This window comes from Shewanella morhuae, assembly GCF_900156405.1.
Classification (GTDB): Bacteria; Pseudomonadota; Gammaproteobacteria; order Enterobacterales; family Shewanellaceae; genus Shewanella; species Shewanella morhuae.
This window is the reverse complement of record NZ_FTNN01000012.1, coordinates 1-57,671: the sequence shown is the minus strand read 5'-3', so window position 1 is coordinate 57,671 and position 57,671 is coordinate 1. Positions and strand designations below refer to the sequence as shown.

Here is a 57,671-nt window from a genome sequence, read left to right as displayed (position 1 = left end):
CTACTCACTGACCTTGGGCAATGCAACCTCGACTGGCAAGCCCTGCACGATTGGCGGCTACGCCATCAAACAGACCAAACAAAATAAGGAACCCCATGGACGAAACCGATTGGGCTAGCAATATGGAAACCCGCGAGCGAGCTGCCTGCGTTGATGCAGTAAGGGATGCCGCCAAGCACAAACAGCATCGCCAAGGCAATGGCATCTGTATTGATTGCTTAGAGCCAAATGAGCCACAGCGGCTTAACGAGTTGCGCTGTATTAGTTGCCAACAGGATGAAGATAAGCGCCAGAAGCAGCGCTATGGGACGCGTTTATGATCGAATCGCTATTTGAATATTTCGGTAAGTATTGGGGCTTCATTGGCAGCGTCATTAGCGTTTTCTGTGCACTGCTGATGGCGTGGTTTAGCACGCGATTTACCCCACGTATTGAGCACGAAAAGGTGATCCAAAAGGTGGCTGAAATCGATAAGCGCCTTAGCGAAACTGAAATGCAATTGGAGTACATGCCGACCCGTGACGAACTGCATGCGCTCGATAAAACCCTCACAGGTTTAGGTGAGCGCTTTGGCGCAATGGAACAAGGCATTAGGCGCTTAGAAACCAAGACCGACATGCTTCTCGAAAACGAACTTAAAGGAGGCCATTAATGGCGATGCAGCAAATTATCAATGAGCACCAACGCCTTGTGGTGCTTCGATTACTGACCGAGGCGGGAGCCTTCGCACTCAATGAGTCCATCTTACAAGATGGCTTAAATGCCTACGGCCTCGACATTAGCCGTGATGCCTTGCTGGTGCAGCTCGCTTGGCTTAACGAGCAAGGGCTGATTAAAACCGAGCTAGTGGGCAAAGTGACCACGGCAACGCTAACAGGTCGCGGCCAAGATGTGGCGACAGGCCGCGCGGTAGTGCCAGGGGTTAAACGTCCACGGGCGGGAGAGTAGCCATGGCGAGTGAAACCCGAGGCCGACGCTCTAAAGTGGATTTACTGCCCGATCCTATCCGCAAAAAGCTCGATGCGGGGCTGCGTAATGGTTCGATTCAGCAGATTGATTTGCTCGATGAAATCAATGCGCTGATTAAAGCCGCAGGGCTACCAGAAGAACAGCAGCTTTCCCGCGCAGGCATCAACCGTTACGCCACTAAGATGGAGGCCGTAGGTAAATCCCTACGCGAAATGCGTGAGATCACCCAAGTGTGGACGGCAGAACTGGGCGATAAACCGACGGGAGAAGTCACTAAACTCATCCTCGAAATGGCGCGTTCGCAGCTGTTTAAAGCCCTATTAAACCAAGATGAAACGGGCGAAGGTGCCGACGTTGGCATGATTAAAGATGCCATGTTAGCAGTGCAGCGTTTGGAGTCTGCTGCCATGGCCAGCCATAAGCGCGAGAAAGAGATCCGCACCGCATTCGCGGCCGAAGCGGCTAATGCTGCCGAGAAGGTCGCGAAAACCGCAGGCTTAACCAGTGATGCCGTGGCCTTGCTTAAGCGCGAAATACTGGGGATTGCCTGATGACCATTAAGAAAAAGGTGTTAGCAGCCGCGACTGCGGTAGCACTAGCCATCACGCCAACGGCAAGCAGCTTTGATCCCACGTACGAGGCAGGTTTCCTAAGTCGCTTTGATCCTAAAGAAGTGCTGCTAGGCTATCAAAAGCGCTGGATTGCTGACGAGTCGCCACTCAAGATTGCCGAAAAGTCGCGCCGAACTGGACTCACTTGGGCTGAGGCTGCAGATGCTTCTCTTACCGCAGGAGCTGCCCGTGGCCAAGGGGGGACTAACCATTTTTATGTGGGCAGTAACAAGGAGATGGCACGGGAATTTATCGACGCTGCGGCCATGTGGGCCAAAGTATTTGATAAGGCCGCAGGTGAAATCCAAGAAGAAGTGTTTGTTGATGAAGGCCAAGACGGTAAAGAGATCCTGACCTTTGCCATTTACTTTGCCTCAGGTTTTAAGGTGCAGGCGCTATCGAGTAATCCCTCGAACCTACGCGGTATGCAAGGCAATGTGACCATTGATGAGGTCGCGTTTCACGAACGCTTGGCCGAAGTGCTAAAAGCGGCATTGGCGCTGACCATGTGGGGCGCGAAGGTACGCTTGATCTCCACCCATAATGGCATTGATAACCAGTTCAATGAGCTGATTAATGATTCCCGTGCGGGTAAAAAAGATTACTCCATTCACCGTGTCACCTTAGATGATGCCTGTAATGAGGGGCTGTATAAGCGTATTTGCCAAGTGCGCGGCATCGAATGGAGCCAAGCGGCCGAGGATGACTGGAAAGCGAAATTACTCAAAGCCACAGCCACAGAAGAGGATGCGTTAGAAGAATACTTCTGCGTGCCTAAATCGGGCGGTGGTGCCTATCTTAACCGCGCGTTAATCGAAGCACGCATGGCGAGCATCGCTGATAGCGGCCCCGTTGTTCGCCTTAAAAAAGACGATGCTTTTGGACAATGGCCAGAGGGTTTACGGGCAGCGGAGATCCTTAAGTGGTGTGAGGATGAACTAAAGCCGGTTCTCGATAGCTTAGACCCTGCACGCCCCCATTGCTTTGGTGAAGACTTTGCCCGTAGTGGTGACTTAACTGTGATTGACGTGGGTGAAATCGCCCAAGATCTCCACATTAAAACCAAGTTACAGGTCGAGCTAAAAAACATTCCCTTTCGCCAACAAGAGCAGATCCTGTTTTACATTGTGGACCGCTTGCCACGGCTGAGGGGCGGCGCGATGGATGCGCGCGGTAATGGCCAAGCCTTAGCCGAATACGCCCAGGATAAATACGGTAGTGAAGTGATCGCCTGCGTGATGCTGTCTGAGTCCTTTTACCGCGAGCAAATGCCACGTTTTAAAAGTCACTTTGAAGACGGGCTTATCACTATTCCAAGGGATGACGACACCAGTACTGACCTAAGGGCCTTGAGCATTAACCGTCGAGGTACACCATGCCTTGGCGATGTACGTACAGGCCAAGAAAAAGAACGCCATGGTGATGCCGCGATCAGCCTGTTCTTGATGGTATACGCCTCCACCTTAGACGGTGCCCCCATAGAGTTCACCCCCATTCCTAGAAGTGATCACCGTAATCCGAATGCCCATGCAAGTGCCCATGAGGATGATGATCATCAAACGCAGCGAGGTTGCTGGTAATGCAAGAAAAAACAACTGAATCACGTATTTTGGACGCCAGTGGTCGGCCGTTTAATCAGCGTGAAGCCAAAGCACTGCAGACCGACGATGTGCGTTTAATTGGCCTGCAACGTACCTTTAGCCAGCACCCAAGTAGCGGCTTGACGCCCGCCAGTGCGGCCAATATTTTGCAGGCCGCCGAGCAAGGCGATCTCATTGCCCAATGTGAACTCGCCGAAGATATCGAAGAGAAAGACGGCCACCTATATGCCGAGTTAGACAAGCGCAAACGGGCACTGATCGGCGTGGACTATTACTTAGTGCCGCCCCGTAACCCGACGCCACAGGAAAAGGCCGACACTGAATATCTGCAGGAAATGCTCGAAGAAGGAAACTGGATAAAGACGCTCATTAAGTCAATGAGTGATGCCATTCTCAAGGGCTTTAGCATGCACGAGTTAGCCTGGACGCGAGAGCTGGGTGAATGGTTTATTGAAGTGCCAGAGTATCGCGATCCGTCTTGGTTTATGACTCACCCTGAGCGGCGTAACGAACTGCGCTTGCGTGATGCCACGGTCAATGGCGCTGACCTGTGGCCCTTTGGTTGGATCAAACATATTCATCCAGCCAAGTCGGGCTATGTTAGCCGCAGTGGTTTAGTGCGTCAGTTAATCTGGCCCTTTATTTTTAAAAACTACAGTGTGCGCGACTTAGCCGAGTTCCTTGAGATCTACGGTTTGCCGCTGCGTATTGGTCAGTATCCGGCGGGTGCCAGCGATGAGGAAAAGCGCGCCCTGTTAAATGCAGTGATGAGCATTGGCCATAACGCGGGTGGCATTATGCCCAAGGGCATGGTGATGGATTTTGAGAGTGCCGCCACAGGCCAAGCCGATCCCTTTGATTTGATGATTAGCTGGGCTGAAAAGACCATGAGCAAGGTGATTTTAGGCGGCACCTTGACCAGCCAAGCCGACGGTAAAAGCTCAACCAATGCGCTCGGTAACGTGCATAACGAAGTGCGCCAAGAGCTGCGTGATGCTGACCTTACCCTGATTGCCGAAACCTTAACCCGCGACCTAGTGGCCCCTTTATATGCCCTCAACTGCAAGAGTTATCAAAGCCATCGTCGTCATCCACGTTTAGTCTTTGATACCACAGAGGCCGAAGACTTACGGGCCTTAGCGTATCCGCTGCGGGCGTTCGTCAGCATGGGCATGCAGATCCCACAAAACTGGCTGCATGAAAAGACCCGTATCCCTAAGCCCGCTAATGGTGAAGCCGTGCTGGTGATCCAGCAAGAAGACCCCAATGCCAGCGCTGCTAACCAGACGGCATTGGCGGCTTTAGCCGCTCAACCGTCTAGTGCCCCGTTGAGTGAACCGAGCCAAACCGCCTTAGATAAAGCCTTGGATGCACTCACTCAAGGTCAAATGAGCGAAGCCTATATGGCGATGGTAGAGCCATTACTGGCACAACTGCAGAGCGAGCCGGAGCAGCTGCGGGCGCAACTGGAAAAGGACTATCCCGCCATGGATACCGAGCAGCTTACCGAAATGCTCGCGCGGTTAATGTTTGTGGCCGAACTATGGGGCATCGCCAATGCCTAAAACCATTGATTTAAGCATTGCCATTAACCAAGCCCCCGCCGATGCGGTGGCCTATTTTCGTGCCAAAGGCTTTGCCATCAGTGACGATTGGCAAGACGTGTGGACTCGCGCCCACGCCCGAGCCTTTACGGTGGCCAAGGCGGCACAGATGGATGTGCTCACGGCGATCCGTAATGAAGTGGATGCAGCCCTAAGCCAAGGGTTAACCGCTAAGCAGTTTCAGGCAAACCTTAAACCTCAACTCGAAAAGCTCGGATGGTGGGGTAAAAAGGAAGTCGATGGCCGCGAGGTACAGCTGGGGAGTCCCTACCGCTTAAACACTATCTATCGTCAAAACCTGCAAACCGCTTACATGGCTGGGCGCTATCGGCGCATGTTATCGCGCACTAAAACCCACCCCTATTGGCAGTATGTGGCGATAGATGACGGCCAAACTCGGCCAGCCCATGCGCGGCTTAGGGGTAAAGTGTTCCGCTTTGACGATCCAATATGGGACATCATCTATCCTCCCAATGGCTGGGGCTGTCGTTGCCGCGTTCGGGCGCTCACCGAGGCACAAGTGAAGGCGATGGGGATCACTGTGGAAAATGGCGAAGGTTATATCCAGCGCTTTGACACTGAGACAGTCGCGCGCGGAACGGGTGAAGTGTTAACCGTGCCCCATGCGCGTATCGATCTGCCCGATGGCAGCAGTATGAGCCCCGATTTAGGCTGGGCCTATAGTCCAGGCGAAGCCGCCTTTGGTACCGACGTGGCCGTTGCTAAAAAGCTTGGCACTATTCAATCATTAGACACTCGCGCGCAGTTTATTCAAGCACTCAATAATAGCCCACTGCGCCACGCCCAGTTTGCCCAATGGACGGATGAAGTCCTTGCCGCCAATCCAGGGCAGAAACGAAGACCAGGCTTAGGCGTACAGGCTTTAGGTTTTATGACGCCCTCGATTCAAGCTGCAGTGACAGCGCGTTTAGGGCGAGAGCCCAGCGCATTACTTGCGATAAGGGAACGTGAACTGATATCGAAAAGCGCATCGAATAAGTCACTTAGCCGCGAGGCGTTAACCCAATTGCCGCTGATGTTAGCAGAGCCTGAGGCAGTGCTGTGGGACAGCGAAAATCAACACTTGCTGTATGTGTATCCTGCTGCGGGTGAGAGCGATGGCAAAGTGATCATCAATAGCGCATGGCAACTAACGCGCCAACCTAATGAGGGTGAAGTGCAGCTGCTGACGTTATCGCTAGCACAATTACAGCAAGCCCAATACCAAGTGCTTGAAGGTAAGTTAAGAGGGTAGGGACATGAGTAAGATTGATATCACTCTTAGCAATGACACTGTAATGCAGGTGCTGATTAGTTTGATGGATAAGCTCGATGACTTAAGCGAACCCATGAATGATATCGCCGCTGTGCTCGAATCTGCCACCGAATCTGCATTTGAAGCAGAGGCCAATTTCACCACAGGCCAAGCTTGGGCATCCTTAAGTGATACTTACCTTAAGGCTAACCCTAAACGCCAAGGCGGTAAGATACTGCAGGCCAGTGCTGGCGGGCTAGCTGCCAGCGTAGCAGCCGACAGCGGCGACTTTTGGGCGGCCATTGGTAGCAATAAAATCTATGCCGCAATTCACCAATTTGGTGGCACCGACGATATGCCCGCAGGCCCAGCGGGTATACCTGAGCGGCCATACCTAGGTGTAAGCCGTGAGGATGAGCAGTCTATGTTAGGGATCTTGGGGGATTATCTGTTGTAAAAAGGGCTTGAATGGATTTGTCTGCTAACGTCCTCTGACACGATTTAAGCACCTAAGCCTTCAATTTGGTATAACGGTTTATAACAACAGCATTTAAACGCTTCAAAAAGGATTTAAACGGGGTTTAAACTAGGTTATGCTAGTCATAGAACATCATTGATGCCTGAAACGCTTTTTGGGGTAGATTGACTACGCGAACTTACATAACAAAAAGCTTTCAAGTAACTCTAAACATGATTTTAATTTTAGTGAGACAATTTTGAAGAATCTTTTTGAATTAGCATTAATAAAAGAGTTTTCCGTTTTTAACCTTTGGGGAAAAGATGAGATTTCTTTGCAATTTAAAGATAGGGTTACGTTTCTGACTGGTTTGAATGGGTCAGGTAAAAGCTCATTACTGAATGTGATTTTTGACAGTTTAATTTATAGCCCTAAACTTTTTAATAATCCTAGTACCTCTAAGAGTCGATTTTGGTCTTCAGTTGTTAAATTTGATAACTCTGTAGAAATCCAGACAATGATTTTCCCTGAGTTTTCAGGGACAGCTTGGAAGAGTAAAGAGGAGATTAACGAGCTTCTTGTAGGTAAAACTGATTTTGGATTAGATATTGTTAGGCAAATTCAGGAACTATATACGAACAAAATTAGTGATGATGCGGTTACCTACATTAGCCATAAGTCTACTGATTGTGGAGAGGGGTGGGCAAAAAACCTAAAAACAGTTGATGATGCTGATATTCCTGCGATAGATGAAGAGTTTATGGTCCCGCCATTAGGCTTTTTATACCAAGAGGATAGATCTACATTACATAATCTCGACAATTGTAGCTTAGATCGCTCTTCAATTTATTGGGCGGCGTATAACAGTACGATTGATGAACGGTTTGTGTACTGTCGAGATGCGGTAAAAGCTGTTGAGTCGCAAGCTAATAGAGAAATTGTTGAAGCACTCTCAAAAATTAAAGATATGACTTTCACAGAACTTCTTAAATCATCTGCTTACAACATAGCAATGAAGAAGATTGAAGGAATAAATAAAGTAATTGAAAAGTTGAATACTTATTTTTGTGATTCAGGAAAATGTATTACAAGAGATGAGGATGGGAAAGTAACATTAGGAATTATCCCTATTGATGCTAATAAGGTTGATGAATTAAAAGGTGGTTTTTTTGAGGATGTTGATGTTGAGCCAATATCATGGAATCTTCTCTCTCGAGGTGAGAAAACATTAATTTATTTGTTTTTCGCCATTCACAATTATAAAGATAAAGTTAGAGTTTTTTTACTGGATGAGCCTGAAATCTCTTTGCATGTAAAATGGCAAAAATCGCTAATAAGAGACTTGTCAGAAATTGCACCAGATAATCAATTTATCATAGCTACACATTCCCCAAGCCTAGTTATGAATGGCTGGTTACAGAACTGCTTGGAGTTGAATGTAAAATAATGAAAACTGTAAGTAGTGGAATGAGCTTCGGAGTTAGTTCTGAGTATGTCGAAGCAGTAACAAGGCTATTTGATAGTTCACAAGACCCCATCCTTTATGTCGAAGCATGGCAAGATGTTAATTTTTGGCGTGCAAGATTTAGAGCTGAAGATTTAATTGTTGATGCTAAACCTTATGGGCAAGACTCAGACGCAAATGGAAAGCCACATTTAATTAATAATATTGAAAATGGCACTATAAAATTGGGTCCATATTTGATGGTTGCTCTAGATAGTGATTACGATTACCTTTTAGGCTTAAATTTTAATATATATTTATCTGAATTTGTATTTCAAACTTATGCATACTCTATTGAAAATCTTTTATGGCACCCCAATAAGTTAGTCGAACTTTGTGGGAAAAGTTCAAACTGTCAGGATATACCACCAAATATTCCTGATGTAATTAAGAATTGGTCTAAAGCTATATATCCAGAGTTTGTAAGAATACTAAAAAATGAGCCTGAAAGGCAGGAGCTAATTAGAGCCTTAACAGAGCTGTTGAAACCAGACTTGAAATTTGACTATTCTAATTTAAGCATAGGTACACAAACGGTTGTAGGTTCAGACTTGTTCAATTCGAAGGGACTAACTGAAGAAAATGTTTATCTCTTTGTTAGAGGTCATAATTATGAAACCGCAGCGAAAAAATTATGTGATCAAATTCTTGAAGATGTTTTTTTGGAAATAAAGCGTAAATTAACATCTCAATATGGAGCTAATGCAGGCGAAAAAATTAAAGAATATAGAAATTCTAGGAAAAAAATAACAGATTTTATAATTTTTGAAGATATTGAATGTCCTGTTTGTACTCCTCTGATAAAGAGAGATATTCAATTGTTAAAGAACAATTATTATAAAACTAATTAATCCCGAAACCTTTCCAATCCGCTAACCTGCTTCACTCGATCATGATGGGCACTCCAATGTTATTGAGAGTGCCTTTTTTATGTCTGCAACCACCACCGCTTTGGGCTTTGCCGCCTTAAGCAGCCAGTTAAACGTCAATCCAGAAGCCGTCTTTGTGGTGGGTGAAGATGGCTACATTCAGGCGCTGCCTGATGGCCACTTTGCTGCCGTAGATGGTCGCCCTGATGATGTAGCGGGTGGCAAGTGGTTGATGGATAGCGTTGCGTTCGCGGCCCTGCAAGCAAATACCCCCCATAAAGCCGGTGATCTGGTTATTGACTACGAACACCAAACCTTGAACAAAGAAGTCAACGGCCAACCTGCACCCGCTGCGGGTTGGTTCAACATCGATGACGTGCAATATCGACAAGGGCAGGGCTTGTTCATTAAGCCGCGCTTTACCGATAACGCCATCGCTTACCTCACCGCCAAAGAATACAAGTACTTCAGCCTAGTGTTCGGTTACGACACCAGCACTGGCCGCCCGCAATTTATCCACTCAGCCGCGTTAACTAACCGCCCTGGTGTCGATGGCATGTTGCCACTCGCATCGTTGGCTGCACTGGCTGCTCTTAATACAAGCCTCAATCCACACGAACTTATCCAATCTACCGACACGGAGGAACTCCATGTGAACCCATTACTGAGAAAAATCTTAGCCGCCTTGGGCGTTGAAATTCCCGATGACGTGACAGCTTTAACCGCTGAGCAAGAGGTCGCGGCGCTATCTGCACTAAATACGCTAACCACGGCAGCAAATAGCGTGGATGGCTTAAAGCAACAGCTTACCGCGCTGAGTGCTACATCACCCTCGGTTGATCTAAGCCAGTACGTTCCAGCGGCAACTGTCGCTGCCCTGCGCGCGCAACTTGTTGCACTCACTGCTGAAAACGGCGTGCTTACCGTTGAGCAAACCGTGAAGGCGGCGATAGATGAAGGCAAAGCCTTTGAGTGTGAACGTGATTACCTAACCAAGTTAGGCCAGCAATCCATGGCAGCGCTGACTGCCAACTTGGGTGAGCGTGTGGCTATTGCCGCATTAACGGCCAAGCAAACCACCACAGTTCCCGATCCTATCAAGGACAAGGACACCAAACTCGCGGCACTGACTGCCGACCAAATCAAAATGGCCGATTCTTGGGGCATGTCACAAGCTGACTTTGCTAAAGCTATCGCCGCTGATCAGGAGCAAAAATAATGGCTGCTATTAACGCCCCAGTATTACAAGCCCTGCGCACTATGGTGCGTAGCGAGTTTCAAAATGCTTTAGCTAAGACTGAGCCACTGTATTTAAAAATTGCCTCAGTCGTGCCAAGCAACACTAAGTCCAATACCTACGGCTGGTTAGGCTCAATGCCGACCATGCGCGAATGGATTGGTGCGCGGGTGATCAACTCCATCAAAGAGCATGGTTATTCAATCACTAACCGTACCTTTGAAACCACCATAGGTATTAGTCGTGATGATGTGGAAGATGACACTTTAGGGATTTACAAACCTATGGTGCAGGCATTGGCGCAGGAAGGTGAAGAGTTTCCCGACGACTTGGTGTTCGAGCTATTAGCCGAAGGCTTTGGCACTTTGTGTTATGACGGGCAGAACTTTTTTGACACTGACCATCCCGTTAACGAGAAGCACGATGGTACGGGGGCTGACGTATCGGTGGCCAATATGGTGGTTGATGGCGCTTATTCAGGGGAACCTTGGTTTTTGCTCGATACCACGCGCCCATTAAAGCCACTCATCTTTCAAGAGCGTCGCAAGCTGGATTTAAACACCCTGTTTAATCCAACCGATCCTGCAGTTTGGACCAATAACGAGTTCCAGTTCGGCACCGATATGCGCTGTGAGGCGGGCTTTGGCTTCTGGCAAATGGCCTTCGCCAACAAGCGTACTCTCAATGCCACCAACCTATGGAGCGCTTACAAAGCCATGCAAGCTTTTACCAGCGATGGCGGTAAGAAGCTCAAGATACGCCCCAATTTGTTGGTGATCCCATCTTCTCTTGAAGACGTCGCACTCAAGTTAATGACCCGTGAGCGCATTGATGAAGGTGGCGTGACCGTGGATAACGAACTGAAAGGCAAGTTCGAGATCCTTGTGGTGCCACAGCTTTAGGTGTTCACCCCTTAAGTTTGAGTAGCGAATCGCAGGCAAAAGGATGCGCCTGCACCCCAACATCGAGTGAGGTAACAATGAAATGGCGAATCCTTCTAAGAACATTCAAGTCCTGTTGGTTATCTGTCTTGCGCACACTGGCTACCGCCGTGCGGGCATGGCGCTTACCAAAGGCGAAAACCTTATACCGTTGGCCGAGTTGTCGGATGAGCAAGTCGCAGCGTTTGAAGCTGACCAGCGCCTTAAGGTATCCGTGCGTGATATGGCACCAGCGTCGGGGAGTGTGGACATTCCAGACGGTGATCAGACATTAGGTACCGATATCACAGGCAAGCTCACTGGCGTGAAAGAGCCTAGCGGTGAAGAGAAAGTATTGGGTGAACTGTCAGTAAAAGAGCTGAAAGAACTGGCAAAAGACTTGGCGATCACGGGTGTTAACTCGATGAATAAAAATGACTTAATTAGTGCTATTCAGGCAGTAAAAGTCACTGTGCCAGGTGAAAACGAAATGGCTACCCAAAGCACTGAAACGAAAGGCACTGAACCATCGGGCACCGTCACCAACGCAGCAGGTGAATAGTCATGGCTCAAGTGATGTACGCCACCCCTGACAACATGCTGAGTCGCTTTGGTGCGCAGGACTTAATGCTGCTCACCGAGCGCGAAGGCAGTGTGCCCGGGGAAATCAATACCGTCGTGCTTGAGCAAGCATTGCGTGATGCTGCGGCTGAGATTGATGGCTATATCGTGGGCCGTTACACCTTGCCGTTAACCACGGTTCCCGCCGTGCTTGAGCGTAACTGCTGCGATATCGCCCGTTACTTCCTGTATGGCGATAAAGCCCCTGAACAAGTCGAGAAACGCTATACCGCTGTGGTGAAGTTTTTAACCGCAGTGAGCAAAGGCGATATCAGTTTGGGGCTAGCTGATACGGGTGAAGTCGCTAGCCAAAGTGAGTTAGTGGTCAGTATCGAAAGTGCAGGTAGCGTGTTTGGCCGTGCATCGTCTAAGGGGTTTATCTGATGTTTGAAATTAAAGATAACTACCTTGCTGCAGGTGATGCGCTGACTCAAATACTTGAGCCATTAGTGACGAGCCAGAAGCTGAAAAAGGTCTATCAAGCCAATGAGCTAAGCGAAGTGGATGAGCGCAGCCAAATCACCCCCGCCGCCCATGTGCTGTATATGGGCGATATGCTGGCGGATACCGCGCAAGGCGGCAACACCAGCCAAATTAAGCAGACTTGGCTTGTGGTATTGGCTTGCCGTTTATCTATTCACGAAGGCCACGCAGGTGAGCTATTAGTCAGCCTGTTAAACGCGATTGTGGGTAAGTCCATTGCGGTGGATGGTCAGATGCTTGGCCCCTTTGTGCGCGTTAACAGTCCCGTTAAACCCCGTTTCACTAAAAGCCACGGTTATTACCCCGTGGCGTTAAGTGTGATTTTGAGATTCAAACCTTAACAACCTAAGAGGAACTCACCATGAGTGGATTATTAGTCGCAGGCAACTTCTTTGTTGACCGCTTAAATGCCCAAGGGCAATCAACGGGGATCATTGGTCCCATCAACACCACTAAGCTCGCCATTAAAACCGATGCCGATGAAAAGGTACGTCCAAGTAAAAAGAAAGACAGCTACGGCCAAGCCTTAAGCGTGGTGAAAATTGCAAAACCTGTTGAGGTGGAATGGTCGTTTGACGATCAACCTGCCGAACTGATTGCTATGGCACTGTTGGGTGATACCCAAGTGCTGAACACGGGCAGCGGCAACTTAACCGATGAAGCCGTGACCTTACCAACCAATCAACGTTGGATACAGCTACCTGAAAGTAACTTTGCCGCCCTCGGTTTTGTGGTGAAGAAAGACGCTACCACCTTAGTGCTGGGCACTGACTATGAGGTGAACTATGCCCTAGGGCTAGTACGTGCCGTAAAAGGCGGCGCAATTGAAGCGGGCGGCGCGGTGACGGTGACAGGCCAACATAACGCCATTTCCGGCACGCTAGTTCGTGGTGGCATTAGTGCCCAAACCCGCGCGCGGCTCTTCGGTGAAGGTAAAAACCTCGAAACAGGCAAGCCGATTAAGCTCGAAATTTTCGACGCCAGCTTATCGCCAACAGCGGCGCTCGATTTTGCCGCCAGCGAGTTTGTGAGCGCCACCCTTGCGGGTAAAGCCCAGTTAGTGGCGGGTAAGGATCATCCGTTCGAGTACCTAGAGCTGGATGCATAAGCGGTTTTGCTTAACCCAAGGGCATGGCCGTACTCAATTGCCATGCCCTTTAATCCCCATTTAACCGCCGTTTAAACACCGATTATTTAGATACTAACGAGAGCATTAACGAGATAGCCATGGCTGATAAAACCTTAGAACTCGCCCTGCGGATCGTGGCAGAAGCCACGGGCAAGCAACACATTGCGGCTTTAGTCGATGAGCTTAAGCGCATCGGCACTGAGTCGGATGCGGCGAATCCTAAGACGCAGGCGCTCGCTGATGAACTCGATAGCGTGAGTGATGCCAGCCAAGCGGGTGCGAACCAAGTTGATGAACTCAAAAACAGCCTTGACCCGTTAAGCGACCAGTTAGACCAAGTGGCCCAAAGCGGCCGTAATACCAGCAACCAAGCCGAGCAACTGACTAACGAGCTCAAGCCTTTAGCAACAGGGCTTGATGATGTTGGTGATAGCAGCCAATCGACCAGTCAAAAAGCCAATACCTTAGCCAATAAGCTCGATGAGCTGGCTAACCAGCAAGACCTGATCAACACCTTTAAGCGGTCACGCAATGAGCTTGAACAACAAGAGCTTGCTGTCACTGCTGCCGCCTTAGCACTGCAGGACTTAAAGCAACGTGCCAGCCAAACGGATGCGCCTTTTGTGCAACTGGCACGCTCTATTGATGTGGCAGAAAAAGAGCTGGAGCAAATGCAGCGCGAGTTAGCGCAGCAATCATCCAGCCACACTAAGCTGCAAAATGCCCTGTCGAAATCGGGCATTGATTACAACAACCTGACCACAGCGCAGCGCAAGTTAAGCGCCGAATTTGACGGCACTGGCCGCAATGTCGATAAGTTTGCTAATCAGTTAGATAAGGGCAATGCCAGCGCCCGTGATCATGCCAGTTCCTTGCGTGGTGTGATCGGCCAAGTGACCGCCTTAGCAGGGGCTTACTTGGGCTTTGACCGCGTGGCCCAAGCGGTGAAGGATGTCTTTGCCACGGGCGATCAATTTGAACGTCTTGGCGTGCAAATGAATGCCGTGATGGGCGGTTTTGAATCCGGTAAACAAGCGACCGCTTGGGTAAAGCAATTCGCCATCGATGTGCCGCTGCAACTGAACGAAGTTAACCAAGCGTTTGTGAAGGCCAAAGCCTTTGGCCTTGATCCTATGAACGGCACCATGAAGGCAATTGTGGATCAAGCCTTTAAACTCGGTGGCGGTTTTCAAGAGGTCGAGGGGATCACCTTGGCACTCGGCCAAGCCTGGGCAAAACAAAAGCTACAGGGCGAAGAGATCCTGCAGTTGATTGAGCGCGGCGTGCCCGTATGGGACATGCTGGCTAAGGTCACGGGAAAGAACACCACCGAACTGCAAAAACTCAGTGAGCAAGGCAAGCTTGGCCGCGATGTGATCCAAGGTTTGATTGATGAAATGGGCCGAGCCGCCAATGGCAGCGCAGCGGCGCAGATGGCTTTGCTCAGTGGCCAAGTATCAAACCTCAAAGACAACCTTTCATCCTTCTATGATCTCGTGGCTCAGTCCGGTGCACTTGATTGGCTCAAGGGCCAGATCAGTGAGTTGAATCTTGAGTTTGCCGCCATGGCCGCCGATGGCCGTTTAAAGGAATGGGCGCAGCAAGTCAGCGACACGATCGTGAGCATTGGCTCAGCGGTGCAAGATGGCGCGGCTATGCTGTACCACTTCCGTGATGAAATTGGTTTTGTGGCTAAGGCATTTATAGCGTTAAAAGTCGGTAGCTATTTTAGTGATGTGATCACCGGAGCCAATGCCGCCATCGGCGTGATGCGCCTTTACACTGGCTCGATTATGGGTACCACAGTGGCGAGTGAGGGCGCGACTTTAGCCGCAGGCAAGCTCAAAGGTGCCTTGGCTGTTGCAGCTAAAGCGGGTTTGTACTTAGCGTTAATCAGTGAACTCATCGAAGTTGCTCGGGTATACCAAGAGTTATTGATCGCCGAAGAAGCACTGGAAAAATCTAAACGCGCTGCGGCGTCTAGCGCGAAACAGTTGGAGTATTCACTTAAGGATCTCAGTGAGCAAACGGGCGTAGCCTTTACCACTATGGCCGAGTTCAACAAGGCGGTGGATGACGGCAAGCTGATTTATGATGATGCCAGCGGTAAATGGAAGAACGCCGCCAAAGCGATGGATGAAGTCAAACAGGCTGCCGTTGATGTGGTTGAGCCGATTAAACTGACGGTTGAAGAAGCGCTGCGACTAACTTTTACCTTAAGCGAACAAACTAAAACGCTCGATGGTGTTAAAGGTGGGATGGGCGGTTTCATTCGTCAAATTGATGCAGCCTTAGCACCATTAAAAGCTGCAGGGGAACAATACGAAGGTCACGTTAAGTTACTGACAGTATTACGCACTAAATTTGAAGAACAACAAACCTATCTTGATGCCGCGGCTCAAGGCACTGTGGCATTGGAACAAGCCTATAAAGACTTAGGGCTGACCAGTAGCGCAGCCCTAGAACAGGTCAATACTAAGGCCGAAGCAGCCTTTAATCTGATTAAAAATAACCGTGAACCTATTGAGCAACAAAAGGATGCTTTTTTAGCGTGGGCGAAAGCGGCATTAACCGCCGCCGAAGCGACGGGATCTACGGTACCCGAAACGTTAAAAGCTCAAGCAGCAAGCCTTGGGCTGACGAAAGATTTGAGTGAGCTAACTGCGAAACAGTACGGTTATACCGATAGCGTAAAAGAACTCTCACCCGAACAGGCCAAGTTAAGCCGTGCTGTTACAGAAACCGAGACTCGCTTAAAGCAGTGCCGAGATGTGATGAACAGCTCGACGGTATCGAGTAAAGCCAAAGCAAAAGCCCAACAAGACTTGATTAGTTTACAAGGCAAGTTGAGTGACCAAACTAAGCAGCTCAGTGAGGTTCAAGCGCTCGAAGCAGCGAATTATGAACAGATAAAAAGTAAGTATGCCGCTGTATCTGACGAGATGTTAAGGCTCGAACAAGCCTATAAAGACGGCGGCATCACAGCGGAAGAATACTTGCGACAAAAAGAACGCTTAGTCGAAGTGCTCAGAATATTGCAACGCTTAATGGGCGGCTTGGAAGATGGCGAGCAAGAGACTGATGAACAGGTAAAAAAGACCACCAAAACTTTAATCGAACAACGTGAAGAACTTGAGGCTCTGGAGAAAACGACAGGCCGAGCCACTGAGTATGTAAACCTATTTGCGGGTGCTTACGCTCATTTAAATAAGCAATTTAGTTTTAGTGAAGATACCACCGAAAAACTTAATGCCCGTGTCGATCAATTGACCAAAAGCATCATGAACAATATGCGGGTGAATACCGGCTTTTGGGGTGTACTTGCACAGCTCAGCAACCAAGCCTTTATCCGCGAAAAGCAGATCATCAATGAAACTCTACTGACCCGTAAATGGACTGAAGAACTCGAAAGCTCCAGCATTAGCCTCGATCGCGTTAATCAAATTAGCCGCGAGGCAAAGTGGAATATACGCGAGCTAGGCGACGAAGATCTTAAGCCACTGCAAGCGGCCATTGATGCTACCCGCGATCGTATTCTCGGCCTGCGTGACGATATCAACGCGACATTGGGCAGTCTCAAAGATGAGATAGATCAGCTCAACAATAACCAAGCCGCTATCGAGAAGCGCCGCTATGAGCAGCAACAGGCTGAGCTTAAGGCGCTGCTCGATGCTGCCCGCGCGGCCCAGGATAAAGAGTCCATCGCCAGTGCGGCAGAAGCCCTGCAACTGAGTCAGCAAATCTACGCTACCAAACTAAAACAAATCGAGGCCGAGGCGGCAGAACGTAACGCACAGGCGATCGAGCGTGCATCAAGCAGTGCAAGCACCGCGACGAATTCCACTCGCAGTCCCTCAAGCCAAACCACTTCGCCATCGGTGAGCTATCAGAACACAGGCGGCAGTGTACAAATTTATCGGTTAGAGCTGGCAATGCCGTCGGGCAATGTGGTGAAAGCCGATTTGCTTGATGAGTTTAAGCAGCTGTTTTTGCGCGAACTAGAACAGATTAAGGCCACCTCATGATCACCTTAGACACGCTTCAATTACCGTATTTTATTTGGCTTAACCGCTTTGGTTATACGCCCTTTGTGAGCAGCACTGAGTTTGCGCTCGATGGCTCGCAGCATGTTGAAGTGGCCGCCAAACAAGCGGGCCGCCCTGTGGTGTTATTCAGCGATGCAGAAGCCTTATCTGTGTTTAACGCCCTTGAGGCCCACGCCAATTCAAAGGGCGCGAACAGCTTTAACCTGGATATCAATGGCACTGTATTAACTGTGATGTGGGACTACAGAGAACAGCCCATTAGCGGCACGCCAGCGATCAATTACAGCGATACCGACCCCGACGAAATCGAGGCTATAACCTTGAAGTTAATCACTGTTTAAAGGCCGTTTAATATGACAATTTCCCGTGTAGATTTAAAAGTATTTAAGCCTGAGTTACTGGGTTCAAGTAATGAGGCTGGCGGCCAACGGACTAAGAACGCTGTGCAGTCAGGTCAGCTTAATGAGCTATTTTCAGCGATATCCGATATCGACCATGCCCAATCCAGTATCGACATTGTAAAAGCGTTCCCTGCGCTCGATACGCCAGACACCAGTACTTTGATTGATGCCCATGTGTTTATCAGTGAGCCACCCATAGACCCATTAGTTAACGTATTCATGATCGAGTCTGCCGCGCTGGATGATGAGTCTCGCATGACAGATATGAAAGAGATCATTGAGTCGTCAGTCACTGCAGGGGAATTAATCCGTGAAGGTGGTCCCGGTTTCCTTGTGAACCAAAACTCGTTTTCCTCAGATTACCTGCAGTCGTCCTATCGCTTTAATGACCGAGACTATTGGAAAACCACTTATTTGCAGGTTGGCCAAGTGATCTGTATTACCGTGGAATATCCTGGCATTGAAAACGTGGCATGGCCACGCAAAACCCATTTTTGCAAAGTCACTCGTACCAGCATAGTGAACGGTGCAGTGGGTACCGTAGTATTCGACCCGCCGATCCCTTTTGCGACACCAGAACCAGGTTTGCAAATCAATGGCCAGAGTAAGTGCACTCGCTTGCGATTATCTAACACTGCATCCCCATTAAAATTCCACGGGGTAACGAAGCTGACTGCCGCAGCCAGCGGGGTAAGCTTAGCTGTGGCGGCAACTCAATTGTCGTTACTGCCTGCGATCACCACCTTAGCGCCAAAGCCAGGTAACACCATCACGGGTGGCAGTGATAACGGCGATGCCACTGTTAGCCAAGTGATCCGCAAAGTAATTAGTCAGCCAAGTGCCCAAGGGACGTACAGCTATACCTTCACCACAGCGGATTTACTTATAGACACTGATGTTGTCACTGCAGTCTCTACCGATCCTTATGGCGTTTTCGGTGGGAGTAATTCATTAGTTCAGTCGATTACTGTTGGAACGGGTAACGTGACCGTTACGCTGCGGCCTGATGTGCACTTTTTCTATAACCCCACAGTCTCGCTCTATTATGTTTCTGCGTATAAATACAGCATTTACTCAAGCGTTAATGCATTCCCAGCGAATAAGCAGCTAACGGTCGGCAGTATCAAAGGCCGTGCGGTGTTTGCTGATAGTAACTATGTGCCTCAGGACGTATTTGAAAATGTGAATAGCGGTATCGGTAAGTTGTATGACACCACTGAGTTGCTGGCGACCATTGATTATTTTACTGGGGTGGTGACTAAGCAAACGGTAAGCCGTGGTGATTTTACACTGACCTATTCAGGTTTAGTTGAATCAACCACTGCAGCGGCAGCAGGCGATACTACGGCTAAATTTGCCCTGAGTGTGGCTAATCCATTGTTAGAGAGCTTTTACGTGCAGGTTGAACGGATATCCGACCACGCCATTATCAGCGCCTCATCTGACAACCAAGGGGTGATAACTGGCAGTGGTATTAGCGGCACTATCGTAGATGGTTTGGTTGAACTGTTATTTACCAATCCGGTTGATTTAACCACGCTGCGCTATGACATTACCGACCAATTGCGCCAGCTACCCCCCGCCGAGATTTACGGGCTCAATCCACTGCGTATTCCCAATGACGGCATTGTTGATATGTTCAGACGCTGGGGCACTGTCGCGCTTTCTCATACCCAAGTGCAGCAAGTCACAGGCTCTGTCGGCAATGTGTTTACGATTCGTGAAAATGCCCAGTTTGTGGATATTACCGATGCCAATGGCGCAAGCCTATGGACCCCTAATAATGACCATTTTACCGTAAACAAGGTGGCAGGAACGGTCACTATTAACAGTGATTTTACCGGATTTTCCGCCCCGTTTGTGCTGAGCGATACCATTATGGAACTCGGTCTAGTGTCATCGTTTTCAGGCAATAGCGTTGTGCTGGCCAAGCCCTTAGCCCGTGAATATCCAGCAGGTACCACATTAGCCAGTGTGCAAATCCTTGGTGACCTGCAGGCGCGTGTTGGCAGAGTGCGGGATATGACGGCATGGGCCAACAATTGGGACCTTGATGGCGACCCAGCTACGGGCAACGTGAATGCGGTTGACTATCCGTTTGAAGTCAAAAACACCACTGCAGTGAATGAAGATTGGGTATTGATTATGACCTCAGCCACCGCATTTCGCTGTGTTGGCCGCCGTCTTGGTCAAATCGCAGCAGGTGACATACTCAATGATTTTGCGCCCATTAACCCACTGACAAATGCCCCTTACTTCATCATTCGCTCAGGTGCATGGGGTGGCGGTTGGCAGCAAGGCGAAGCGATTCGTTTCGTCACGTTCGCGGCCTCAAATCCGATAATGCTGCTGCGTAATGTGCAGGTCGGTCACAGTCAAATCACTACAGATAAAGCCGTATTGTCATTTTTCGGCAACGAGTCATAGGAGTAATTGCAATGGGATTAGCAGTAAAAGTTTATCGTTGGGATGATGCGTGTGCACCGCAGTTAGGTGCAAACCCAACCCCGAGTGAAATTATCGCAGTATTAAAAGCCTGTTTAGTTACAGGTTACGGTGCAAAGGCTGGTTTAGGCTGGTCTGTTGCATTTGAAGATGCAGGAACGAGCAAGATTGCATTTCGCAATTCTACCACAGAGGGTAGTGGTGGTTTTGTGCAGTTCTGGTCTACAACAGGGGGGAACACCGCCAATACGATGCTGTATGTTCGTGCAGCCTCTGCAATGTCGGCACTGGATAACTTCACACACTCTAGCTACAGGTTTGTGCATTACAACTCATCGGCTCATAGCCAGTGGGTTGTAATTGGTACATCAGCGGGAGTTTATATTTTACCTAGATTTGAAAGTACTAATACAAATTACTTAAACTCATCGCAATACGAAGTGGTTTATTTCGTTGGTGATATTGATAGTAATTATCCAAATGATGTGACTAGATTTACCATTTGTGCACCTAATTTTACAGCTGATATGTCCGCAGTTAACTATTCGCATTCAGTCGCAATTAGCTCAAATACCGGCACAGGTAGAATGTATGGTGTTGATGGTAATTCCCTTGCAATTCCTCATACCATTAATGTTCAAGCCCTATCAATTCAAATCCCTAATTCGAATTACACACTGGAATCTCAAGGTATAAATCCTGTATTACTTCCAGCGATGATTGTCATGTCATCACCCAGTACCGCTGTTGATGTGGATGGTCTACTTGCCCTATATAGCAGTAAAAATCCAGCATATAGGGGTACAGTTCCCGGCCTATACGCAATGCCATTCTGTGGGTATGGTAATGCAACTTGGCCCACAGAAAGGGTATTTAACGGTGTTAAATATCAACTGTTACGTGGGTACAATAATTATATGTGGCTCAATATTGAGGAATGGTACTAATGTTTAAAATATTATTCATTAAACCACCACCAATAGGCGTCAGACCATTGGGACTTGTTGAGGTTAACATGGATATTAATGCTGAACGCCTCATGGTTATAAACCGAACCACAGGTGAAATTATCACTAATACCCTGCGTCCATCGTCAGGTATTGCCAAATTGTTAGTGCCTTTTTTATACACCAATTCTAATAAGCTGTTAGTCGGTATACTTGATGATTCTCAGGTATATGACTGTAAGTTTGTAGATGGTGTAATGGCAGAGTTGATTGATGCTAATACTGTCAATATGAGTCAATAGTATGAAATTTGACAAGCTTTGGCGTGCCAGAGTTTCACCCATTAAGTTGCAATTTGTTGATGACTTAGCTGGCATAGTTATAAGGTTTGATGAAAATTGGAACAACCGTAAGTCACCTATTACCTTACGCTTTGGTGGTGAAACCGAGCCTGAAATACCAGAAATACCAATTAAGGCTGGCAGTATCGGTATGGCTTGCGGAATAGTTTTTCATCAAGGTCAAAGTATTGAACAGCAAATCACTATTAGTAATCGCAGTCAATCACATGCCGCTAATGCCGTTTTTGTATGGGATGGCATTAGCTTAAAGCAGCAAATTACAATGTTATGGAATACGCCGCCATTAGCTAGGGAAGTTTTTGCCTTCGGGTGGCAATGGAATGCGTTGGTACCTTTTCTGCTCAATATGAATTGGTTGGTACCTCAGTCCCATAGCCATCAAGCCACGAGCAATTGGATTGTGCCAGACCTGCAGCAGAAAATGCTTGAAATGCCGTGGTCACAAGCGGCCGCCAAGAGCCAGCAAATTACCGTTAAACTGCATATCGGCGAGCAACTAGCGACTGAGATAGCGCTTAGTTATACCAACATTCAAAGCCAAGGTGATAACAAGACTGTGGCATGGGCTCCCCATGCGGCGCGTTGGGTATGTTCCAGTAAATACGTACCGCCAGTAGGTAAGGTCACGCTGCGTTTCAGTAAGCCTTGGATTAACTCAACCAGCCCAACACAGCTTAGATTTACGGCCTCACCGAACGTGTGCTACTGGGATGATGGCGGCGGCCTGATAGGCACTAATCCACCATTACCTACCATTGATTTTAAGATCCCTATCGAACCGCAAATCAGAAGGAGTTACCTCATGCAGCCTCAAATCAGTTGTGTTCGTGTGAGTGACGGCGTTGCTGTGGTGCTCAAATCAGTATCCATTTCTCAGTCCCGTTCGCAATGGGCTAGTAGCGGAAGCTTAGCGTTTTCATCCCGTATTGATGCCGAGCGTGCCGCTAATAAATTACTGAAAATAAGCATTAACGGCTATGACTTTTACCTGCTTTGTGAGTCTCCCAGCGAATCTAAAGCATTCGGCAAAACCAGTTATAGCGCGACAGGTCGAGGTCGCTTAGCCACACTCGCCAGCCCGAACAGAAAGGCCATCAACTATGTGAACGTGGTAGCCCGCAGCTTTATTGGCTTAATGGCCGATATTGTGGCCAATACTGGGTGGACTGTCGCCAGTAAAATTAGTGACTACCCTGTACCTGCAAACGCCTTTAGTTATGCCGCTAAAACTCCCGCTGAAGCCATTAACATGATGGCCAACAGCATTGGGGCCATGCTCGATGTGAATGATGAAACTCAGACTATAACGGTGATCCCTCAGTGGCCAGTCGTGCCTTGGAATACCACAAGCGCAATTCCCGATGTGATTTTGCACGATGGAGTGATCCTCGAATTTAACGAGCGTATCGACATTCGTCCCGATGCTAATGCGGTGTTTGTGCGTGGTGAGCAACAAGGCGTGGCGGCGAAAGTGAAACGTTTCGGGACCGCTGGTGACAACTTTGCTGGTGATATAGTGGATAAGTTAATCACTGATAATCAAGCCGCAAGAATGCGCGCAACGGCCGAATTAGCCAACGCAGGTAATAAGGTGCAAAACAGCATTCGCGCTAAGGTAATGGCGGATTTACCTCCCATGCGCCCAGGCATGTTAATTGGGGTTCGTAAAGGTGTCGAGGTGTTTAAATCTGTGTGTGAAAGCTTCAGCATAAGTGGCAGCGTTAATGAGTCAACGGGGATGGTTACTGTGAATCAGACCGTGACGCTATTGCGTAATGAGGTGGCAGCATGAGCAACATCTATCAACGCTTAGCGAACTTAAATCCTAAGCCCCAGCGCAGTGTTGCCACTGTGATTAACGTGACGAATGGCACCACGACAGTACAGCACGCCGATGGCAGTTATCAGACCGTTTTGGGTGACTCCGTTGCCAGCGGGAAAGTGTATATCGTCGATGGTCAGATCCAAGGCCAAGCCGCCGACCTGACGTATGTTGAATTAGAGATTTGATAAAAGAGAGCGGTCTAGCAATGCTACCAACACTGCTAGACCGTCAACACACAGGATAACACCCTGTGAGCCAACCAAGGCTCCCTCACCGCGTCGACACGGCGAACCGAGCCTAGCATAAAAAATCCTAAAAAAGGAGGCTCACATGCCAAAACCGATTATCCCTTGGATGGGCGGTAAGCGTAGATTAGTTAAGCAGATTTTACCGATATTCCCTGAACACCATACCTATGTCGAACCCTTCTGCGGCGGTGCTGCAATGTTCTTTAGCAAGGATGAGGCGAGGGTGGAAGTGGTCAATGATATGAATGGTGATCTCGTTAATCTTTATCGAGTGATTAAACATCATTTAGAAGAGTTTATAAGGCACTTTAAATGGGCTTTAATTAGCCGTGAAGAGTTTTTATGGCAGAAGAATACTAACCCTGAAACTCTAACCGATATTCAGCGAGCGAGTCGCTTCTACTATCTTCAAAAGCTGGCGTTTGGCGGGAAAGTATCAGGTCAGAATTTTGGGTGTTCAGCGTCTCGACCAGCTGGTTTGAACTTGTTAAGGATTGAGGAAGATCTCAGCGTTGCTCACCTACGCTTGGCAAGAACCTATATCGAGCGGTTGGACTGGGCAGAGTGCGTAAGACGATACGATAAGCCAGAAACCTTGTTCTATTTAGACCCACCTTACTGGAGTACCGCAGGTTATGGTGTAGATTTTGGACTAGAGCAATATACCTTGATGGCCGAGCTCGCGAAGACAATCAAAGGCAAGATGGTGATCAGTGTGAATGACATACCAGAGATGCGCGAGGCATTCGCTGGACTACAAATGAAGACGCTTGGAATACGTTACACTGTAGGAGGCTCAAAACGCTCTGGAGAGCAGCAAGAACTGCTCATTTGGAACTGGTAGACCAACGTATTAACTAAGTAGAAAAGACTCAATAGCCCTCGATTTAGGGGGCTTATTGAGAAGTTTATCAAATTAAGTGAACCCATATTTATCAGACTAAGTGAACCAACGAGTAATTGATTAATCACTAATTTTCAATTTAGGTGAACTTGTTTATCAAATCTCGTGGCGCGCTACAGTAAGCACGTTTATCAAATGTAATTAAATTACCAAATGTCGAGCGGTAGTTATTGATAAGCATGACAGCCCTCAACCCCGCGTGGTTTATGGGTTATTTCGAGTTATCAACAAAATCTGTGGATAACCCTGTGGGTTGTCTTGATTAACAGGCGGCAAACCCTTGTGGGATGGGCTGTGGGCTTAAAATACACTATTTTTGGGTTTGAAATAAAAAGTGTTTTATTTCAAGTGAATAGTAAAAGCAAGTGCTTTTAATTAAGGGTATAAATTAGGTTGCAGTTTTGTAATCAAACAAAATATGTTTCTTGTGTATTAAATTGGTAGTTTTGCTCAGTTTATGGGTGTTTTATGGGCTAAATCAGTATAAATTTCCTTCGACACAAACTTTCAGTTTTTTGCTGTCATATCATTTTCCAGTATTGTGATGCGTCTTTAATCGTTAAGAATCTATGCTCATCCAGTCATATAATGACTGGAGCTTAGTGAGTGACTTGATTAGAATAGGGCGACTTATTAAAAGGATATGCGCGCGTGTCAGAATCTGTTTTTCAGCTTGAATCGGAATTCGCCCCCGCAGGCGACCAACCTACCGCTATAGCCAAATTAGTCGACGGCCTCGAGGCGGGTTTGGCTTGCCAAACGTTACTCGGCGTAACAGGCTCAGGTAAAACCTTCACGATTGCCAATGTGATCCAACAGTTAGGCCGCCCCACGATTATCATGGCGCCCAATAAAACCTTGGCAGCGCAGCTCTATGGCGAGATGAAAGAGTTTTTCCCCCATAATGCGGTCGAGTATTTTGTCTCTTACTACGATTACTATCAGCCAGAAGCCTATGTACCTGCATCAAATACCTTTATTGAAAAAGATGCTTCGGTGAATGCCCACATAGAACAAATGCGTCTATCGGCGACTAAAGCTCTGTTAGAGCGTAAAGATGTGGTGCTGATTGCCTCTGTGTCGGCTATTTATGGCTTGGGCGATCCCGACTCCTATTTGAAAATGTTGCTGCATCTTCGCCAAGGCGATGTGATGGGCCAACGTGATATTTTAATCCGTCTCAGTGAATTGCAATATAAACGTAATGATATTGAGTTGCAGCGCGGTACTTATCAAGTACGCGGTGAAGTGATTGATATTTTCCCTGCCGATTCTGAGCGTAATGCGATTCGTATTGAGCTATTTGACGATGAGATTGAGCGCTTAAGTGAATTTGATCCGTTAACTGGCCATATTATTAAGCGTATTGCTCGCACTACGGTTTATCCTAAAACTCATTATGTGACACCGCGGGAAAAAATCATCGCTGCCACTGAGTTTATTAAAGAAGAATTACGTGAGCGTAAGCAGTATCTGCTTGATAATAATAAGCTGATTGAAGCGCAGCGCATTCATGAACGAGTGCAATACGATGTCGAAATGATGGTGGAGTTGGGTTACTGCTCCGGCATTGAAAACTACTCACGTTATTTATCTGGCCGTGCTCCGGGCGAAGGGCCACCAACCTTACTCGATTATTTACCCGCTGATGGTTTGCTTATTATCGATGAATCCCATGTGACTGTGCCGCAAATTGGCGCCATGTATAAAGGTGACCGTTCACGTAAAACCACGCTTGTGGAATACGGTTTCAGGTTGCCGTCAGCATTAGACAATCGTCCGCTTAAGTTCGAAGAGTTCGAGCAATTGATGCCGCAAACTATTTATGTGTCGGCGACCCCTAGTGTCTATGAGCTTGAAAAGAGTCAAGGCGAGATAGCGGAGCAAGTGGTACGGCCAACGGGTTTACTCGATCCAGAACTAGAAGTACGCCCGGTTGGAACACAAGTTGATGATTTATTATCTGAAATTGCCAAGCGAGTTGCCGTCAATGAGCGGGTGTTAGTAACAACATTGACCAAGCGTATGTCGGAAGATTTAACCGAATACTTAGATGAGCATGGCGTTAAAGTGCGTTATTTGCATTCAGATATCGACACCGTTGAGCGGGTTGAAATTATCCGTGATTTACGGCTTGGCAAGTTTGATGTACTGGTCGGTATTAACTTATTGCGTGAAGGCTTAGACATGCCTGAAGTCTCTCTGGTGTGTATTTTGGATGCCGATAAAGAGGGATTTTTACGCTCAGAACGCTCGCTTATTCAAACCATTGGCCGCGCGGCACGTAATGTCAACGGTAAAGCAATTCTCTATGCCGATCGCATCACTAATTCAATGGAAAAAGCGATTGGTGAAACGAATCGACGTCGAGAACGTCAGCGCGCGCATAATCTAAAGCTCGGCATCACGCCTAAAGGCGTGGTTAAACGCATCACCGATGTGATGGACGTGGACGATGGCCGCAACAGTAAGGCGGTTTATGGCAAAGTGGCTGAGTCTACATCCCAATACCACAAAGCCGATGCGACAGAATTGAGCCATCAAATCGATGTGCTCGAAAAGAAAATGCACGATCACGCGCGCAATTTAGAGTTTGAACAAGCGGCGGCGATGCGTGATGAAGTAAAACATCTACGGGATCTGTTGATTAGAGCGTAGATTTATTTTTATGTTAATTATTGAACCTGAACTCGGGATAATGAGTGTCGGGAAATCTACATTTAACAAACTAAATCAATGCTATAGATGATTAGTTTGAAACGAAAAATCTATTTTCTGACTGAGTCCGCAGTTTTTTGCGCATATCAAGGCGCTCTGTCGTACACCATAGCGAGCTATGGTTAAGCAGGGCAACGCAGAGAGGCCAGAAAAGAAGCCTATTCAGCGGCTCTGCTTATCCCAAACTCAGGTTATTTAAGACGTTGGTCACTAAAAAAGCCGTCTAGCATCCAATGCTACGACGGCTTTTTAATATCAGTTATCGGTTGAATAGGATTAGGCCGCGACTTTTGAACGATTAAGTTTAACTGTAATAAACGCCGCTAAAGCGCAAATCAGTCCACAGACTAAGCCGACTAAATGTGCTTCGGTTGCCACGCGCGCGCCTATCATGGCGGTGACGTCACTGCTTGCGCCATAAAGCTGTTCGTAGCCGACTTTAATAATAACGCCAATTAATAGCACATAGCCAGAACGCAGCTTGCGCACAATATCTTGCACAGCGCCATAGACGAACAAACCATGCAACATACCGCTTAAGCCAACGTAACCAAGCAATTGCGGATAACCCACATACAAGCCTATGCCTTCAAACAAACAGAGAATAAAAAATAACGTACTAAATCCTTTGAGATGATAATGAAAGTGGTGCAAAAACAGCACTACCCATAATCCTGCTAGATTCATCAACAGATGCCATTGATTCGTGTGCAGCAAATTACCACTGACTAAGCGCCACCATTCACCGTCATTAATCGCGCTGCGACTATAGGCAAGTACATTGTCGATAGTAGGGCTTATTAAACCCGCAAGGTATAAGCCAGCGCAAATCAGACTTATTACCAGTGCGAGCCAATAGGGATTGCGTGTCATGCCTTAGACTCATAAGCGTTAAGCTCAGCCATCACTGCGGTTTTATTTTGCAGATAGTCCTCTAATCCACGTTTACGCAGATGACAAGCAGGGCAATCACCACAACCATCGCCAATGATGCCGTTATAGCAAGTGAGCGTCTGATGACGCACTAAATCAAGTTGCTGATATTTATCTGCCATTGCCCAAGTTTGCGCCTTATTGAGCCACATTAATGGCGTGATGATCTTCAGTTGTTTATCCATACCTTGAACTAAGGCAGATTCCATCGCTTTAACAAAATCGTTGCGACAATCTGGGTAACCAGAAAAATCTGTTTCACACACACCGGTGATTATTGCCTCAGCGCCTAATTGGTAGGCATAAATACCCGCAAGCGTTAAAAACAGAATATTACGCCCGGGTACAAAAGTATTCGGCAGCCCATTGTCCATTAACTCGTGTGAAACGGGTATCGCATCACGGGTGAGGGCCGAAATCGCCAACTCATTCAACACGGTAACATCCATGACTTTGTGACTGGTGATTTTCAAATGTTCCGCTAAGGATTTAGCGACTTCAATTTCTTCGCGGTGACGTTGGCCATAGTCAAAGGTGATGCCGTATACTTCATCGTACTGGGTTAGGGCTTGAATAAGGCAGGTTGTCGAATCTTGCCCGCCACTGAAGACTACCACTGCTTTTGACATTAACTTTTTTGACTCAGAATTTATTGACATAAAGAATTTCACTTGACCGTAGAACACGCATAAATAGACCGTTAGTGTAACTGAGGCCATAGAGCTTGCCCACTCTGTGAGTTAACTCGAAATAGATTTATTAGGCGTAAAAACTTGCAGCACAAGTTAAAATCCACTATAAATGCCGCCCCATAAAAGTGGAACGCCCGCATGAATTATCCTGTCAACGAAGTATTTGAAACCATTCAAGGTGAAGGTGTCTTTACCGGAGTGCCCGCTATATTTGTTCGCTTACAAGGTTGTCCCGTGGGATGTGCTTGGTGCGATACTAAACAGACATGGGATGTACTTGAAGCCAATAAAGTTGAACCAGCGCAAGTCATTACCGTAGATGGCACTATTGGTCGCTGGGCTGAACATACCGCCCAAAGCCTGATTGTCGCTTTTAATGCCAAGGGTTTTACTGCGCGCCATGTCGTGATCACTGGCGGCGAGCCTTGCATGTACGATTTACGTGATTTAACCCAAACCCTCCATAGCCAAGGTTTTGCTACTCAAATTGAAACCAGTGGCACTTTCGAGGTGTTATGCGCCGATGACAGTTGGGTAACTGTGTCACCCAAGGTGAATATGAAGGGCGGTTATCAGGTGTTAGCGCAGGCATTGAACCGTGCCAATGAGATTAAGCATCCTATTGCCACTGAGAATCATATTGCTGAACTGGATAATTTACTGCAAGACATCGATATTTCAGCTAAAACGATTTGTCTGCAACCGATAAGCCAAAAGCCCAGAGCGACCGAACTGGCGATGAAGGTGTGTATTGCCCGTAATTGGCGTTTATCAATTCAAACTCATAAATATTTGAACATTGATTAATGCCAATAGGTTAATGCCAATAGGTTAATGTATCAGTCATAAAAAATGCCTCACTCATCGTGGGGCATTTTTATGGCTGATATTTAGCGATGAACTTTTAGTCCAATTACGCTAAGGCAGGGCGCAAATCGTACACATTTAACCAAGCTCACTTAACTGGCCTAAATGATTAAATGCTGCGAGTTGACGCTCGTAAGGCGCAATATCACCGATATTAGCTGCAATCCAATCGGTATCGTAGTAGGTATCAAGGTAACGCTCACCCGAGTCACAAATCAAGGTCACGATTGAGCCTTGCTCTCCACACGCTTGCATTTGCACGGCAAGTTGTAAGGCACCATAGAGGTTGGTTCCAGTCGATGCACCTGTTTTGCGGCCAATCAGCTGTGCTAACCAGTGGATGGTTGCTACTGACGCTGCGTCGGGAATTTGCAGCATAGTATCGACCACTCCTGGAATAAACGATGGCTCGACCCTTGGCCTGCCAATACCCTCAATTTTACTACCATTACAACACGTCAAACTGGCATCACCGTGATGATAAAAATCAAAGAATACTGAGTTTTGTGGATCGACCACGCACAGCTGCGTCGCCAAGCGTTGATAGCGAATATAACGACCTATGGTCGCCGATGTGCCGCCCGTGCCAGGGCTCATCACAATCCAACGTGGGATAGTGTGAGGCTCACGCTCCATTTGATTAAAAATGGAATTGGCTATGTTGTTATTACCGCGCCAGTCGGTTGCACGCTCGGCGTAGGTGAATTGATCCATATAATGACCGCCTAGCTCTGCGGCAAGCCGCGCTGATTCGGCGTAAATTTCACTTGAACTGTCGACAAAGTGACACTGGCCACCATAAAAAGTTATCTGTTCTATCTTCTTTTTAGCGGTACTTTTTGGCATTACCGCAATAAAGGGCAATCCGAGTAAACGGGCAAAATAGGCTTCAGAGATTGCCGTGCTACCCGATGAGGATTCAATAATCGGTGTGCCTTGCTTAATCCAGCCGTTGCACAGGGCATAAAGAAAGAGAGAGCGGGCGAGACGGTGTTTTAAACTGCCAGTAGGATGCGTACTTTCATCTTTGAGATAAATATCAATACCATCGAGCATCGGTAATTCAAGCTTGATAAGGTGAGTATCGGCGCTGCGCTGAAAATCAGCTTCAATTTTACCTATTGCATGAGCTTCCCATGAGGAGCATAAAACATGCGCCCTGCTTAGATCCATTGGTGGTTGCATCGTGTTGTTCATTATTGTTATATCGAAAGGAATCATATTTAGAGCATATCACAGCCACTGGCAAAGCGGCTTTATTGGATGAGTGAAGGCTTAGGTGAATAAAAAATGAGGTTAATGTTGGGTTTAGACGAATGAAACTTAATTGTGGGCTAAATGTGGTTAACAATAAATAGCATCAAAGCGGTGGGGCAGCAGAAGTGTCACTGATAGATTAAAAATGAAATTATAAGCGAGATGTACAACAAAATAGGCAATTTATCACGAGGATATACAGCATGATACACGGTGCTTAGCAGATGTAGCGAAAGAAATGGTGGAGGGAGAAGGATTCGAACCTTCGAAGGCTGAGCCGTCAGATTTACAGTCTGATCCCTTTGGCCGCTCGGGAACCCCTCCACAAACTTTCTTTTAACCTGCTTACAACTGACTTATCTAAACAGCAAACATTAGATGAAGCTGCTTATATCAGTAAATTTATCAGCGTTATTCTAAACATCGGCCTAGTTTAGAATATTTAACATGATTATCTGCGTTAGAGATAAAATGGTGAAGGGAGAAGGATTCGAACCTTCGAAGGCTGAGCCGTCAGATTTACAGTCTGATCCCTTTGGCCGCTCGGGAACCCCTCCACGAATATCTTTAACGCTTTGTAAAACTCTGCATCATCTTCAAATAACAACATCATACAGCGCAAATGGTGGAGGGAGAAGGATTCGAACCTTCGAAGGCTGAGCCGTCAGATTTACAGTCTGATCCCTTTGGCCGCTCGGGAACCCCTCCTCAATTGCGGCGCCATAGTAGTCAGAAACCTTTTATATGTAAATAGCCAATGTAAAATTTTCCTAAAGTTATGTGCCAAATGGTCGATTAATTAACAACGAATTGTTTTGACGATGTTTTTTTATGCAAATTGATGTTCCTTTAGTCAACGAAGCCCAAATTGGCACCCGCTTAAATGCGGCGATAGAAAACGACCGACGGGGCGAATTCGCCCTGTTATTGTCGTTATTGTCGGTTGATGCGCGGGACATGGCACAATTCCAATGGCAAAACGATCTCAATATGGCGCAAAAATTACAGCGTCAATTTGAATTGCCACCGCAGCAAGCCCTAATGGCGGATTTATCCTCTGTCGAACCTGTGGTTGATAACAGCAGTATTTTTATAGCAGAGGGCCCGCGGGCGTTTCAATTACAGCAAGCATTACGTCCAGAAGCTTTAGTTATCCGTGGCGGAGAGTCTGTGGCAATGGCAGAAGCACTGAGTAATTGCGACCATGTCACCCAGCTAAGGCAACGGGGTCAATTGATTTCGCCTAAAGTCGATATCATGCATTTTGTTGATCAATTGGCGATACAACGTAATTTGGCTCCTCTACTGGCTTCTGCATAATGTTTGAGTTGAACGCGATAACGTTAACTTAGGCGCGAACCTAAGGACTTATTTTTTATTCTGTTTAATTTCAGTAAATAAGCGTGAGCTAAAGCAAACTATCACAGTAGTAAATTGCCTATAATTAGCACCCAACTGAGTTAAAAAATTAACGAACATATTTCAGTTATGTCGTTATTGAGTCGCTATATCGATAAGGAATAAAAATGAAAGGCATAATAGAAGCGCAGAATCCCGCAGTGAATGATACTTGTACCGATTGTGGCAGTTTTGTTGATATCGGTGCTGTGATTGATGAGCATGATACGTTATTAACCTTAAATTTCACGGGTGATAGCGCACTAGCGGATGCTAATGAGATGGCTGCCCGTGCCCAAGCACGTTTTGCAGAAGTACAAACTGAATGTGTGACTAAGACAACTGACGTAGATCTACTACTGACTTTTAGCGTTAGCGCTGAGAAAATGATTTTTCAATTAGAGAATGGTTTGTAATAAAATTATTTAATTTTTAGTATGTTACGCAGTATTTTTTAATACGGCTAAATACAGATATTTATTTAAAAATACTGCAGTTGTAAATTTTTTAGTATTAAATTCTACCGTATATTGCTGAACTTATTATGGATGGTGTAATCTGCCCCAAATTAGAATCATTCTCACAGTCATTTTTAAATTTCAGATCAATTTGCCACGGCAAAGATCTTTAGCCCAACACGAAGTTTTGTAGGGATCCAGCGTGAAGCGACGTCAGCATCAGCACTTATTGGAGTCTTTAATACATTCGACTGCGAAGCAGCAAGGCGATTTTACTAAGACGGCAGAGTTAACCACGGAATTGTTATGTCAAAATGTAACGCTTTCTTTGGCATCAGTGTGGATGTTTTCACCGGATCAACAAACTCAGTCACTTGAAGCGCAATTTGGTTCTATGATGTTGCAAGATATTCATCGACCTAAACGACTACAAAGTTGTCCTCGCTATTTGCATGAGCTGCAAACCCATCGTCATATTGATGCTGGTAATACTGTTACTGACTCGCGTTTAAGCGAATTGGCCAGTGGTTATTTTATTCCTAGGCAAATTCACTCTAGTCTTGAGGTAGGCATTCGAATAAACGGTCATCTTGAGGGTGTGCTCTGTTTAGAGCGATCGCACGTCACGCCCCATTGGCACGACAGCGAAATTCATCTTGCTTGTCAGATGGCCGACCAATTAGCACTGACATTAGCCATAAAGCACTGCTATGAGAAAGAAGAAAGTTTGAGTTTATTCCGCTGTGCAGCGGAGCAATCAAAACAAATCAGTATGTTAATTAATTTACATACTGAAAAAGTTGAATATGTTAATCAAGCTCACGGTGATATTACGGGTATTCCCCGTGAACACATTATTGGTGCTAACCTTCGCGAGTTATCCTTTTTCAAGCAGCATGGAAAATTAGCCGAACAGACGCTAGCACAGATTTTTAAGGGTGAAATAGTCAAAGGTGAAGTGCAATTTCACCGTGACGATGGCAGTCATTATTGGATCCAATATGTGTTAAGCCAGTTTATTACTGAGCGGGGTAATCACTATGCTTTGGTGTCTAGTGTCGAAAATACCAGCGAGCACAACTATCGCTCTGAACTCGAACGACTCGCGTGGCGCTGTGGATTAACCGGTCTGCATAACCGCACACATTTTAATCGAGTGCTTGAGCGAACAACACGAGGAGTGTTGTTATTAGTTGATCTGGTGGGTTTTAAACGTTTTAACGACACCTATGGTCATGGCAATGGCGACAGTTTATTGATTGAAATAGCACGCCGTTTGAGACAGTTTTCCGAGTTTACCAAAACTACCGAAATTGCCCGTGTGGGTAGCGATGAATTTGCCGTGCTGCTCACCGATGCGAATGATGTGTACGATACAGACTATTTTAGTCATCGTCTGTATCAGCATTTATCTATGCCTATTTTGATTGGACGAGAGCAAGTAGAGCCTAAGCCTGCACTCGCTGTCGTTAATATTGCTTCAGTAGTGAATATGTTTTCACCGCTAACCTGTGCAGATATTGCCGTGCAGTATGCTAAAAAGAAAAAAGGCACAGCAATACAAGTGTTTAATAGTACTTTGTTGAGTGCATTTAAAGAAGATGCACAAATAGAACGCGATTTGCACGGTGCACTGCGTGGCCGACAGTTTGAATTGTACTATCAACCTTTAAGGGATTTAGAGCAAAATACTTATATTGGCGCCGAAGCGCTGATCCGTTGGCATCACCCCCAAAAAGGTGTGTTATTTCCCGCATCATTTATCAATATTGCTGAACAATCGGGGATGATTAATGCTATCGGCAGTTGGGTGTTAGAAGCGGCATGTCGGCAATTAAATCTGTGGCAACATCATAATACCGATATGACCATGCATGTTAACGTATCTGCTCGTCAGTTCTTTAGTGGTAATTTATTCGAACAAGTGTGGCAACTATTAATCCGTTATCGATTAAAGCCTAAGACATTGATTTTAGAAATTACTGAAACAGAGTTAATGGGGGATGTTCGTCATGCAACGCTGTTATGCCAAGAACTGGCAGAACTAGGAGTTGGGTTAGCTATCGACGATTTTGGCACTGGCTATAGTTCTATGCGTTATTTAAAACAGTTTCCAATTAGTAAACTTAAAATAGATCGTTCATTTATTTCAGATTTAACCGTTAGCCGTGAAAGCCGCGAAATTGTCTCAGCCATTATTGCGATGGCGAATGCATTAAATATTTCATTGACGGCAGAAGGGGTTGAAACGGTTGAACAAGAAGCGTTTTTAGCAAAAAACTGTTGTCATCAAGCGCAGGGGTATTTGTACAGTCCTGCATTGCGGGAATCTGAATTTGCACAGTTTTTATTGTTGGCGAACAAATCTGTTTTAATAGAAAATTAGGATAGATTTTAACATTATTTAACGCTTACTCATGATAATGCAGATACCACAAAGGCTGCTTATTGCTACTGCTTTCACTTATACGCTAAGTCCACGCCTAAACATTAGCTACGCAGACACTATTTATAATGTGGCTGATGCTAGTCGCTAGTGCAGTCGTTACTTCTCATCTAACAGGTATTATCTGACATCCAATCACAAGAGTGATTTCAAACAGCATTGTTTAAATTTTTTGCCACTATGGCAAACACAGGGATCATTTCTACCCGGTAATTTAGCCGTCATCTGCTGACCTTGGCTGTAATACCAACGGCCAGCTTGGTAGATAAATTCTGAGCGTTCATAAATCGCATCTATTTCACCTTTGAGCTTATACCAAGCCTTAAAAGTCACCGTGTCCTGCGTTTGCTGAGCGATTGACGAACTGTCAGCTTGAGTGCCGTGTGCTGCATTTTGATGATGTTCGAGTACCTCTAGCCTAAGCCAATGTGGGTGCGGGCCGATATTGAGACTCGCGAGCGTCAGGCCATTTAAGTAGTTTGGGTGATGTGTCTTTAAAATGTAATCAAAATTTTTCAAGGCAAATGCGCTATAACGCGAGCGCATCAGTTGCAACGGAGTATTGGCAATGATTTGCCCACTATCTACATGTATATGTAGAGGCTCACAGCAATTTTGATAGTCGATATCGCTACCACAAGGGCAAGTGTTTGATGTTTTTTTCATATTGATATGCTACGGATAATATTTAATTTTATTACATTACAATTCGTTTTAGTGTGTTTTTTCTAAATTCTAGGGTAGTTTTTTACCAGAGGGTAAAGGAGGGAACTGACGACCATAATATAAGTTAGGTACAGGTTTCGCATTCAGATAATAACTAGATTCTGCTCGATTACTGGTATCTAAGGTCACTTTCCATTGTGTTGCCGAGACTTTTTCAGTACCAATAGCAAATTTGCCTGCAAATTCACTCACAGGTTCACCCGTTTCTTGTGCAGGATAGAATCTCACTAAGTAATAGCCAGTATCGATAGCCCCATTACCCCATATTTTACGCTTGGTGACACGAAAATCTATGTCAATGCTCGCTTTCTTTTTAAGGATTTTATCAAAAAACTTTTGATAAATCGCTGCAATGCTATCTCGGCCATAATAAATTTCTTTATTCTGACTTTCGGAAAGATAACTTGCTTCATCAGTGTAAATTTCGCGGGTGACTTCAGATGATAATTGATTAAATGCCCGAATAAACATGGGATAATTAGCATTAATCAAGGTATCTACTGAAGCAGTTGTAGAGACCTTAGCTGGATTAGCGAAGCTTGGCTGCGACAATAGGCACATCAGAGCGAGTAGCAAAAATTTCATCAGTTTATTCTAATTCTGGCAATCATGGCGCCACTATAGTGGAGCTTTTCACTGAACTAAAGCTTTGAATGTTTACAAAGTGTGTTCTATATAAAAAATAAGATAGTGCAGTAGTATTAAGGGGCCTATCTAAATTGGACAGTTATTGAACAAGGATTTATTGAGTTTCTTATAGCACTTGTTCGCACAGGCCGAATACAAATTAGAAAAGGGTGGGTTTACCTAATTTTAGTTTGACATCCGTAGTGGCAATGTTTAATTTAAACGAGTGTTTAAATTATTTCAAGGTCACGGAATGGCAAGTCGATCTGATACAAAAACTAGAATACTTGATGCAGCAGAAAAGTTGTTTGCTGAACGGGGTTTTTCTGAAACGTCCTTGCGACTTATCACCAGCAAGGCGGAAGTGAATTTAGCATCGGTCAACTATCACTTTGGTTCTAAAAAAGAGTTGATCCGTGCTGTATTAGCACGTTATTTAGACGTGTTCATGCCAGCGGCTTCTAACCAAGTAAACCAGCTAAATACTGCCCCAACAAAAGCGACTCTGGAAGAAATCCTCTCTTCATTGGTCGATCCACTATTGGATTTAAACGCATTACGTGCTGGAGGTACCAGTATATTCCTGCAGCTTTTGGGCCGTGGTTATATTGAAAGCCAAGGGCATTTACGTTGGTTTATTACCACCCACTATGGCCAGCATCTCGATGCTTTTATTAAAGCTGTTTCAGCCAGTGCACCACATATTCCCCCCGCAGAAATGTTTTGGCGTTTACACTTTACCCTAGGCACGATTGTATTCACTATGGCATCTGCTGATGCTTTAAATGATATTGCTGCGGCTGAATTTGGTGAACATAATGATATTGAAGCAGTCATTCGTAAAGTCATCCCCTACATGGCGGCTGGTATATCAGTCCCGGTAAATTCTTAACAAAAGGTATTGATTATGTTAACGATTATAATTATTGCCCTGGTTGCCATTATCGTATTGTTGGCGGTAAAAAATATCCGGATGCAGTTGGTTACGCGCCCAGTATTTAGTTTTTTTAAAAAAGTCTTGCCGCCGTTATCTGATACCGAGCGTGAGGCGATGGAAGCTGGTGATGTCTGGTGGGAGGGCGAGTTATTTCGCGGAAATCCAAACTGGAATACCTTACACAGTTACGGTAAACCAACGCTAAGTGCTGAAGAGAAAGATTTTATCGATAATCAAGTCATGACAGCGCTGACGATGATTGATGATTTCGACATAGTGCATAACCGTAAAGATTTACCGCCAGAATTATGGGAGTACTTCAAAAAAGAAGGTTTCTTCGCACTGATTATCCCGAAAAAATTTGGTGGTAAAGCCTTCTCTGCATACGCTAACTCGACAATTGTCAGTAAATTAGCCAGTCGTAGTGTCAGTGCGGCGGTCACTGTTATGGTACCAAACTCATTAGGTCCTGGTGAGTTGCTGACCCACTATGGTACGAATGAGCAAAAAGATCGTTGGTTACCGGCTTTAGCTAAAGGCGATGAAATTCCTTGTTTTGCATTAACTGGCCCAGAAGCGGGCAGTGATGCTGGTGCAATTCCTGATATTGGTATTGTGTGTCGTGAAATGTTTAACGGCGAAGAAATGCTCGGGCTCAAACTCACATGGGATAAGCGCTACATTACGCTGGCTCCTGTGGCAACAGTTTTGGGATTGGCTTTCCAGATGCGCGATCCTGAAGGCTTGCTTGGTGATAAAAAGAACTTAGGCATTACCTGTGCGTTGATCCCAACGGATCATCCTGGCGTTATTATTGGCCGTCGTCATAATCCATTGGGTATGGCATTTATGAACGGTACCACTCAAGGTAAAGATGTGTTTATTCCGCTGGATTGGATTATCGGCGGCCCTGAGTTTGCTGGTAAAGGCTGGCGTATGCTGGTTGAGTGCCTATCCGCCGGTCGCGGTATTTCCCTTCCCGCATTGGCAACGGCCTCTGGCCACATGGCAATGAAAACCACCACAGCTTATAGCTATGTGCGTCATCAGTTTGGTATGGCGATTGGTCAATTTGAAGGGGTGCAAGAAGCGCTGGCGCGCATTATTGCTAACACTTATCAATTAGAAGCCGCGCGTCGGTTAACCACCACAGGCATTGATCTTAAGGTTAAACCTTCAGTTGTCACCGCGATTGCTAAGTATCATATGACCGAATTGGGCCGTTCAGTGATGAACGATGCCATGGATATTCAATCGGGTAAGGGTATTCAATTAGGACCTAAAAACTATTTAGGCCATCCTTATATGTCAAACCCGATTTCGATTACTGTAGAAGGGGCAAATATTTTAACTCGCTCCTTGATGATTTTTGGCCAAGGCGCAACGCGTTGTCATCCTTATGTACTTGCTGAAATGGAAGCAGCAGCAATGGAAAATCAACATGAAGCACTAGAGCGCTTTGATGCGCTATTAATGGGCCATATGGGTTATGCGACTCGCAATGCCTTTAGTGCATTATTTAATGCGCTGACAGGGAGTCGTTTTGGTAGTGCGCCAGTGAGCGGCGAAACGAAGCAGTATTATAAAGATATGACGCGCATCTCATCTGCATTAGCGGTAATGACGGATTTATCCATGTTGATCATGGGCGGCGATTTAAAACGTAAAGAAATGATTTCTGCTCGTATGGGTGATGTACTGAGTCAGTTGTATTTAGGCTCAGCGACCTTAAAGTTATTTGAGGATAATGGTCGTCAACAGGATGACTTACCTGCGGTACGTTATGTCATGGCTAACCGTTTACATTTAGCGGCTAAAGCGCTCGAAGATACAATACGTAATTTCCCAAGCCGTCCGGTCGCTTGGTTATTGCGTGGTTTAATCTTCCCGTTAGGTAATCACTTCAATGCACCGACGGATAAAATGGCAACTGACTTAGTCGGTGGCATGTTAAAACCAGGGCCCGCTCGTGACCGTATTACCTTTCTGTGTCCTGAGTTTGAAGGGGATAAGGGCGGAATTGCTGAAGTAGAGCAAGCGTTTATTGCTCAATATGCCTGTAAAGACATCTACAAAAAACTTAAAAAAGCGCAACGTGCTCGTGAGTTGCCAGTAAAAGTGCCTAATATTATGCTGTTCGCAGCCGCATTAGAAAAAGGCCTGATTACTGCTGATGAAGCGCAAAAACTGCAGCATGCAGATAAATTGCGCTTAGCTGCCATAAATGTGAATGATTTCGAAGCGCTATAGTGATCACATTTACCCTCTAGTCCAAGCGGTTTGATTAAGCCGTTTGGACTTCTCTTTGGAATAAGAGTGCAGAGCGTAAAAGTAGACATAAAAAAACCACCTTTATAAGGTGGTTTTTTATTGGCTTTTGTTTCTAACGAGCTTTCGTCGTTAGAAACAAGGTAAGCGGCTTATGCAATTAAGCAACGATCAACACTTTACTGGTGTTAGTGCCGCCAATTGTTTCCATTGAGTCGCCTTTGGTCATCAGTACCATATCACCACTATTCAAATAACCTGCTGCAGTCAATGCTTCTAACGCTTTTTTCGCTAGCTCATCGGCTGGGTAGATAGTTGAATCGAAATAGATAGGTAATACACCGCGATACAATGCCATTTTGGCCAGAGTCGTCGGATGACGTGATAACCCGAGAATAGGCAGTGAAGAACTAATACGTGACATTAATTGTGCAGTAGCGCCCGATTCCGTCAGTGCAATAATCGCCTTAACGCCTTCAAGGTGGTTCGCCGCATACATAGTCGATAATGCAATGGTTTCTTCAACTGAAGTGAAACGCACATCAAGTCTATGTTTAGATACAATCACACTTGGGTGAGCTTCAGCACCAATACAAACACTTGCCATGGCCTTTACGGTTTCTTCTGGGGAGTCACCGGCTGCTGTTTCGGCAGATAACATCACCGCATCGGTGCCATCAAGTACAGCGTTTGCCACGTCCATTACTTCGGCGCGGGTTGGCATTGGACTTGAAATCATCGATTCCATCATCTGCGTTGCAGTGATGACGACTTTATTCAATTGGCGTGAGCGAGCGATAAGTTTCTTTTGTACCGCTACGAGCGCAGCATCACCAATCTCAACACCTAAGTCACCACGGGCAACCATAACAACATCAGAGGCTAAGATGACATCATCCATAGCGGCATCCGTTGCAACGGCTTCAGCACGTTCAACTTTAGCAACGATCAAGGCGTTACAACCAGCTTGGCGGGCAAGATCACGAGCGTAATCTAAATCAGCACCACTGCGAGGGAAAGACACGGCTAAATAATCCACTTGAATCAATGCAGCAGTCAGAATATCTGCTTTGTCTTTTTCGGTCAGCGCAGCAGCAGAGAGCCCACCGCCTTGCTTGTTAATACCTTTGTTGTTAGATAAAGGACCCGCCACAGTGACAGTGGTATGTACTTTACGGCCTTCAACACGCTCAACGCGTAATTGAACACGGCCGTCATCTAGCATCAAGATATCGCCGATTTTAACATCGTCAGGTAACTGCTTGTAATCGATACCGACTTGCGTCTCGTCGCCTTCACCTTTTGCAAGCTCTGCATCAAGCACGTAGGCTTGTCCTAATACGAGTTGTACTTTTTTATTATCTTTGAAAGTAGAAACGCGGATTTTAGGGCCTTGTAAGTCACCAAGAATAGCCACATGAACGCCTAACTCTTTAGCGATTTCGCGCGCTTGAGTTGCTCGTTTTAAGTGATCTTCTGGGGAACCGTGGGAAAAGTTAAGACGTACAACGTTTGCGCCTGCCGCAATAATGCGACGTAGGTTATCATCACGATCTGTGGCGGGACCTAGAGTGGTGACGATTTTGGTTCTGCGGAACATAAGATACTCCGTTAAAGTTAAAAAAATCTTGGGGCTATATTACCATGCTATTGCAGATTTTGTAGTAAAGTTACAATCAAATTGATCTTAAGTTATGTATGAAATTTGTGAGGTATCGCTGATATTTGTACGATTAATGGCTAGGTTAACGGGTAACACTAGCCATATTTAGAAAGGGAAGCGAATTACAGTATCGGATCTTTATTGATACGCGACTCTTTTAACACTTCCTTCACACGTTTCAAATTATCGCGGAACCGTGGGCCTCGACGTAAGGTAAAGCCCGTAGCCAATACATCTATAGTCACCAATTGGGCTAAACGCGAGGCCATCGGTAAATACATGTCGGTATCTTCTGGTACTTCCATCGTAACAGGCAGGGTACATTCCATCGATAAGGGTGAATTGCGCGCGGTAATACCAATAACAGCCGCACCGTTTTCTCTTGCTAAACGTGCTATTTCAATCAATGACTTAGTACGACCAGTATGTGATATTAGCACGACAACATCGCCTTCATTGCTGTTGATGCAGCTCATACGTTGCATAAGAACATCGTCAAAACAGATAACAGGCACGTTGAAACGGAAGAATTTATTTTGTGCATCATGGGCGACAGAAGCGGAGGCTCCTAAGCCAAAAAAGGAAATTGTTTTAGCTTGAGTGAGAATATCAACCGCTTTATTGATGGCTGAAATATCTAAGCTTTGGCGGGCAGTATCGAGTGAAGCCATTGATGATTCGAATATTTTTGTCGTATAAGACTCTGTCGAATCATCCTCCTCAACGTGACGGCTCACATAAGGTGTACCGTTCGCAAGACTTTGTGCTAGATGTAACTTAAAATCAGGGAAGCCTTTAGTATCTAAGCGACGGCAGAAACGGTTCACTGTAGGTTCACTAACATCTGCCATTTTAGCGAGTGTAGCGATGCTGGAATGTATAGCTGTTTGTGGTGATGCTAAGATCACCTCTGCAACCTTGCGTTCTGACTTACTAAAATGGGTGAGGCTTTTTTGAACCTTTTCTAGGGTATTCATACGCATATGTCCGCTAAATTGAGAATGTAATTTTATTTTAGTTGTTTAGTAGGGCTGATCACAGTTGATCACCCCACTCATTAATTTTATGTAGTAACTTTTAGTAAAAATGTGCAACAAGACTTTACTACCATCAGTAATTTAAGCACAAAAAGCATATCAGATTTATAGGCTAAGTGCCTAGTTAGCTAGAATGTTAATATTGATAAAATTTGATGCATTTAACAAATTCTGTTGTTATATTACAACAAAAGTGTGGATTTCTTCATCGACATGAAGGGACACAGCATACAAAGGAGATCGTAACGCAATGGGCAAAACAACATCAAGCGCCAAAGCTTGTGACTTCGTACTCTTTGGTACTAAAGGCGATTTGGCACGACGCAAGTTGTTACCTTCTTTATACCAGCTAGATAAAGCTGAACTTCTCGATAAAGATACGAAAGTGATCGGTGTCGCGAAAGACGAGTTTACTCAAGATGAGTTTATCGAATTAGTCACGCTTGCATTAAACACTTTCGTGAAAGAGCCTTTGTGTGACGAGACTCTGCAACGTTTCCTGTCCCGCTGCCATTATATAGGCACTAATTTCACTGATTCTACTGGTTACAGTGCGTTTCATGATTTGCTCAAACCAGAAGAGCGCGTCATGGTCAGCTACTTTGCCACGCCGCCATCGATATTTGGTGACATCTGCCGTTGTTTGCATGAACAAGATCTTATTCATCCAGACTCACGAGTCGTGCTCGAAAAGCCCATTGGCTCAGATTTAGAATCTTCTCACGTCATCAATGATCAAGTTTCGGCCTACTTCAAAGAACGTCAGGTTTACCGTATTGACCATTACTTAGGTAAAGAAACCGTACAAAACTTGATTGCGCTGCGTTTTGCCAACTCGCTATTTGCCTCCAAGTGGGATAACCGCACGATTGACCACGTCCAGATCACCGTTGCTGAAGAAGTGGGGATTGAAGGCCGTTGGGGATATTTCGACAAAGCTGGCCAAATGCGCGACATGATCCAAAACCATTTGTTACAAGTGTTGACACTGGTTGCCATGGATCCACCCGTTAACTTAGACGCCGACAGCATTCGTGATGAAAAAGTGAAAGTACTTAAATCACTGCGGCCGATCAATTCTGACAATGTGTATGAAAATACCGTACGCGGTCAGTATAGTGCAGGCTTCTTAAAGGGCAGCCCTGTACCGGGTTATCTTGAAGAAGAAGGCGCTAACACTCAGTCGAACACTGAAACTTTCGTGGCGATTCGTGTGGATATCGATAACTGGCGCTGGGCTGGCGTGCCTTTCTATTTGCGTAGCGGTAAACGTATGCCGTTCAAGAGCTCTGAAATCGTGGTGTATTTCAAAAATCCACCGCATAACCTCTATCGCTCAAGCTACCGTAATCTGCCACCAAACAAGCTAACGATCCGTTTGCAGCCCCATGAAGGGGTTGAAATTCAGATGATGAATAAAGTACCGGGTCTGGAGCAAAAACAACGTCTACAAACCACCAAACTCGATTTGAGCTTCTCTGATACCTTTAAAAATGAGCGTATCGCTGACGCCTATGAGCGATTATTACTTGAAGCTATGCTGGGTAATCAAGCGCTATTTGTACGCCGCGATGAAGTTGAGCAAGCATGGACTTGGGTTGATGGCATTATCCAGTCGTGGGAGCAAAGCAATGAAAAGCCAAAACCTTATCCAGCAGGTACGTGGGGACCGGTTGCATCGGTTGCCTTGATCACGAAAGACGGCCGTTCGTGGGACGAGTAGGAGGCTTTAATGATTAAAGAAACCGTATTTAAATCTTTCGATACGCCAAGTGCGTTAGAACAACAGCTGGCAAATAGAATTGCCAGCCAGTTACAAGAGGCGGTTGATGCCCGCGGGAAAGCCAGTTTGGTGGTTTCCGGCGGTTCAACACCGCTTAACTTATTTCAACTACTGAGCATGAAGTCCATTGATTGGAGTGATGTTTACATTACTCTTGCCGATGAGCGCTGGGTTGAAGCCGACGCCGATGCTTCTAATGAACGTTTGGTGCGAGAGCATTTATTACAAAACCGTGCAGCGAATGCCAAATTTCGTGGTTTGAAAAATATGTTCTCGACCGCAGAGGCCGGCGCCGATATGGCCGCTGAATCTTTGTCTAATTTCCCACGTCCTTTTGATGTGGTGGTATTAGGTATGGGTAACGATGGTCATACTTGTTCGTGGTTCCCCTGTAGCGCTGAGCTTGATAATGCGCTAACAACTCAAGCTCTGTGCGTGGCGACTAACCCTACCACAGCGCCCCATGGCAGGATCACGCTTTCAAAGAGCGCAATCTTGAACAGCAGACAAATTTATCTGCACTTGGTCGGGGAACAGAAACTATCCGTATATCGTCAAGCGTTAGAAAGTGACGATGTTCATGCCATGCCCATTAGAGCCATATTAGCGCAGCGTAAAACGCCCGTTGATGTGTTCTGGAGCGCTTAAGGAGCCAAAATGCACTCAGTAGTTCAAGCTGTTACCGACAGAATTGTTGCCCGTAGCAAAGCATCTCGCGAAGGTTATTTAGCCGCATTAAATGATGCACGCAATAATGGTGTACACCGTAGTTCGTTAAGCTGTGGCAATTTAGCCCATGGTTTTGCTGCCTGTAACCCAGATGATAAAAATGCCTTACGCCAATTGACCAAAGCCAATATTGGCATTGTTACCGCGTTCAACGATATGTTGTCAGCGCATCAACCCTACGAGCACTACCCTGAGTTGCTGAAAAAAGCGTGTCAGGAAGTCGGTAGTGTTGCTCAAGTTGCGGCCGGTGTGCCAGCAATGTGTGATGGTGTGACTCAAGGTCAACTCGGTATGGAGCTGAGCTTACTGAGCCGCGAAGTCATCGCCATGGCAACGGCAGTGGGCTTGTCTCACAATATGTTTGATGGTGCTTTACTGCTCGGGATTTGCGATAAAATTGTACCTGGCTTGCTTATTGGTGCGCTAAGTTTTGGTCACTTACCTATGCTATTCGTACCAGCAGGACCGATGAAATCAGGTATCCCGAATAAAGAAAAAGCGCGCATTCGTCAGCAATTTGCCCAAGGAAAAGTAGATCGCGCGCAGTTACTTGAAGCGGAATCTCAGTCATACCATAGTGCGGGTACATGTACTTTTTACGGTACTGCCAACTCGAATCAACTGATGCTTGAAGTCATGGGTCTACAGTTACCGGGTTCTTCTTTTGTTAATCCAGACGATCCACTGCGTGAAGCCTTAAATAAAATGGCGGCTAAGCAAGTATGCCGTTTAACCGAAATGGGCACGCAATATACTCCAATCGGTGAAGTGGTCAGTGAGAAGTCAGTGGTTAACGGCATTGTGGCGCTGTTAGCGACAGGTGGTTCAACTAACTTGACCATGCACATTGTTGCCGCAGCGCGCGCTGCCGGTATTATTGTGAACTGGGATGATTTTTCTGAATTATCCGATGCAGTGCCATTAGTGGCACGCGTTTATCCAAATGGTCATGCCGATATTAACCATTTCCATGCAGCAGGCGGTATGGCTTATTTGGTCAAAGAATTACTTGATGCGGGTCTCTTACATGAGGATGTAAATACTGTTGCAGGCTTTGGTTTGCACCGTTATACCCAAGAACCAAGATTACTTGATGGTGAACTGCGCTGGGTTGATGGGCCAACGGAAAGTTTAGATAAAGAAGTATTAACCTCTGTGTCTACGCCTTTCCAAGCCAATGGCGGCTTGAAATTATTAAAAGGTAACTTAGGCCGTGCGGTGATTAAAGTGTCTGCGGTACAAGCGCAGCACAGAATCGTCGAGGCGCCCGCTGTGGTGATTGACGATCAAAACAAACTCGATGCTTTGTTCCAATCAGGCAGCTTAGATAGAGATTGTGTGGTGGTGGTTAAGGGCCAAGGTCCAAAAGCCAACGGCATGCCAGAACTGCATAAGTTAACCCCATTATTGGGCACGCTTCAGGACAAAGGCTTTAAAGTGGCGCTACTGACAGATGGTCGTATGTCTGGCGCTTCGGGTAAAGTCCCTGCGGCGATTCACTTGACGCCGGAAGCCCTAGATGGCGGCTTAATTGCCAAAATCCAAGATGGCGACTTGATCCGTGTTGATGCGCTAACCGGCGAGCTAAGCCTGCTCGTACCTGAGGCTGAACTAGCTAGCAGAACTGCGGGTATCGTTGATTTACATCACTCTCGTTATGGTATGGGCCGTGAATTATTTAGTGCACTACGTTCAAATCTAAGCAGTCCTGAAACTGGTGCGCGTTGTACTAATGCCATCGATGAACTTTATTAATACAAAGGAAGAATAACGTAATGCTTGAGAATAACTGGTCACTACAACCACAAGATATTTTTAAACGCAGCCCGATTGTTCCTGTGATGGTGATTAACAAAATTGAACATGCGGTGCCATTAGCACGAGCACTGGTTGCCGGTGGTATTAGTGTGTTAGAAGTGACACTGCGTACGCCTTGTGCACTTGAGGCTATCACTAAAATTGCCAAAGAAGTGCCTGAGGCGTTAGTGGGTGCAGGGACGATTTTAAATAAAGCCCAACTTGATCAAGCTGTTGCTGCTGGCGCACAGTTTATTATCACCCCAGGTGCAACGGTTGAACTGCTTAAAGCGGGTATGGATGGCCCTGTACCATTAATTCCTGGTGTTGCGAGTATTTCTGAAGTGATGACGGGTATGGCGCTCGGTTACACTCATTTTAAATTCTTCCCAGCTGAAGCCTCTGGCGGTGTGGATGCACTAAAAGCTTTTTCTGGTCCGTTAGCAGATATTCGCTTCTGCCCAACAGGCGGCATTACCCCAAGCAGCTATAAAGATTACTTAGCGCTAAAAAATGTTGATTGTATTGGTGGCAGCTGGATTGCGCCAACTGATGCAATGGAGCATGGTGATTGGGATCGGATCACTCAGCTTTGTAAAGAAGCCATCGGCGCTTTATAAGACGAGTTTTAAATTAAGATGAAACAAAAAACCACCGCAAGGTGGTTTTTTTCATCTGTTGCATTTAATTTTACGAGTATGTTTTTTAAGTATTTCTGCAGTAATAGGTAAAGTTCGTTAGTACAAATATTGGCTTACATTTCTTTGCTAAGCTCAACATTCGAGCCTGCTCTTGGGCTAAATAACTGCTGATACAGCCTTCCCGCAAACTCATCCGTCATCCCTGAAATATAGTCCGCGAGTATCCTATGGCTGTTCAAGCCTTTTTGCTCGCTTTCACGCCAGCGCTCTTGCGTGTTCAGCGGCAATAAACGCTCAGGATCAGAAGCAAAGGCCTCAAATAATCCCATCACGATTTGTTGGCCTTTATATTCAAGCATTTGAATTTCAGGTTTACGGATAACGTATTTATAAACCAACTGCTTAAGCACATTAAGCGCCATGGCAAAATCGGGCTCTAGGGTTGCATTAAAGCGTAGTAACGGCGTCTCAAAAGCCTCATCTTCAGTAATCACAATCGCGGTAACAAAGCCATTAACCAGTGTACCAATGGCATCTTTACGCAGATGGTGCTCGTGGGAAAATAGCTTATTACCAATATCGGCCAGCTCTTGTTTTATCCAAGTATCAGCACTGTGAGTGAGTGTTGGCGCCACATCTTGTTGCCATTGCGATGCTGTTACTATGCCCATCACAATCGCATCTTCAAGATCGTGCACCGCATAGGCGATATCATCGGCCAGCTCCATAATAGAGCAATCGAAGGATTTAAACTGGGTCCGTAAATGCGGATAGTGGTGCAGAGCTGGGTGTGAGCTTTGTTGAGCTGAGGTAAATCGGTGGCAATCTTGCTCTGATAGAGGTTCAAGCACCCAAGCAAAGATGTCGCTATCGTCGTCGAAAATGCCCTTAACAGGCGGCCATTGTGACGGCTTGAGCTGTCTATGGTTGGTGATTTCACTATGTTCACCCGCAACAAATAGTTGTGAATGCGGTGCAGGGTATTTCAAAATTCCGAGCATGGTACGCCTGCATAAATTCATGCCGAAATCTAAGGTGTAGGGTTCTAGTTTAGATAAAATGCGAAAGGTTTGGCCATTGCCTTCAAAACCGCCGTGGTCGCGCATCATGTAATTTAAGGCTACTTCGCCGCCATGACCAAAAGGCGGATGACCAATATCGTGCGCCAAGCACAGCGACTCGAGTAAGCTCATAGAGCACAGTAGCTGTTTATGTTGTGGATATTTACGTCTGAGCTGGGCGGCGATACCCGTACCAATTTGCGAGACTTCAAGGGAGTGGGTTAACCGAGTACGATAAAAATCATTCATGCCAACGCCGAGCACTTGGGTCTTAGCCTGCAGGCGCCTAAAAGCAGCAGAGTGTAAAATGCGCGCTCTATCGCGTTGATAGGGCGTGCGATGATCAAAACGCCTCTGTTTATCTTCACCATGGCGGCGTTCTTGCCAAACATTTGGAGTCATATGCATTCCTAGCGAGAGTGAAAAATCAAAGCATCTTGTTAATTTCATCTAAATTAAGCGTGAAACTGGGCACAAAGCAATTCATAAAATAGCTGACTGCTGGATCGGGATTAGTGGCCAGCATATTTTCGAGACGCTTACGGGCAGTATTAAACTCACTGTTACCGGCGCGATTCTCTTCTAAGCACTTAAGATAAGCGCACAGAGTATCGGCGGATTTAACGAGGGTCTTGTATATAGGATCTGCATAATCACTGATAAATAGGCTGCGATAATCCTCTTTAAATTCTTCTGGCACCATGTCTAACATGCGTTGTTCGGCAATCGCCTCAATCTTTTTATACTCGGCTTCGATTTCTTTATTGAAGTATTTGACTGGCGTTGGCAAGTCACCGGTGAGGATTTCACTGGCATCGTGGAAAATGGCTAGACTTGTGGCTTGATGTGGGTCGAGCGCTGTACCAAATTTTTTATTGCTGATGATAACTAACGCATGGGCCACCATAGCAACTTGCAGCGAGTGTTCTTGGACGTTTTCGGTGCGAACGTTGTACATTAAAGGCCAGCGTTGGATAAGCTTCATTCGAGCTAAATGAGCAAATAAGTGACTCATGTTTTTCCTTCTAATGAGTAAAGTGGGGCAGTGACCTTCAATTGAAAACAGTTCACATAAAATGGCAGGTGTACCCAAGTGAATGATTAGATTATCACAGCCTTGGATGACAAGTGAGCAGATAGGCGCAGGATTTAATGAAAAGAGATAAAAATAAAGCGATCCATAGGATCGCTTTATTGGGTTCATAATTGCTCAGCAATAATACCGAACTGAACTACTGTCGGTAGGTCTCAAGAAAAGTACCAAATTCGGTCAATGCCTTGTTGAGATCTTCCTTGTAGGGTAAAAATACCACTCGTAAATGATCCGGCTCAGGCCAATTAAAGGCTGTACCATGCACCAATAGGATTTTTTTCTCTCTGAGTAAATCCAGCACTAAGCGCTCATCATCCCGTAGATTAAATTTTTTCATATCTAATTTTGGAAAAGCATACAACGCGCCTTTAGGCTTTTTCACGCTGACACCGGGGATTTGATTTAATAGCTCATAACAAGCATCACGCTGAATGGTTAAGCGGCCATTAGGTAGAATAAGTTCATTAATACTCTGATAGCCACCGAGCGCCGTTTGAATTGCATGTTGATTGGGTACGTTCGCACATAGACGCATCGAGGAAAGCATCTCTAAGCCTTCAATATAACTTTTAGCTGCCTTAAGGTTACCTGACAACATCATCCAACCGACCCGAAAGCCCGCCGCGCGATAAGCCTTTGATAAACCATTAAAGGTTACGGTTAAAATATCGTCCGACAGGCCAGCAGCAGGAACATGCTGAGCTTCGTCATATAAAATTTTATCGTAGATTTCATCGGCAAATAAAATCAGGCTGTGTTCACGACAAAGCTCGACGACTTGCAGCAGTAGTTCTTTGCTGTAAACCGCACCTGTTGGATTATTGGGGTTAATTAATACAATACCGCGGGTACGTGATGAAATTTTGCTTTTGATGTCATTGAGATCGGGAAACCAGTCTGCTTCTTCATCGCAACGATAATGTACCGCTTTGCCACCGGCAAGATTGGCCGCAGCCGTCCACAATGGATAGTCTGGTGAAGGGATTAAAATCTCATCATCGGTATTAAGCAGCCCTTGCATTGCCATCATAATGAGTTCAGAAACCCCATTACCGATATAGATATCTTCGATATCGACCCCAAAAATTCCTTGTGCTTGATAATGCTGCACAATGGCCTTACGGGCAGAGAATAATCCTTTTGATTCGCAGTAGCCTTGGGCGCTGGGTAAATTGAGTATTACATCACGGACAATCTCTTCTGGCGCTTCAAAACCAAAAGGCGCGGGATTACCAATGTTGAGCTTGAGTATTCTGTGGCCTTCATCTTCTAAACGTCTGGCTTCCTTGTGCACTGGGCCGCGTATGTCGTAGCAAACGCTATCCAGCTTGTTGGATTTAATGATAGGGCGCATTTACACCTCGGAACATGCAAAAAAATTAGCTTAAGTTAGCGCACCATAACGAAATTTCGGTTTAGATGAAAGAGGGAGGATGCACAGAATTAGACTTTATTTATGAAAACAGCTTAGTTAAATATGCTTTAACAGTCGATTAATGAAATAAGAACAAGTTTTATGTTCTGACTTTAGTGTTAATTTGAGTGGTTTTAGCTGTGTTGTATGGCTAAATAAACAGGCTGTATGCATTTCAGGGCTAAAGGTAAGTCAAATAGTGAATGTTCCGATGGAGCTAATGGGATAGTCAGGCTAACTCATCACTCTTTATTTTGTGGCTGAGGTGAAAACGTTAAATCTAAGAACTTACATTTTTATCCATTATTTTTTATCCATCATAGTGTGGCGGTGCTGGATATATATAAGTGTATTTTAGTGAATGCTTAATGGTTGATTTTTAACCTCGAATTTTTGATAAGTTACACTTCTGCAACATTATACGAGCTAAACCACATCTAGTGATAAATAGGCATATTAATTGAATGCTTATTAAATGCGGAGGAACATAATTACTTAAGTTGAAAATGAGTTAAAGTTATTTTAAATCAATACGTTGTAATGGTTTTTCGCGGTGGACAATAAATTTATTTTTGATCAAATTAAATTTAAGGTTGACTCAGTATTCGATGCGCTTTATTTTCTGCGCGATGTTTTTGGCAAGGCACCTTAGATAGCAAGCAATTAGCGGGTTTTATCTGCAGGGTTAGTCATCATGAAGCAGCTATATTAGCGTTTGAATTGTGTTGATTCTAAGCGTTATTCTAAAACCATTTGCCTTTTTGGCGATTAATTTAGAGGACCTAAGTGCATGTCTGAACCGACAGCGTTAAGTCTCATCCCACCTTTGGTGGTATTGGTGTTAGCTATTTGGTTACGCCGTCCCATTTTATCTCTGATCATAGGTGCGGTAACCGGTTTCCTGTTACTCGATCCCAGTCAAGTATTAAACAATTTTGCCAAAGTGTCATTGCAAGTCATGACCGATGAAACCATAGGGTGGTTAATTCTGGTGTGTGGTGGTTTTGGTGCGCTCATTGCACTTTTGGTCCGCACTGGCGGCGCATTAGCGTTTGGCCGTAATGCACTTAAATTTGCCAAGGGACCTAAATCATCTCTATTGATGACGTTTATTCTTGGGATTGTGATTTTTATCGATGATTATCTTAATGCGCTCACCGTGGGTGAAACCATGAAGCGTGTTACCGATAAGTTTAAAGTATCCCGTGAAATGCTTGCCTACGTGGTTGATTCTACTGCCGCACCCGTGTGCGTATTAGTACCGTTATCGACTTGGGCGGTATTTTTCGGTGGATTATTGGTAGACAACGGTGTTGCCGCCGAAGGCCAGGGTATTGCCGTTTATATGCAAGCAATTCCTTATATGCTGTATGCTTGGCTAGCAGTGGCGATGGTATTGCTTGTTGTATTAGGCATAGTACCAGCCATTGGGCCGATGAAAACGGCGCAGCTACGCGCGGTACAAGGCAAGCCAGCGCACGCGCAAGTCGATTTCGACCAAGTACAAACCTCAGATGAGTATGCGGTTAAAGCGATAGAGGAAGAGTTTAAAAATGCCGATAGCCAAGGGCAGCTACATAACTTCTTAGTGCCAATTTGTTTACTGGTCGCCTTTACGGTTTATTTTGATATTGACGTGTGGAAAGGGCTGCTTGCAACACTGGTTATCACCATCCCTTATTATGCGTTGCAGCGCTTGATGCCGTTATCCGAGATGATGGATCAGATGATTGACGGCTTTAAAAGCATGTTACCGGCAATTAGCACGGTCATTGCGGCATTTGTGTTTAAGGATGTGTGCGATCAGCTATTACTGCCGCAATACGTAATTGAATCACTTAGTCCGTTTATGACGCCTAAATTACTGCCAGCGGTAGTATTTTTATCGATGGCTATTCTTGCATTTGCCACTGGTTCTAGCTGGGGTATATTTGCGGTGACCATTCCCATTGTGATGCCATTAGCGCAATCGGTTGGGGCAGATATCCCGTTAGTGATTGGCGCTTTACTCTCTGCGTCATCATTTGGTAGCCAAGCATGTTTCTACTCAGATTCAACCGTATTAGCCGCTCAAGGCTCAGGTTGTAATTTAGTGAGCCATGCAGTGACTCAACTACCGTATGCACTCATCGCTGCTGTACTGGCGTTTATTGGCTTTATCGTTATAGCGTAAACTCGGTCACTGCTAGCATAAAAACCAGCTTCGGCTGGTTTTTTTATTGCTAAATCAACTCCCTAATAACACAGCTTAAGCTGATTAGATTTCGCTTTTAGGTATAAAAAATAGTCTTGTACAAATAATGAGGGATTAGATATTCATAAAATGGTAGATAATTTTTTAGATTTTAGAGGGGTTTTGTAGAATTGATTATATTTAAATAGGATTTTGTAGAAATGGTACACCCGAGTGGGCTCGAACCACCGACCCCTACCATGTCAAGACGTTAGTATTCATTAATTAGATAAAAGCCAATTTAGCATTATTAACATAACTATATGTTTTATAGAGATCAATATAAATCCAAACTCACTTCTCTAGGTGTTTTGGCGTATTTTTAAGCATTTATTTACTTGATTTTGGCACACTTTAGGCACAACCTGTAAATGTCATTTTTGACCACTATTCCATCGCAGGGTAGGTTTGCAGATGAATCATCAAGTTGAAATCATACGACGTGAATTGGAAAAGCTTCTTGAAGGTGTTCAACTAGAGAGGGTCGATTTGAAGTTCATCAGTCTTGATAAAGATGTGGAGGAATTTGCTAAGAGCTTTAATTTAATCAGCGCATTGAAGCCAAGTTCAGATGATTCATTCGAATCACCAGTTACCATTTTACTCGATGCCTATCAGTCCCCATTTTTGGTTTGTAAAACCGAAGCAGGACATTATCGGGTGTTATCAGGTTTATTAACTTTTCAGAAGTTATACAAGGCCAAATATGCCAAAAATGGGGATTCAACCGTCCCTTGTTTAGTCCTGTCTCGAAGACCCAAGGCGCAACTGAGACGATTAATTTTAATGAACGATGTAGTGAGGCCGCTGTTAAAAGAATTTGTGGATATTAGCGCCGATACCATTAACTATACATTGCCCCATTTGTTTACGAGTGTAGATCAGCCATCAGTATTTTTTTCCCCCGAATGGCAGTCATTATTCCCGTCGATTAAAACAAAGACTGAACTATGTCGATGGCTACATATCAGTACTAAATCGGTGAAGTTAAAATGACAATACTTGAACAAAAAGTTCTAAAACACATAGAAGGCTATTGTAAGATAAACGCTATAGAGATCGATTCCGATGCCATTTTAGCTGATCTCCATGAGTTTCTAGAACGGGTCAATGCGCCTGATGATCTGAGTGCTTTTTCCCAACTAATCGGGTTAATTACCCGTGTGAATAATGTTTCTACTGAAGTAGCGAATTTTATTCAAAAAATGTTGTGTCTTGCGCCTTACATTTATAATGCCTTCCACGCACACCAAATGGTAGTCAACGATTTATCAATAAACAAAGAGTTTTATCGAAACACGTATCGTAAGGGATGGTGTCATGAACGCCCATTTTATGTGCTTTTGATCTGTTCTTGGAAATATAAAGTTGATTACCATTCCTGTGCGTTACTTGCCGCCTTCATCAAGCAGTATTTTGATACCCTTGACTCGCTGACTGATCCTGAACTTGCCACTAAAACGACATCAAGAGAAGAGGAGGCATGCAGTAATTTTCGATTAATGATGGAATTTGGACATAAGACGTTCGACGCTAGTCGAGTACACATTTTGAATTCTCATCTTGATAGCCCAGAATCAATAGCAGCTAATCTCGATAGCATTTTTGCTGGAAAATATAGCAAACTTAATATTTATCCGACGTCCCATGTTAGAGTTCTGCGCCATTTTTTTCGCAATAGTTGGTGTCCCGCCATTAGCCGTACTCGTGGACATGGCGATAAAGATAGAGGACCCAAGAGATATGGAGATCCGGTTACCGACCCCATAGTGGGGACTGATGATGGTTTATCTGCGATATTGCCACAAGATAATATGATTCCAGATAGCGAAGGTCTGGACGAAGATGATTTCTACCCGTCGCAATCATTTGTGATGGCTAATGCTGATATGTCGGAAAAGCGAGACAGAACGGCGTTGCTTGACGTTGCAATTAATTTTAATCCAATGGTTAAGCACCGGACTGAAATTGATGTTACTAGCCGAGTAAGACGATCTCATAACATCGGCATGCAAAATACTCAGTTATTGATGCCTGCCGAACTCTACCTGCTCGCTAAAAAATTATTGGTTTATGGCCGTCGCGGATCAACTCGAGAAACCGCAATAATTCTATGGACTATGCTGATTCTCAGTAAATCGGTTTCAGAGGTCAAAAATCTGTGTGTGTTTCGTGCTTTGTCATCTAAAAAACAAGGTCTTTATATCGATCCTAGCGGAAATGGATGGTGGTGTTTTCCTCTATCGCACTCAACAGGACCTCGTCTGAACCAAATAGGGCTAAGAAAAACGGTTGAAGATGTCTTTACTGCGTGTCCAAACTTTTTGGTTAAATTAATCACCATTCACATGGGAGCACGTTTAGTCGGCAATCTTATTGAGGACGTTGACGTTGAAAAAATTGAGTCTAAATTGGCCCAAAAGCTGGCGAAAATTTCTGACAACTCCGGTGGTGGGCGTTTAAGTCTTAAAAGATTAACCAACTTTGTATGCAATTACATCAACTCTACAAATGTGATAGATCCCATTTATATCGATTTTAGTTATGCAGTTAATATGTATACAACTCGAGTCGCCCGCAGTTATTCAAGTGTTCGAGATCAAAAACGCTGTGAGCAGTTATTGCATTTTTGGAACGATGTTGAAAAGGGGATCTCCGTTTACAGTGGTAACCCACTTACAGTCAGCTTATTTGAGTTGAGATACAGGCAGCAAGACGAGCAATATTTGGGCTCGACATTTACTCCTACACAAGCCACTATTCAGCAATTGATAATCCATTTGTCTTTGCAAACAAAGGCGTTATTCCCAACACCTCAACACAGGTTAGAGGATATTTTAGCCTATCATAATGCATTTGTAGCTTACACTGCATGGATGTTGCTGTTTGGTACCGGCTATCGTGCGGCTTGGAATCCATTACCTACCTTGGCTTTGTTTCTACCTTCTTTTAATTTGATGGGAATAAGCGACAAAGACGATAGCGACTTTACTCATTCACGTATTGTCGCAATCCCATCAGTGTTAACGGCTCAATTAGTCGAATATCGAAGGCACCTTAGCTGTTTGCGCGGATTGTTGCGGCTATTAATGCCACAATTATGCAGCGAACTAGATAATATAATCGATGTTGATCGGCAAGTATTAAGCTATGACAATTTACAAGCCTCAGCTTGGTATACAAAGATAAGAAACTCCCGAAGTCAACATGGTCCATTTTTTTTCTTTCAAAAGCAAAAGTCAGGAATTGTTACCCGCAGCTTGTCTCCTTCACAATTAATTAGCGTACTAAAGGAAAAAAACTCTATACCAGCCAATGCAGGTCGTCACTGGTTAAAAAGTAGTTTATTAGATCAAGGAGTCGATCCTGAGTTAATCAACTTTCAAATGGGTCATTGGCAAGCTGGTGAAGTACCAATAGGAAATTACTCAGCGTTAAGCCATATCGAAGCCATTAATGAATTAGTGCCTATCTTAGATAAGTTATTCAGGGAGGTAGGATGGCAACCACTAAAGTCAGTGCTTTCATAATCCAGCTATCAAAAGAGGGGAAGCTACATCCATTATACATAGAATGCCGCACCGCATTTTTAAACAGCATATCGCCATCAATTGCTGTAAAAAATAAAAAGTCAGAAAAAATTGAAAACGAATTTTTTGCATCCTATCACAATCTGCTCGGGCATCTAAAAAAGGAGATTAAACTTTCTGATAACGCTTTTTTACCAGAAGAGTTAGAAAACGTGCTTGCCGCATTGAAGCCTGAAGTGCTAAGCAAACAAGCACAACTTCTCATACTGCAATCTATGTAGTGGTCAACTAAATTTGGCCACGGCTTTAGAATCTTCCCAAAATCTTCGCTCTGATTCATTTGGGCTTAATCCTGCATTATAATGATGTGGCCTGACTTGGCTGTAATAGCCAATAATATAATTAGTCACATCCTGTTTAGCTTCAACAAAACTCTTATAGCCTTGCGTTGGCACCCATTCTGTTTTTAAACTCCTGAAAAATCGCTCCATTGGCGCATTATCCCAGCAGTTACCTCGACGACTCATGCTCTGGGTGATTTGATATTTCCACAGCCGTTGACGGTATTTAAGGCTAGTGTAATGGCTGCCTTGGTCTGAGTGAAATATCAGGTTTTTAGGCTTACTCCGTGATTCAAATGCCATTTCCAGTGCTTTCACCGTTAACTCAGTATCTGGTGAAAATGACATTGCCCAACCCACCGCTTTTCTCGAAAATAAGTCCAGCACAACCGCTAAATAACACCAGCGATTACCCGCCCAAATGTAAGTGACATCGCCACACCAGACGGTGTTTGGTTCAACCACTGCAAATTGTCGTTCGAGTATATTGGGGATAGCGACATGCTCCTTCCCTGCCTTCTTGTAGTGATGTTTCGGTTGTTGGCAACTGACTAATCCTAGCTTTTTCATTAGCTTAGTTGCCC

51 protein-coding genes and 3 tRNA genes (1 of these 54 running past the window's edge) are annotated in these 57,671 nt (G+C 45.3%); 40 read left to right on the top strand and 14 right to left on the bottom strand.

Features of this window, described 5'->3' with window-relative positions; all coding sequences use genetic code 11:
• From BW947_RS13945 to uvrB, 26 genes are all read left to right on the top strand, one after another.
• Nucleotides 1-11: the 3' end of a hypothetical protein gene (locus BW947_RS13945; protein WP_076500546.1), read on the top strand. The gene continues 574 nt to the left of window position 1, outside the view; 11 of the gene's 585 nt are visible here — the last part of the coding sequence; the start codon falls outside the window, past its left edge; the stop codon is at nt 9-11.
• 84 nt (nt 12-95) lie between these two features.
• On the top strand, nt 96-320 hold the full coding sequence (locus BW947_RS13940) for a hypothetical protein (RefSeq protein WP_076500544.1): 225 nt from the start codon (nt 96-98) through the stop codon (nt 318-320).
• On the top strand, nt 317-652 hold the full coding sequence (locus tag BW947_RS13935; protein ID WP_076500542.1) for a DUF2730 domain-containing protein: 336 nt from the start codon (nt 317-319) through the stop codon (nt 650-652). The genes BW947_RS13940 and BW947_RS13935 overlap by 4 nt, the downstream gene beginning before the upstream one ends.
• Complete coding sequence (locus BW947_RS13930) at nt 652-948, top strand: VpaChn25_0724 family phage protein (RefSeq protein ID WP_006087224.1); 297 nt, start codon at nt 652-654, stop codon at nt 946-948. Before BW947_RS13935 ends, BW947_RS13930 begins: the two co-directional genes overlap by 1 nt.
• Nucleotides 949-950: 2 nt before the next feature.
• The gene (locus BW947_RS13925; RefSeq protein ID WP_006087223.1) at nt 951-1,520 is read left to right on the top strand and encodes a DUF3486 family protein; all 570 of its coding nucleotides are present in this window, start codon (nt 951-953) and stop codon (nt 1,518-1,520) included.
• Nucleotides 1,520-3,160 (top strand): hypothetical protein, encoded by a 1,641-nt coding sequence (locus BW947_RS13920; RefSeq protein ID WP_076500540.1) that lies wholly within the window; start codon nt 1,520-1,522, stop codon nt 3,158-3,160. Before BW947_RS13925 ends, BW947_RS13920 begins: the two co-directional genes overlap by 1 nt.
• On the top strand, nt 3,160-4,746 hold the full coding sequence (locus tag BW947_RS13915) for a DUF935 domain-containing protein (RefSeq protein ID WP_076500537.1): 1,587 nt from the start codon (nt 3,160-3,162) through the stop codon (nt 4,744-4,746). Before BW947_RS13920 ends, BW947_RS13915 begins: the two co-directional genes overlap by 1 nt.
• Complete coding sequence (locus BW947_RS13910; RefSeq protein ID WP_076500535.1) at nt 4,739-6,040, top strand: phage head morphogenesis protein; 1,302 nt, start codon at nt 4,739-4,741, stop codon at nt 6,038-6,040. The genes BW947_RS13915 and BW947_RS13910 overlap by 8 nt, the downstream gene beginning before the upstream one ends.
• A gap of 4 nt (nt 6,041-6,044) precedes the next feature.
• The gene (locus BW947_RS13905) at nt 6,045-6,497 is read left to right on the top strand and encodes a phage virion morphogenesis protein (protein WP_076500532.1); all 453 of its coding nucleotides are present in this window, start codon (nt 6,045-6,047) and stop codon (nt 6,495-6,497) included.
• A 259-nt stretch (nt 6,498-6,756) separates the two neighbouring features.
• Nucleotides 6,757-7,944 carry an ATP-binding protein gene (locus BW947_RS13900; RefSeq protein WP_076500530.1) on the top strand — a complete coding sequence of 396 codons (1,188 nt, stop codon included), beginning with the start codon at nt 6,757-6,759 and terminating at the stop codon, nt 7,942-7,944.
• Nucleotides 7,944-8,852, top strand: coding sequence for a DUF4435 domain-containing protein (locus tag BW947_RS13895; RefSeq protein ID WP_076500527.1), 909 nt, complete (start codon nt 7,944-7,946; stop codon nt 8,850-8,852). The genes BW947_RS13900 and BW947_RS13895 overlap by 1 nt, the downstream gene beginning before the upstream one ends.
• A gap of 79 nt (nt 8,853-8,931) precedes the next feature.
• Nucleotides 8,932-10,089: a phage protease gene (locus BW947_RS13890; RefSeq protein WP_076500525.1), complete on the top strand. Its 1,158-nt coding sequence runs from the start codon at nt 8,932-8,934 to the stop codon at nt 10,087-10,089.
• Nucleotides 10,089-11,009, top strand: coding sequence for a Mu-like prophage major head subunit gpT family protein (locus tag BW947_RS13885; protein ID WP_076500522.1), 921 nt, complete (start codon nt 10,089-10,091; stop codon nt 11,007-11,009). Before BW947_RS13890 ends, BW947_RS13885 begins: the two co-directional genes overlap by 1 nt.
• A gap of 82 nt (nt 11,010-11,091) precedes the next feature.
• Entirely contained in the window at nt 11,092-11,589 is a 498-nt protein-coding gene (locus BW947_RS13880; protein ID WP_076500520.1) for an HI1506-related protein, read from the top strand.
• A gap of 2 nt (nt 11,590-11,591) precedes the next feature.
• Nucleotides 11,592-12,032, top strand: a complete 441-nt coding sequence (locus BW947_RS13875; RefSeq protein ID WP_083948212.1) for a gp436 family protein — start codon at nt 11,592-11,594, stop codon at nt 12,030-12,032.
• Nucleotides 12,032-12,472: a phage tail terminator protein gene (locus BW947_RS13870; protein WP_076500518.1), complete on the top strand. Its 441-nt coding sequence runs from the start codon at nt 12,032-12,034 to the stop codon at nt 12,470-12,472. The genes BW947_RS13875 and BW947_RS13870 overlap by 1 nt, the downstream gene beginning before the upstream one ends.
• A 20-nt stretch (nt 12,473-12,492) precedes the next feature.
• Complete coding sequence (locus BW947_RS13865; protein ID WP_076500516.1) at nt 12,493-13,239, top strand: phage tail tube protein; 747 nt, start codon at nt 12,493-12,495, stop codon at nt 13,237-13,239.
• Between the two features lie 119 nt (nt 13,240-13,358).
• Nucleotides 13,359-17,285, top strand: coding sequence for a tape measure protein (locus BW947_RS13860; RefSeq protein ID WP_076500514.1), 3,927 nt, complete (start codon nt 13,359-13,361; stop codon nt 17,283-17,285).
• The gene (locus tag BW947_RS13855) at nt 17,282-17,647 is read left to right on the top strand and encodes a hypothetical protein (protein WP_076500512.1); all 366 of its coding nucleotides are present in this window, start codon (nt 17,282-17,284) and stop codon (nt 17,645-17,647) included. Before BW947_RS13860 ends, BW947_RS13855 begins: the two co-directional genes overlap by 4 nt.
• 12 nt (nt 17,648-17,659) lie before the next feature.
• A complete protein-coding gene (locus tag BW947_RS13850; RefSeq protein WP_076500510.1) occupies nt 17,660-20,134 on the top strand; it encodes a hypothetical protein in 2,475 nt (824 codons plus the stop codon).
• Between the two features lie 11 nt (nt 20,135-20,145).
• Nucleotides 20,146-21,099, top strand: a complete 954-nt coding sequence (locus tag BW947_RS13845; protein WP_076500508.1) for a hypothetical protein — start codon at nt 20,146-20,148, stop codon at nt 21,097-21,099.
• Between the two features lie 68 nt (nt 21,100-21,167).
• Nucleotides 21,168-21,401, top strand: coding sequence for a hypothetical protein (locus BW947_RS13840; protein ID WP_143562255.1), 234 nt, complete (start codon nt 21,168-21,170; stop codon nt 21,399-21,401).
• Between the two features lies 1 nt (nt 21,402).
• Complete coding sequence (locus BW947_RS13835) at nt 21,403-23,253, top strand: hypothetical protein (protein WP_244153258.1); 1,851 nt, start codon at nt 21,403-21,405, stop codon at nt 23,251-23,253.
• Nucleotides 23,250-23,471, top strand: a complete 222-nt coding sequence (locus BW947_RS13830) for a hypothetical protein (protein WP_076500504.1) — start codon at nt 23,250-23,252, stop codon at nt 23,469-23,471. The genes BW947_RS13835 and BW947_RS13830 overlap by 4 nt, the downstream gene beginning before the upstream one ends.
• A gap of 145 nt (nt 23,472-23,616) precedes the next feature.
• The gene (locus BW947_RS13825; RefSeq protein WP_076500502.1) at nt 23,617-24,378 is read left to right on the top strand and encodes a DNA adenine methylase; all 762 of its coding nucleotides are present in this window, start codon (nt 23,617-23,619) and stop codon (nt 24,376-24,378) included.
• Between the two features lie 711 nt (nt 24,379-25,089).
• Nucleotides 25,090-27,096, top strand: a complete 2,007-nt coding sequence (gene uvrB, locus BW947_RS13820) for an excinuclease ABC subunit UvrB (protein ID WP_076500500.1) — start codon at nt 25,090-25,092, stop codon at nt 27,094-27,096.
• Between the two features lie 336 nt (nt 27,097-27,432).
• On the opposite strand, the gene rrtA is transcribed toward uvrB, so the two are convergent.
• Both rrtA and queC read right to left on the bottom strand, forming a co-directional pair.
• Nucleotides 27,433-28,029: a rhombosortase gene (rrtA, locus tag BW947_RS13815; protein ID WP_076500498.1), complete on the bottom strand. Its 597-nt coding sequence runs from the start codon at nt 28,027-28,029 to the stop codon at nt 27,433-27,435.
• Entirely contained in the window at nt 28,026-28,748 is a 723-nt protein-coding gene (gene queC, locus BW947_RS13810; RefSeq protein WP_076500664.1) for a 7-cyano-7-deazaguanine synthase QueC, read from the bottom strand. Before queC ends, rrtA begins: the two co-directional genes overlap by 4 nt.
• 171 nt (nt 28,749-28,919) lie before the next feature.
• On the opposite strand from queC, the gene queE reads away from it, so the two are divergent.
• Nucleotides 28,920-29,588, top strand: coding sequence for a 7-carboxy-7-deazaguanine synthase QueE (queE, locus tag BW947_RS13805; protein ID WP_076500496.1), 669 nt, complete (start codon nt 28,920-28,922; stop codon nt 29,586-29,588).
• A gap of 138 nt (nt 29,589-29,726) precedes the next feature.
• Here the strand turns inward: queE and BW947_RS13800 are convergent, their stop codons facing one another.
• From BW947_RS13800 to BW947_RS13785, 4 genes are all read right to left on the bottom strand, one after another.
• A complete protein-coding gene (locus BW947_RS13800; protein ID WP_076500494.1) occupies nt 29,727-30,869 on the bottom strand; it encodes a PLP-dependent cysteine synthase family protein in 1,143 nt (380 codons plus the stop codon).
• 275 nt (nt 30,870-31,144) lie between these two features.
• A tRNA-Tyr gene (locus BW947_RS13795) sits at nt 31,145-31,229 on the bottom strand.
• Nucleotides 31,230-31,377: 148 nt separating this feature from the next.
• Nucleotides 31,378-31,462 (bottom strand) — tRNA-Tyr (locus BW947_RS13790).
• A 66-nt stretch (nt 31,463-31,528) separates the two neighbouring features.
• Nucleotides 31,529-31,613, bottom strand: a tRNA-Tyr gene (locus tag BW947_RS13785).
• 123 nt (nt 31,614-31,736) lie between these two features.
• On the opposite strand from BW947_RS13785, the gene BW947_RS13780 reads away from it, so the two are divergent.
• The 3 genes from BW947_RS13780 to BW947_RS13770 all read left to right on the top strand — a co-directional run bounded on the left by BW947_RS13780 (nt 31,737) and on the right by BW947_RS13770 (nt 35,147).
• The gene (locus BW947_RS13780; RefSeq protein ID WP_076500492.1) at nt 31,737-32,225 is read left to right on the top strand and encodes a VC2046/SO_2500 family protein; all 489 of its coding nucleotides are present in this window, start codon (nt 31,737-31,739) and stop codon (nt 32,223-32,225) included.
• A 206-nt stretch (nt 32,226-32,431) separates the two neighbouring features.
• The gene (locus BW947_RS13775) at nt 32,432-32,719 is read left to right on the top strand and encodes a DUF406 family protein (protein ID WP_076500489.1); all 288 of its coding nucleotides are present in this window, start codon (nt 32,432-32,434) and stop codon (nt 32,717-32,719) included.
• Nucleotides 32,720-32,963: 244 nt separating this feature from the next.
• The gene (locus BW947_RS13770) at nt 32,964-35,147 is read left to right on the top strand and encodes a sensor domain-containing phosphodiesterase (protein ID WP_076500487.1); all 2,184 of its coding nucleotides are present in this window, start codon (nt 32,964-32,966) and stop codon (nt 35,145-35,147) included.
• Nucleotides 35,148-35,342: 195 nt separating this feature from the next.
• Here BW947_RS13770 and BW947_RS13765 read toward each other — a convergent pair whose 3' ends face one another.
• Complete coding sequence (locus BW947_RS13765; protein WP_076500485.1) at nt 35,343-35,873, bottom strand: YchJ family protein; 531 nt, start codon at nt 35,871-35,873, stop codon at nt 35,343-35,345.
• Nucleotides 35,874-35,942: 69 nt separating this feature from the next.
• A complete protein-coding gene (locus BW947_RS13760; RefSeq protein ID WP_076500483.1) occupies nt 35,943-36,518 on the bottom strand; it encodes a DUF4440 domain-containing protein in 576 nt (191 codons plus the stop codon).
• Nucleotides 36,519-36,813: 295 nt separating this feature from the next.
• Here BW947_RS13760 and psrA point away from each other — a divergent pair, with 295 nt between their 5' ends.
• Nucleotides 36,814-37,452, top strand: coding sequence for a TetR family transcriptional repressor PsrA (gene psrA / locus BW947_RS13755; protein ID WP_076500481.1), 639 nt, complete (start codon nt 36,814-36,816; stop codon nt 37,450-37,452).
• 15 nt (nt 37,453-37,467) lie between these two features.
• The gene (locus BW947_RS13750) at nt 37,468-39,747 is read left to right on the top strand and encodes an acyl-CoA dehydrogenase (protein ID WP_076500479.1); all 2,280 of its coding nucleotides are present in this window, start codon (nt 37,468-37,470) and stop codon (nt 39,745-39,747) included.
• A gap of 178 nt (nt 39,748-39,925) precedes the next feature.
• On the opposite strand, the gene pyk is transcribed toward BW947_RS13750, so the two are convergent.
• Both pyk and BW947_RS13740 read right to left on the bottom strand, forming a co-directional pair.
• Nucleotides 39,926-41,365 (bottom strand): pyruvate kinase, encoded by a 1,440-nt coding sequence (gene pyk, locus BW947_RS13745; RefSeq protein ID WP_076500477.1) that lies wholly within the window; start codon nt 41,363-41,365, stop codon nt 39,926-39,928.
• 185 nt (nt 41,366-41,550) lie between these two features.
• On the bottom strand, nt 41,551-42,405 hold the full coding sequence (locus BW947_RS13740; RefSeq protein ID WP_006081563.1) for a MurR/RpiR family transcriptional regulator: 855 nt from the start codon (nt 42,403-42,405) through the stop codon (nt 41,551-41,553).
• A gap of 310 nt (nt 42,406-42,715) precedes the next feature.
• On the opposite strand from BW947_RS13740, the gene zwf reads away from it, so the two are divergent.
• The 4 genes from zwf to BW947_RS13720 are packed head-to-tail and all read left to right on the top strand — an operon-like array spanning nt 42,716 to nt 47,394.
• Nucleotides 42,716-44,188, top strand: coding sequence for a glucose-6-phosphate dehydrogenase (gene zwf / locus BW947_RS13735; protein ID WP_076500475.1), 1,473 nt, complete (start codon nt 42,716-42,718; stop codon nt 44,186-44,188).
• 9 nt (nt 44,189-44,197) lie between these two features.
• Nucleotides 44,198-44,896, top strand: coding sequence for a 6-phosphogluconolactonase (gene pgl, locus BW947_RS13730; protein WP_076500473.1), 699 nt, complete (start codon nt 44,198-44,200; stop codon nt 44,894-44,896).
• A gap of 9 nt (nt 44,897-44,905) precedes the next feature.
• Nucleotides 44,906-46,732, top strand: a complete 1,827-nt coding sequence (gene edd, locus BW947_RS13725; RefSeq protein WP_076500471.1) for a phosphogluconate dehydratase — start codon at nt 44,906-44,908, stop codon at nt 46,730-46,732.
• A 20-nt stretch (nt 46,733-46,752) separates the two neighbouring features.
• Nucleotides 46,753-47,394, top strand: a complete 642-nt coding sequence (locus BW947_RS13720) for a bifunctional 4-hydroxy-2-oxoglutarate aldolase/2-dehydro-3-deoxy-phosphogluconate aldolase (RefSeq protein ID WP_076500470.1) — start codon at nt 46,753-46,755, stop codon at nt 47,392-47,394.
• Between the two features lie 134 nt (nt 47,395-47,528).
• Here the strand turns inward: BW947_RS13720 and BW947_RS13715 are convergent, their stop codons facing one another.
• From BW947_RS13715 to BW947_RS13705, 3 genes are all read right to left on the bottom strand, one after another.
• Nucleotides 47,529-48,878, bottom strand: coding sequence for an anti-phage deoxyguanosine triphosphatase (locus BW947_RS13715; protein ID WP_076500469.1), 1,350 nt, complete (start codon nt 48,876-48,878; stop codon nt 47,529-47,531).
• Nucleotides 48,879-48,903: 25 nt separating this feature from the next.
• Nucleotides 48,904-49,491 carry a 5'-deoxynucleotidase gene (gene yfbR, locus BW947_RS13710; protein WP_076500468.1) on the bottom strand — a complete coding sequence of 196 codons (588 nt, stop codon included), beginning with the start codon at nt 49,489-49,491 and terminating at the stop codon, nt 48,904-48,906.
• A 217-nt stretch (nt 49,492-49,708) separates the two neighbouring features.
• The gene (locus tag BW947_RS13705; protein ID WP_076500466.1) at nt 49,709-50,923 is read right to left on the bottom strand and encodes a pyridoxal phosphate-dependent aminotransferase; all 1,215 of its coding nucleotides are present in this window, start codon (nt 50,921-50,923) and stop codon (nt 49,709-49,711) included.
• An 850-nt stretch (nt 50,924-51,773) separates the two neighbouring features.
• Between BW947_RS13705 and BW947_RS13700 the strand changes: the two genes are divergently transcribed.
• From BW947_RS13700 to BW947_RS13685, 4 genes are all read left to right on the top strand, one after another.
• Entirely contained in the window at nt 51,774-53,156 is a 1,383-nt protein-coding gene (locus BW947_RS13700) for a Na+/H+ antiporter NhaC family protein (RefSeq protein ID WP_076500464.1), read from the top strand.
• A gap of 474 nt (nt 53,157-53,630) precedes the next feature.
• Nucleotides 53,631-54,212, top strand: a complete 582-nt coding sequence (locus tag BW947_RS13695; RefSeq protein WP_076500461.1) for a hypothetical protein — start codon at nt 53,631-53,633, stop codon at nt 54,210-54,212.
• Nucleotides 54,209-56,746 carry a site-specific integrase gene (locus BW947_RS13690; RefSeq protein WP_076500458.1) on the top strand — a complete coding sequence of 846 codons (2,538 nt, stop codon included), beginning with the start codon at nt 54,209-54,211 and terminating at the stop codon, nt 56,744-56,746. The genes BW947_RS13695 and BW947_RS13690 overlap by 4 nt, the downstream gene beginning before the upstream one ends.
• Entirely contained in the window at nt 56,716-57,027 is a 312-nt protein-coding gene (locus tag BW947_RS13685) for a hypothetical protein (RefSeq protein WP_208606974.1), read from the top strand. The genes BW947_RS13690 and BW947_RS13685 overlap by 31 nt, the downstream gene beginning before the upstream one ends.
• Nucleotides 57,028-57,030: 3 nt before the next feature.
• Here BW947_RS13685 and BW947_RS13680 read toward each other — a convergent pair.
• The coding region (locus tag BW947_RS13680) for an IS3 family transposase (protein WP_076500456.1) at nt 57,031-57,671 on the bottom strand (641 nt) is incomplete at its 5' end.

Coding starts and splice junctions, on each gene's coding strand:
- BW947_RS13800 (WP_076500494.1), bottom strand. CDS start 30,869: ATGATTCCTTTCGATATAACAATAATGAACAACACGATGCAACCACCA.
- BW947_RS13825 (WP_076500502.1), top strand. CDS start 23,617: ATGCCAAAACCGATTATCCCTTGGATGGGCGGTAAGCGTAGATTAGTT.
- BW947_RS13865 (WP_076500516.1), top strand. CDS start 12,493: ATGAGTGGATTATTAGTCGCAGGCAACTTCTTTGTTGACCGCTTAAAT.
- BW947_RS13885 (WP_076500522.1), top strand. CDS start 10,089: ATGGCTGCTATTAACGCCCCAGTATTACAAGCCCTGCGCACTATGGTG.
- zwf (WP_076500475.1), top strand. CDS start 42,716: ATGGGCAAAACAACATCAAGCGCCAAAGCTTGTGACTTCGTACTCTTT.
- BW947_RS13765 (WP_076500485.1), bottom strand. CDS start 35,873: ATGAAAAAAACATCAAACACTTGCCCTTGTGGTAGCGATATCGACTAT.
- rrtA (WP_076500498.1), bottom strand. CDS start 28,029: ATGACACGCAATCCCTATTGGCTCGCACTGGTAATAAGTCTGATTTGC.
- BW947_RS13940 (WP_076500544.1), top strand. CDS start 96: ATGGACGAAACCGATTGGGCTAGCAATATGGAAACCCGCGAGCGAGCT.
- BW947_RS13760 (WP_076500483.1), bottom strand. CDS start 36,518: ATGAAATTTTTGCTACTCGCTCTGATGTGCCTATTGTCGCAGCCAAGC.
- BW947_RS13910 (WP_076500535.1), top strand. CDS start 4,739: ATGCCTAAAACCATTGATTTAAGCATTGCCATTAACCAAGCCCCCGCC.
- BW947_RS13850 (WP_076500510.1), top strand. CDS start 17,660: ATGACAATTTCCCGTGTAGATTTAAAAGTATTTAAGCCTGAGTTACTG.
- BW947_RS13860 (WP_076500514.1), top strand. CDS start 13,359: ATGGCTGATAAAACCTTAGAACTCGCCCTGCGGATCGTGGCAGAAGCC.
- yfbR (WP_076500468.1), bottom strand. CDS start 49,491: ATGAGTCACTTATTTGCTCATTTAGCTCGAATGAAGCTTATCCAACGC.
- BW947_RS13890 (WP_076500525.1), top strand. CDS start 8,932: ATGTCTGCAACCACCACCGCTTTGGGCTTTGCCGCCTTAAGCAGCCAG.
- BW947_RS13930 (WP_006087224.1), top strand. CDS start 652: ATGGCGATGCAGCAAATTATCAATGAGCACCAACGCCTTGTGGTGCTT.
- BW947_RS13840 (WP_143562255.1), top strand. CDS start 21,168: ATGGATATTAATGCTGAACGCCTCATGGTTATAAACCGAACCACAGGT.
- BW947_RS13740 (WP_006081563.1), bottom strand. CDS start 42,405: ATGAATACCCTAGAAAAGGTTCAAAAAAGCCTCACCCATTTTAGTAAG.
- BW947_RS13690 (WP_076500458.1), top strand. CDS start 54,209: ATGACAATACTTGAACAAAAAGTTCTAAAACACATAGAAGGCTATTGT.
- BW947_RS13835 (WP_244153258.1), top strand. CDS start 21,403: ATGAAATTTGACAAGCTTTGGCGTGCCAGAGTTTCACCCATTAAGTTG.
- BW947_RS13695 (WP_076500461.1), top strand. CDS start 53,631: ATGAATCATCAAGTTGAAATCATACGACGTGAATTGGAAAAGCTTCTT.
- BW947_RS13715 (WP_076500469.1), bottom strand. CDS start 48,878: ATGACTCCAAATGTTTGGCAAGAACGCCGCCATGGTGAAGATAAACAG.
- BW947_RS13845 (WP_076500508.1), top strand. CDS start 20,146: ATGGGATTAGCAGTAAAAGTTTATCGTTGGGATGATGCGTGTGCACCG.
- BW947_RS13905 (WP_076500532.1), top strand. CDS start 6,045: ATGAGTAAGATTGATATCACTCTTAGCAATGACACTGTAATGCAGGTG.
- BW947_RS13870 (WP_076500518.1), top strand. CDS start 12,032: ATGTTTGAAATTAAAGATAACTACCTTGCTGCAGGTGATGCGCTGACT.
- pyk (WP_076500477.1), bottom strand. CDS start 41,365: ATGTTCCGCAGAACCAAAATCGTCACCACTCTAGGTCCCGCCACAGAT.
- psrA (WP_076500481.1), top strand. CDS start 36,814: ATGGCAAGTCGATCTGATACAAAAACTAGAATACTTGATGCAGCAGAA.
- BW947_RS13880 (WP_076500520.1), top strand. CDS start 11,092: ATGGCGAATCCTTCTAAGAACATTCAAGTCCTGTTGGTTATCTGTCTT.
- BW947_RS13720 (WP_076500470.1), top strand. CDS start 46,753: ATGCTTGAGAATAACTGGTCACTACAACCACAAGATATTTTTAAACGC.
- BW947_RS13830 (WP_076500504.1), top strand. CDS start 23,250: ATGAGCAACATCTATCAACGCTTAGCGAACTTAAATCCTAAGCCCCAG.
- BW947_RS13780 (WP_076500492.1), top strand. CDS start 31,737: ATGCAAATTGATGTTCCTTTAGTCAACGAAGCCCAAATTGGCACCCGC.
- BW947_RS13895 (WP_076500527.1), top strand. CDS start 7,944: ATGAAAACTGTAAGTAGTGGAATGAGCTTCGGAGTTAGTTCTGAGTAT.
- pgl (WP_076500473.1), top strand. CDS start 44,198: ATGATTAAAGAAACCGTATTTAAATCTTTCGATACGCCAAGTGCGTTA.
- queC (WP_076500664.1), bottom strand. CDS start 28,748: ATGTCAATAAATTCTGAGTCAAAAAAGTTAATGTCAAAAGCAGTGGTA.
- queE (WP_076500496.1), top strand. CDS start 28,920: ATGAATTATCCTGTCAACGAAGTATTTGAAACCATTCAAGGTGAAGGT.
- BW947_RS13775 (WP_076500489.1), top strand. CDS start 32,432: ATGAAAGGCATAATAGAAGCGCAGAATCCCGCAGTGAATGATACTTGT.
- BW947_RS13915 (WP_076500537.1), top strand. CDS start 3,160: ATGCAAGAAAAAACAACTGAATCACGTATTTTGGACGCCAGTGGTCGG.
- BW947_RS13700 (WP_076500464.1), top strand. CDS start 51,774: ATGTCTGAACCGACAGCGTTAAGTCTCATCCCACCTTTGGTGGTATTG.
- BW947_RS13855 (WP_076500512.1), top strand. CDS start 17,282: ATGATCACCTTAGACACGCTTCAATTACCGTATTTTATTTGGCTTAAC.
- BW947_RS13935 (WP_076500542.1), top strand. CDS start 317: ATGATCGAATCGCTATTTGAATATTTCGGTAAGTATTGGGGCTTCATT.
- BW947_RS13705 (WP_076500466.1), bottom strand. CDS start 50,923: ATGCGCCCTATCATTAAATCCAACAAGCTGGATAGCGTTTGCTACGAC.
- BW947_RS13685 (WP_208606974.1), top strand. CDS start 56,716: ATGGCAACCACTAAAGTCAGTGCTTTCATAATCCAGCTATCAAAAGAG.
- BW947_RS13750 (WP_076500479.1), top strand. CDS start 37,468: ATGTTAACGATTATAATTATTGCCCTGGTTGCCATTATCGTATTGTTG.
- BW947_RS13920 (WP_076500540.1), top strand. CDS start 1,520: ATGACCATTAAGAAAAAGGTGTTAGCAGCCGCGACTGCGGTAGCACTA.
- BW947_RS13875 (WP_083948212.1), top strand. CDS start 11,592: ATGGCTCAAGTGATGTACGCCACCCCTGACAACATGCTGAGTCGCTTT.
- BW947_RS13925 (WP_006087223.1), top strand. CDS start 951: ATGGCGAGTGAAACCCGAGGCCGACGCTCTAAAGTGGATTTACTGCCC.
- edd (WP_076500471.1), top strand. CDS start 44,906: ATGCACTCAGTAGTTCAAGCTGTTACCGACAGAATTGTTGCCCGTAGC.